Annotated in this window: 55 protein-coding genes; 31 read left to right on the plus strand and 24 right to left on the minus strand. The window is 66.3% G+C overall.

Annotation, left to right across the window (positions count from 1 at the left end; all coding sequences use genetic code 11):
• The 4 genes from IE187_RS16930 to IE187_RS16945 form a co-directional block, all read left to right on the plus strand.
• Positions 1-476 (plus strand): MBL fold metallo-hydrolase (locus tag IE187_RS16930; RefSeq protein ID WP_229839467.1); only part of this gene is annotated, 476 nt, incomplete at its 5' end.
• A gap of 263 nt (positions 477-739) precedes the next feature.
• A complete protein-coding gene (locus tag IE187_RS21410; RefSeq protein ID WP_229839468.1) occupies positions 740-913 on the plus strand; it encodes a hypothetical protein in 174 nt (57 codons plus the stop codon).
• 333 nt (positions 914-1,246) lie between these two features.
• Positions 1,247-4,543 (plus strand): S8 family serine peptidase, encoded by a 3,297-nt coding sequence (locus IE187_RS16940; protein WP_189677210.1) that lies wholly within the window; start codon positions 1,247-1,249, stop codon positions 4,541-4,543.
• 222 nt (positions 4,544-4,765) lie between these two features.
• Positions 4,766-5,206, plus strand: a complete 441-nt coding sequence (locus IE187_RS16945; RefSeq protein ID WP_189677211.1) for a hypothetical protein — start codon at positions 4,766-4,768, stop codon at positions 5,204-5,206.
• A 495-nt stretch (positions 5,207-5,701) separates the two neighbouring features.
• Here IE187_RS16945 and IE187_RS16950 read toward each other — a convergent pair whose 3' ends face one another.
• The 6 genes from IE187_RS16950 to IE187_RS16975 all read right to left on the minus strand — a co-directional run bounded on the left by IE187_RS16950 (position 5,702) and on the right by IE187_RS16975 (position 14,598).
• Positions 5,702-6,232, minus strand: a complete 531-nt coding sequence (locus tag IE187_RS16950) for a hypothetical protein (protein ID WP_189677212.1) — start codon at positions 6,230-6,232, stop codon at positions 5,702-5,704.
• On the minus strand, positions 6,229-11,211 hold the full coding sequence (locus tag IE187_RS16955) for a DUF11 domain-containing protein (RefSeq protein ID WP_189677213.1): 4,983 nt from the start codon (positions 11,209-11,211) through the stop codon (positions 6,229-6,231). Before IE187_RS16955 ends, IE187_RS16950 begins: the two co-directional genes overlap by 4 nt.
• Before the next feature lie 79 nt (positions 11,212-11,290).
• A complete protein-coding gene (locus IE187_RS16960; protein WP_229839469.1) occupies positions 11,291-12,379 on the minus strand; it encodes a hypothetical protein in 1,089 nt (362 codons plus the stop codon).
• Positions 12,380-12,421: 42 nt separating this feature from the next.
• Complete coding sequence (locus IE187_RS16965; RefSeq protein ID WP_189677215.1) at positions 12,422-12,895, minus strand: DUF11 domain-containing protein; 474 nt, start codon at positions 12,893-12,895, stop codon at positions 12,422-12,424.
• A gap of 11 nt (positions 12,896-12,906) precedes the next feature.
• Positions 12,907-13,809 carry a hypothetical protein gene (locus tag IE187_RS16970; protein WP_189677216.1) on the minus strand — a complete coding sequence of 301 codons (903 nt, stop codon included), beginning with the start codon at positions 13,807-13,809 and terminating at the stop codon, positions 12,907-12,909.
• A gap of 216 nt (positions 13,810-14,025) precedes the next feature.
• Complete coding sequence (locus IE187_RS16975) at positions 14,026-14,598, minus strand: hypothetical protein (RefSeq protein ID WP_189677217.1); 573 nt, start codon at positions 14,596-14,598, stop codon at positions 14,026-14,028.
• A 196-nt stretch (positions 14,599-14,794) separates the two neighbouring features.
• On the opposite strand from IE187_RS16975, the gene IE187_RS16980 reads away from it, so the two are divergent.
• The 4 genes from IE187_RS16980 to IE187_RS16995 are packed head-to-tail and all read left to right on the plus strand — an operon-like array spanning position 14,795 to position 18,823.
• The gene (locus tag IE187_RS16980) at positions 14,795-15,439 is read left to right on the plus strand and encodes a response regulator transcription factor (protein WP_189677218.1); all 645 of its coding nucleotides are present in this window, start codon (positions 14,795-14,797) and stop codon (positions 15,437-15,439) included.
• On the plus strand, positions 15,436-17,922 hold the full coding sequence (locus IE187_RS16985) for an ATP-binding protein (protein ID WP_189677219.1): 2,487 nt from the start codon (positions 15,436-15,438) through the stop codon (positions 17,920-17,922). Before IE187_RS16980 ends, IE187_RS16985 begins: the two co-directional genes overlap by 4 nt.
• On the plus strand, positions 17,919-18,323 hold the full coding sequence (locus IE187_RS16990; protein ID WP_189677220.1) for a response regulator: 405 nt from the start codon (positions 17,919-17,921) through the stop codon (positions 18,321-18,323). The genes IE187_RS16985 and IE187_RS16990 overlap by 4 nt, the downstream gene beginning before the upstream one ends.
• Before the next feature lie 29 nt (positions 18,324-18,352).
• Positions 18,353-18,823, plus strand: a complete 471-nt coding sequence (locus IE187_RS16995; protein WP_189677221.1) for a hemerythrin domain-containing protein — start codon at positions 18,353-18,355, stop codon at positions 18,821-18,823.
• A gap of 191 nt (positions 18,824-19,014) precedes the next feature.
• On the opposite strand, the gene IE187_RS17000 is transcribed toward IE187_RS16995, so the two are convergent.
• From IE187_RS17000 to IE187_RS17025, 6 genes are all read right to left on the minus strand, one after another.
• Positions 19,015-20,205: a helix-turn-helix domain-containing protein gene (locus IE187_RS17000; protein ID WP_229839470.1), complete on the minus strand. Its 1,191-nt coding sequence runs from the start codon at positions 20,203-20,205 to the stop codon at positions 19,015-19,017.
• A gap of 144 nt (positions 20,206-20,349) precedes the next feature.
• Positions 20,350-21,444 (minus strand): sigma factor-like helix-turn-helix DNA-binding protein, encoded by a 1,095-nt coding sequence (locus IE187_RS17005; protein WP_189677222.1) that lies wholly within the window; start codon positions 21,442-21,444, stop codon positions 20,350-20,352.
• 109 nt (positions 21,445-21,553) lie between these two features.
• On the minus strand, positions 21,554-22,576 hold the full coding sequence (locus tag IE187_RS17010) for a peptidoglycan-binding protein (RefSeq protein WP_189677223.1): 1,023 nt from the start codon (positions 22,574-22,576) through the stop codon (positions 21,554-21,556).
• A complete protein-coding gene (locus IE187_RS17015) occupies positions 22,573-23,019 on the minus strand; it encodes a hypothetical protein (protein ID WP_189677224.1) in 447 nt (148 codons plus the stop codon). Before IE187_RS17015 ends, IE187_RS17010 begins: the two co-directional genes overlap by 4 nt.
• On the minus strand, positions 23,016-24,341 hold the full coding sequence (fliI, locus tag IE187_RS17020; protein WP_189677225.1) for a flagellar protein export ATPase FliI: 1,326 nt from the start codon (positions 24,339-24,341) through the stop codon (positions 23,016-23,018). Before fliI ends, IE187_RS17015 begins: the two co-directional genes overlap by 4 nt.
• A 9-nt stretch (positions 24,342-24,350) precedes the next feature.
• Positions 24,351-24,755 carry a flagellar biosynthesis repressor FlbT gene (locus tag IE187_RS17025; protein WP_189677226.1) on the minus strand — a complete coding sequence of 135 codons (405 nt, stop codon included), beginning with the start codon at positions 24,753-24,755 and terminating at the stop codon, positions 24,351-24,353.
• Positions 24,756-24,967: 212 nt separating this feature from the next.
• On the opposite strand from IE187_RS17025, the gene IE187_RS17030 reads away from it, so the two are divergent.
• From IE187_RS17030 to IE187_RS17040, 3 genes are all read left to right on the plus strand, one after another.
• The gene (locus IE187_RS17030; protein ID WP_229839497.1) at positions 24,968-26,209 is read left to right on the plus strand and encodes a flagellar hook protein FlgE; all 1,242 of its coding nucleotides are present in this window, start codon (positions 24,968-24,970) and stop codon (positions 26,207-26,209) included.
• A gap of 67 nt (positions 26,210-26,276) precedes the next feature.
• Positions 26,277-28,376, plus strand: a complete 2,100-nt coding sequence (gene flgK, locus IE187_RS17035) for a flagellar hook-associated protein FlgK (RefSeq protein ID WP_189677228.1) — start codon at positions 26,277-26,279, stop codon at positions 28,374-28,376.
• A gap of 9 nt (positions 28,377-28,385) precedes the next feature.
• Positions 28,386-29,294 carry a flagellin family protein gene (locus IE187_RS17040; protein WP_189677229.1) on the plus strand — a complete coding sequence of 303 codons (909 nt, stop codon included), beginning with the start codon at positions 28,386-28,388 and terminating at the stop codon, positions 29,292-29,294.
• A 61-nt stretch (positions 29,295-29,355) separates the two neighbouring features.
• On the opposite strand, the gene IE187_RS17045 is transcribed toward IE187_RS17040, so the two are convergent.
• A complete protein-coding gene (locus IE187_RS17045) occupies positions 29,356-31,191 on the minus strand; it encodes a hypothetical protein (protein ID WP_189677230.1) in 1,836 nt (611 codons plus the stop codon).
• A 14-nt stretch (positions 31,192-31,205) separates the two neighbouring features.
• Positions 31,206-31,424, minus strand: coding sequence for a hypothetical protein (locus IE187_RS17050; RefSeq protein WP_189677231.1), 219 nt, complete (start codon positions 31,422-31,424; stop codon positions 31,206-31,208).
• Between the two features lie 200 nt (positions 31,425-31,624).
• Between IE187_RS17050 and IE187_RS17055 the strand changes: the two genes are divergently transcribed.
• Positions 31,625-31,915 (plus strand): hypothetical protein, encoded by a 291-nt coding sequence (locus IE187_RS17055; protein ID WP_189677232.1) that lies wholly within the window; start codon positions 31,625-31,627, stop codon positions 31,913-31,915.
• Here the strand turns inward: IE187_RS17055 and IE187_RS17060 are convergent.
• From IE187_RS17060 to IE187_RS17075, 4 genes are read right to left on the minus strand one after another with little or no spacing between them, the layout of a single operon-like run.
• Positions 31,912-32,475, minus strand: coding sequence for a MotE family protein (locus IE187_RS17060; protein ID WP_189677233.1), 564 nt, complete (start codon positions 32,473-32,475; stop codon positions 31,912-31,914). The genes IE187_RS17055 and IE187_RS17060 overlap by 4 nt on opposite strands.
• Positions 32,472-32,903, minus strand: a complete 432-nt coding sequence (locus IE187_RS17065) for a DUF6468 domain-containing protein (protein ID WP_189677234.1) — start codon at positions 32,901-32,903, stop codon at positions 32,472-32,474. Before IE187_RS17065 ends, IE187_RS17060 begins: the two co-directional genes overlap by 4 nt.
• Positions 32,900-33,916, minus strand: a complete 1,017-nt coding sequence (fliM, locus tag IE187_RS17070; protein WP_189677235.1) for a flagellar motor switch protein FliM — start codon at positions 33,914-33,916, stop codon at positions 32,900-32,902. Before fliM ends, IE187_RS17065 begins: the two co-directional genes overlap by 4 nt.
• Positions 33,913-34,431: a flagellar basal body-associated FliL family protein gene (locus IE187_RS17075; RefSeq protein ID WP_189677236.1), complete on the minus strand. Its 519-nt coding sequence runs from the start codon at positions 34,429-34,431 to the stop codon at positions 33,913-33,915. The genes fliM and IE187_RS17075 overlap by 4 nt, the downstream gene beginning before the upstream one ends.
• Before the next feature lie 144 nt (positions 34,432-34,575).
• Here IE187_RS17075 and IE187_RS17080 point away from each other — a divergent pair, with 144 nt between their 5' ends.
• From IE187_RS17080 to IE187_RS17115, 8 genes are all read left to right on the plus strand, one after another.
• Entirely contained in the window at positions 34,576-35,319 is a 744-nt protein-coding gene (locus IE187_RS17080) for a flagellar hook-basal body complex protein (protein ID WP_189677237.1), read from the plus strand.
• Between the two features lie 37 nt (positions 35,320-35,356).
• Entirely contained in the window at positions 35,357-36,139 is a 783-nt protein-coding gene (gene flgG / locus IE187_RS17085) for a flagellar basal-body rod protein FlgG (RefSeq protein WP_189677238.1), read from the plus strand.
• 1 nt (position 36,140) lies between these two features.
• On the plus strand, positions 36,141-36,608 hold the full coding sequence (gene flgA, locus IE187_RS17090; protein ID WP_189677239.1) for a flagellar basal body P-ring formation chaperone FlgA: 468 nt from the start codon (positions 36,141-36,143) through the stop codon (positions 36,606-36,608).
• A 23-nt stretch (positions 36,609-36,631) separates the two neighbouring features.
• Entirely contained in the window at positions 36,632-37,402 is a 771-nt protein-coding gene (gene flgH, locus IE187_RS17095; RefSeq protein WP_189677240.1) for a flagellar basal body L-ring protein FlgH, read from the plus strand.
• 182 nt (positions 37,403-37,584) lie between these two features.
• A complete protein-coding gene (locus tag IE187_RS17100) occupies positions 37,585-38,466 on the plus strand; it encodes a flagellin (protein ID WP_189677241.1) in 882 nt (293 codons plus the stop codon).
• A gap of 117 nt (positions 38,467-38,583) precedes the next feature.
• Entirely contained in the window at positions 38,584-38,988 is a 405-nt protein-coding gene (locus tag IE187_RS17105) for a hypothetical protein (protein ID WP_189677242.1), read from the plus strand.
• Positions 38,989-39,112: 124 nt separating this feature from the next.
• On the plus strand, positions 39,113-39,520 hold the full coding sequence (locus IE187_RS17110) for a hypothetical protein (protein ID WP_229839471.1): 408 nt from the start codon (positions 39,113-39,115) through the stop codon (positions 39,518-39,520).
• Positions 39,514-41,190, plus strand: a complete 1,677-nt coding sequence (locus IE187_RS17115; RefSeq protein WP_189677243.1) for a TonB-dependent receptor — start codon at positions 39,514-39,516, stop codon at positions 41,188-41,190. The genes IE187_RS17110 and IE187_RS17115 overlap by 7 nt, the downstream gene beginning before the upstream one ends.
• 221 nt (positions 41,191-41,411) lie before the next feature.
• On the opposite strand, the gene IE187_RS17120 is transcribed toward IE187_RS17115, so the two are convergent.
• Positions 41,412-41,996 (minus strand): cysteine hydrolase family protein, encoded by a 585-nt coding sequence (locus tag IE187_RS17120; RefSeq protein WP_189677244.1) that lies wholly within the window; start codon positions 41,994-41,996, stop codon positions 41,412-41,414.
• Positions 41,997-42,144: 148 nt separating this feature from the next.
• Here IE187_RS17120 and IE187_RS17125 point away from each other — a divergent pair, with 148 nt between their 5' ends.
• The 5 genes from IE187_RS17125 (at position 42,145) to IE187_RS17145 (ending at position 47,176) form a co-directional block, all read left to right on the plus strand.
• Positions 42,145-42,813 (plus strand): NUDIX hydrolase, encoded by a 669-nt coding sequence (locus tag IE187_RS17125; protein WP_229839472.1) that lies wholly within the window; start codon positions 42,145-42,147, stop codon positions 42,811-42,813.
• Complete coding sequence (pncB, locus tag IE187_RS17130) at positions 42,810-44,114, plus strand: nicotinate phosphoribosyltransferase (RefSeq protein ID WP_189677246.1); 1,305 nt, start codon at positions 42,810-42,812, stop codon at positions 44,112-44,114. The genes IE187_RS17125 and pncB overlap by 4 nt, the downstream gene beginning before the upstream one ends.
• 299 nt (positions 44,115-44,413) lie before the next feature.
• Positions 44,414-45,907 (plus strand): L,D-transpeptidase family protein, encoded by a 1,494-nt coding sequence (locus IE187_RS17135; RefSeq protein ID WP_189677247.1) that lies wholly within the window; start codon positions 44,414-44,416, stop codon positions 45,905-45,907.
• Between the two features lie 13 nt (positions 45,908-45,920).
• Positions 45,921-46,271, plus strand: coding sequence for a hypothetical protein (locus IE187_RS17140; protein WP_189677248.1), 351 nt, complete (start codon positions 45,921-45,923; stop codon positions 46,269-46,271).
• A 152-nt stretch (positions 46,272-46,423) separates the two neighbouring features.
• Complete coding sequence (locus IE187_RS17145) at positions 46,424-47,176, plus strand: 3'-5' exonuclease (protein WP_189677249.1); 753 nt, start codon at positions 46,424-46,426, stop codon at positions 47,174-47,176.
• Between the two features lie 85 nt (positions 47,177-47,261).
• On the opposite strand, the gene IE187_RS17150 is transcribed toward IE187_RS17145, so the two are convergent.
• The 3 genes from IE187_RS17150 to IE187_RS17160 all read right to left on the minus strand — a co-directional run bounded on the left by IE187_RS17150 (position 47,262) and on the right by IE187_RS17160 (position 48,936).
• Complete coding sequence (locus IE187_RS17150) at positions 47,262-48,119, minus strand: serine hydrolase (RefSeq protein ID WP_189677250.1); 858 nt, start codon at positions 48,117-48,119, stop codon at positions 47,262-47,264.
• Between the two features lie 148 nt (positions 48,120-48,267).
• Positions 48,268-48,483, minus strand: a complete 216-nt coding sequence (locus IE187_RS17155) for a hypothetical protein (RefSeq protein ID WP_189677251.1) — start codon at positions 48,481-48,483, stop codon at positions 48,268-48,270.
• Positions 48,484-48,528: 45 nt separating this feature from the next.
• Positions 48,529-48,936 (minus strand): nuclear transport factor 2 family protein, encoded by a 408-nt coding sequence (locus tag IE187_RS17160; protein ID WP_189677252.1) that lies wholly within the window; start codon positions 48,934-48,936, stop codon positions 48,529-48,531.
• 113 nt (positions 48,937-49,049) lie between these two features.
• Here IE187_RS17160 and IE187_RS17165 point away from each other — a divergent pair, with 113 nt between their 5' ends.
• Both IE187_RS17165 and IE187_RS17170 read left to right on the plus strand, forming a co-directional pair.
• A complete protein-coding gene (locus IE187_RS17165; RefSeq protein ID WP_189677253.1) occupies positions 49,050-50,177 on the plus strand; it encodes a cobalamin-independent methionine synthase II family protein in 1,128 nt (375 codons plus the stop codon).
• Between the two features lie 36 nt (positions 50,178-50,213).
• Entirely contained in the window at positions 50,214-50,957 is a 744-nt protein-coding gene (locus IE187_RS17170) for an IclR family transcriptional regulator (protein WP_133187980.1), read from the plus strand.
• Positions 50,958-51,005: 48 nt separating this feature from the next.
• On the opposite strand, the gene desA is transcribed toward IE187_RS17170, so the two are convergent.
• Both desA and IE187_RS17180 read right to left on the minus strand, forming a co-directional pair.
• On the minus strand, positions 51,006-52,403 hold the full coding sequence (gene desA, locus IE187_RS17175) for a syringate O-demethylase (protein ID WP_189677254.1): 1,398 nt from the start codon (positions 52,401-52,403) through the stop codon (positions 51,006-51,008).
• 36 nt (positions 52,404-52,439) lie between these two features.
• Complete coding sequence (locus IE187_RS17180) at positions 52,440-53,171, minus strand: alpha/beta fold hydrolase (RefSeq protein ID WP_189677255.1); 732 nt, start codon at positions 53,169-53,171, stop codon at positions 52,440-52,442.
• Between the two features lie 88 nt (positions 53,172-53,259).
• Between IE187_RS17180 and IE187_RS17185 the strand changes: the two genes are divergently transcribed.
• From IE187_RS17185 to IE187_RS17200, 4 genes are read left to right on the plus strand one after another with little or no spacing between them, the layout of a single operon-like run.
• Positions 53,260-54,138, plus strand: a complete 879-nt coding sequence (locus tag IE187_RS17185; protein WP_189677256.1) for a methylenetetrahydrofolate reductase — start codon at positions 53,260-53,262, stop codon at positions 54,136-54,138.
• Complete coding sequence (gene purU, locus IE187_RS17190) at positions 54,131-54,979, plus strand: formyltetrahydrofolate deformylase (RefSeq protein ID WP_189677257.1); 849 nt, start codon at positions 54,131-54,133, stop codon at positions 54,977-54,979. Before IE187_RS17185 ends, purU begins: the two co-directional genes overlap by 8 nt.
• Before the next feature lie 27 nt (positions 54,980-55,006).
• Positions 55,007-55,459, plus strand: coding sequence for a protocatechuate 4,5-dioxygenase subunit alpha (gene ligA / locus IE187_RS17195; protein WP_189677258.1), 453 nt, complete (start codon positions 55,007-55,009; stop codon positions 55,457-55,459).
• A gap of 1 nt (position 55,460) precedes the next feature.
• A complete protein-coding gene (locus tag IE187_RS17200; protein WP_189677259.1) occupies positions 55,461-56,357 on the plus strand; it encodes a class III extradiol dioxygenase subunit beta in 897 nt (298 codons plus the stop codon).
• Positions 56,358-56,539: the final 182 nt, after the last annotated feature.

Below are 56,539 nucleotides of genomic sequence, written 5' to 3' on the forward strand. Positions count from 1 at the left end.
TGACCATCTGGCTCGGCACCCGAAAAATCCTGATCCAGCCAGTGCTCGGCCACACCGGGGGCGACCTGATCGTCACTGTACCTGATGCAACGGCCGTGTTCTGCGGTGATATCCTCTGGCGCCATGTATCGCCCAATATCATCGACGGCGACGTTGCGAGGTGGATCAGCACCGTGGCCGGGATGCAGCACGCCAAAAACGCCAGCACCACCACCTTCGTCCCCGGGCATGGCGGAGTGGCAACGCTCAGCGACGTCGCCGACTTCCAGCTCTATCTCGCCGACTTGCGAAGCCTTGTAAGCCGTGCCCGCGATCGCGGACTCTCAGGCAAGGTCTTGGTCGACGTCACGTTGCCCGAGTTCGCACAGCAGCATGGCGACTGGGCGGCATTCGTCCATTTCGCGCCGCTCGAACTCGGTTACATGGACGACGAATTGGCGGGTCAGAAGCGTCGACCGCAACCGGAGGGTCAATAGCGTCGTGACCCAATACCGGTGATTCGCGCGTTGGCTTGCGCTTCTCAACATCCGTTCCTCAAACGCTGAATTGGCGGTTACACTCTGCTGATTACGCGTTCCAACGGCATCCCTTCGACCCCGCGCAGAAGTCCATGCGGGTTCTCGAAGGACTTGCAAGTCTCCGCGTCGGATTCCCTGCCGCGGCAACGCCGCAGGACAAGACCAAGCGTCTGTTAGGCGAACTGGCCGACGCACCCGGCTCCTAGGGACACGAGGAAGCGGTGCGCCGCGTAATGCGCCGCGAGTTCATGCCACTGGCCGACCAGAGTACCCATGACGGCGTAGGTTCGGTCATCGCGCAGCACGGGACGAGCGGCCCGACGGTGATGCTCGATGCGCACATGGACGAGTTCGGCGGTATGGTCCGCCGGGTCACGCCTGCGGACGCAGAGTGATATCGAGTTCGCCGCCATCGCAACCGCGCGCGCCTTCTGGCTCCGATAGCGCTGTCGTAAAGAGCGCTGTGACAACAGAGCCACTATGACGATAAAATTTTTTATCGTGCGAAGACAGCCCATTGCCAGCTCGAGCAAAATGACAAAAGTGTCATGACTGAGAATAGGGCGCCAGAGCGCCAGCTGGGGGAGTTTTTTTACGTGGGCATGGAATCGTATCGTACGTCGTTCCGTCTGGTCTTGTCCGCCGCATTTCTGGGCACGGCGCTAACCGGGCTTCCGGCCACCGCGCAGACCCGTAGCCCGCCGCCCCCACCCGCTGGCGGTTATTACATGGCGAATGGTACACGCGCGACCGACTATAACGCCGCGCTCGCGTCCTGGCGCAACGACCCGCAGTTCAAGGTCGATTATTCCAAGGCCTTCCTGGGCATCGAATATGCCTATGTCCTGGGCCTGACCGGCGCGGGGCAGACGATCGGCGTCAACGATGGCGGCGTGCTGTTCAGCCATCCGTCGTTCTCCGGAAGCGGCAAGATCTCCGGCCTCCGCACCGCCGCGCCCGCAGGCTATGGCAACGATGGCCTGATCAACCCGCGCACCCCGTGGGATTATCACGGCACGCACGTCGCCGGAACCGTCGCGGGCAACCGTACCGCCAACGGCGTGATGTTCGGCAACGCCTATGGAGCCAACATCCTGGCGGCCACGATCAATTTCTCAGCGGGCGACTTCCTATGGGCTCGGGACGTCGGGATCGACGGCCTGACGACGGTCTCGGACCCGCGCCAGAATATCGTTGACCTCGCCAACACCGGCAAGGTTCGCGTTATCAACAACAGCTGGGGCGTTAGCACGTCTGCGCCCTACACCCTGTCGCTGACGCAGGCGAAATCGACCTTCGCGCAAACGCTCAACGGGTTCTATGACCCCGTGCTCAAGAACGATGTGCTGGTCGTCTTCTCGGCCGGCAACGACGCGGGCGCACATGCCAGCCTCGATGCGGTGACGCCGCTCAACGACCTGCGCCTGCGCTCGAACTGGCTTTCGGTCGTCAATTACCAGGCAAACGGGATCGCCGATCCCAGCTCCAGTCTGTGCGGCCAGACAGCAACGTGGTGTGTCGCCGCACCGGGTAGTCAGATCGTCTCAACCTTCAACGTCACGACGCTCGACCGTGCCGGGGTCCAAGCCAAATACACGCGCGCTATGTATCCGGCGATCTACAGCGCGACGACGGTCGTCGGCCTGCAGAACGCTGCGGTCAACGCCTGGATCAACGTCCTCAACGGTTTCCTCGACCGACAATTCGCCGCGCAACAGGCTGGCAAGACGTTCGACCTGAATGCGGAAAGCACCGCCCTCGCGCAGCAGGCGGTCGGCATCTCCTTGGCCTATGGCGCGCGCTTCACCAGTGCCGATCCCGACGGCTACACCAGCCGCCTCGCCGGGATCGTCTCGGCCAACACCGACATCCTCGGCGTCGATTTTTCGAAGATGGTGCTGACCAAGGCCAATGCGCAGCTGCAGGCCGATATGAAACAGTTCCTCACCATCACCGGCCCGGGCTATGGCGTGCTGACCGGCACGTCGATGGCAGCGCCCAACGTATCGGGCTTCGCGGGCGTGCTCATGAGCTGGTTCCCCAACTATAACACCGGCCTTATCTCCGACATCCTCGTGTCGAGCTCGAAGGACCTCGATACGCCGGGTGTCGACCTGAAATCGGGCTGGGGCGCGCCGCAGATGGACGTGGCCCTCCTCGGCCCCACCGCGCTGCGCCAAACGCGCGAGGTCAATGTGCTGACGGGCGGCGTCGACGTCTGGAGCAACAACATCCAGGACGCCCGCGATCGCTATTCGGCCGAGGTGCTGGCGAGTTTCCCCGGCGACATCGGCGGCCTCACCAAGCGTGGCCGAGGCGAACTGATCCTGTCGGGCACCAACAGTTACAGCGGCTTGACCCGCATCGAACAGGGAACGCTGACCGTCAACGGCGCCCTGACCCGCTCTGCGCTGACCGCCATCGGGGGCGGCACCGTCGGCGGCACCGGCACGATCGCCTCGCTCACTGCGGCAAGCGGCGGCATCGTCGCGCCGGGTAGCGTCGCCGCCATCGGCACGCTCAACGTCTCCGGCACCTCGACCTTTGCAGCCGGCAGCCAGTATCTGGTAGACGTCGGCATCAGCGGTACGTCGGACCTGATCGCCACCAACCGCGCAGTTCTCAGCGGCGGCACCGTGACATTGCGTCCTACTGCCCGCGATCCGCGCTTCGGCGACAGTTATACGATCCTGACCGCCACGAACGGCATCACCGGAACGTTCGGCGACACCACGTCGCTCAGCGCAATCCTGTATCCGCTGCTGAGCTACGGCCCCACGGCGGTCACCGCCAGCGTCGCGGCACGCCCCTATGCCAGCGTCGTCGCCAACACGCCGGTGCAGACCGCCTATGCCCGCCTGCTCGACGGCAATCGCGCCACGGCCTACAACGCGCTGCTCGGCATCTATGGCGGCCTCGACCTCCAGTCGGCCTCCACGATCCAGGCGACGCTGGAAGGCCTTGCCCCGCGTGCCGAAACCACGAAGCGCGCGATTGGCACCGTCGCGACCGACAATATGGCGCGCTTCTATCGCGAGCGCATCTCGGCGATGGCCCCCGCGACGTTCGAGGGAGGATCGGTAGCGACGATCGGCAAGCCGATGGAATTCGCCGCCAACGCGATCGCAATGCCCGGGCAGGCGGCGATGGTCAGCGACACACCGGCGACGACACTGCAGGAAAATGTCCTGCCAGAAAACGCCGCAATCTACCTGGCGGGTGGCTATCTCGACGGGTCGAGCGCATCGATGCCCTTCACCGTGCCGCAGACCGGACGTGATCGGTTCGATGGTTTCTACATCGCGACTGGTATTGAGACGCGGGTGAGCGATACCAGCATGCTCGGCTTCGGCTTTTCCTACACCAAGATCGACGGCAAGCCGAACGCGGGTCAGACCGCGCGGGGCGAGTTGATCCAAGGTACGCTGTACGGTCGCATCGGCGGCACGCTCGGCCCTTCGTTCGACGTACAAGCCAGCGCAGGAGTGTATAAGGCGCGCACTCGCCGCACCGGCACTTTCCTGGGCACCGTGCTCGACCTGCGCACCCGCGACAATGCGCTCGCACTGTCGAGCGAGATCGGGGCGAGCTACAACGCTGGCAGCGAGGCGCTGCGCTTTGGCCCGCGCGTCGCGGTCCGCGTCAACAGCATCGACTTCACGCCGACCGTCGAAACCGGTACTGGCCCGGCGCTCGCCTTGGCGAAGGACAACTACCGCAGCATCCAGGCCCGCGCTGGCCTGCAACTCGACGGCGGCGCACAGAGCCTGCGTCCATTCGCCTCGGCCTATTATGTCCACGATTTCCAGGATCGGTCGAATGTGTTCCTGGCAGGCTTTGCAGGTGGCACACCGCTCCGCACGCCCTTCGCGGTTGCCAACCAGGACCGCGATTGGGGCGAGCTGTCGGCGGGCCTGTCGTACCGCACCGGCAATGCGACGTTCTCGTTGTCGACCGACACGACGATCGGGCGCAGCGACGTGCGCAACCAGGCCTATCGCGGTGGTCTGAAACTATCGCTTTGATCCGACGGTTTGATTCATAAAGGGACGGTAGGCCGATCACTCCGCCGTCCCTTTGTGAATGCTGGCCATTTAAAGACAAATCCCGGTCGGGTAGACCCGAGACAGCCTTTGCGGTCCTGTTCTTTCCCCCCTCCCACTGTATCACCATGGAGAAAGTCCGGGGTGACGGCTAAAGCGGGACCGGGTTGGCGGCTCGAAAGTCACAGCCGAAAGGAACCGCCGATGCCAGTGACCGTGCTGAGCGCCCTTGCGCTGACCCAGGCGTTTTCCCTGCCGACGACAGTCCCTGCGCGCTTCTACAACCGTCCCGGCGCAAGCAGCGCGGCGCGTGACGCTGACCTTGCTCGTTGCCGCGCGATCTCCGTTGGACCAATGGGCGACGATACTCGCCCCGCCGTCGTTCAGGACCGCCGGCTCACCCCGCCGATCGGCACGGCCTCGGAGCAACCCAGACCGATTGCGCAGCCGGTCGACGCCATCGCCGATTGCATGAGCGACCACGGGTGGCGCCTCTACGCGCTCTCTGCCCGCGATCAGCGCACGTGGTTGCGCCTTGCCCCCACGGCCCGCGCCCGCCTTGCTGACACGCTCGTTGGCGCAAGCGTTCCTCGCTGGGGACAGCTGATCCGGCCGGCGGTGAGCCTACGTCTGACGCGGCGTTAGCGGTTTTTACCCGTCACTTGAGGTGCTCAGTTGCTAATAATCATAGGAAACGAATGCAGCTGAGTAGTTGATATGGATAATAGAATGTCGCACTCTTAATCAGCGCGTGCTCAGTTCGAGCCCAAATGCTTCCACCATTCCTCGCAATAGCGTAGCGTCGATCTGGAGCGACAACGGCCCCCCGTTGCGGCAACCCCCTGCCACCTTTCTGCGCCGAGTTGACGGGGCTGCCGCGTCTCTTCAAATCGTGCCAAGACGTCGGCTTTCGGGGTTCGAGCGCGCTGGCGGCGTTCGAACCAGCCCTCTGCCGCGTCCGCGAATTCGGAAACCATTGGCGCGACAGCTCGTGGATGGCAGGAACGCAGGGAGCGGATGATCCTGGGTCGGCAAAGCATCCGACGTCCGCACTTACCGCTAAGGAATATGGAACATCACCCCCTGGTCGGAGAATTGCGGCTGGCAACTTGGCGTGACGCAGCAGCCGTGGCGCCCATATCAGCGAATCATCACGCGGTACCGGATCTGGAAACTCCCGAGCACCTTGAAATTCGAGCGGGGTTTGATCCGGATCGCGCGGACCCGCGCATCATAGCCGTTGGCGTCGGGCACCGGCGCGTAGCTCCAGCTCGTACCGTCGTAAAAGTCGAAGCAATCACTCGTGCTGGCGAGCGACGCGTACGCGCAAGTCAGCCCGCTCCCGAGCAAGCCGATCAGCCCGCCATCGGCAAATTCGATCGGCCCGACCCCGCTGGTGAGATCGGCCACCCGCAGGATCACGCTTGTCGGCAGGACATCGTCGATCTGCAGCGCGTTGACGGTATTGATCGTATTGCCGACCGGGTTGGTGAACACGACCTTATATTCGACGATCGCGCCGGGCAGCGACTTCGGCGCTGCGTTGCCGAGCGGATCGGACAGCACGGTCGCGGTCTTGGTGGCTGTCAGGTCCGCACCCAATGCGCGGCTTGGAACCAGCAGCGCACAGGCCGCGATCAGGCCGCGCCAAGCGAAGGAGGCGCGCATCACCGCCCGACCCCGAAGAGCGCCCGCCCGGCGCGGCCGAGCGAGCCCTGGTCGAACTTGAGCCGCGCGGTCACATAGCCCCCGGCGCGCGAATAGCGGTCATCCTCGAAATCGCGGTCGCGATAGCCCGCGACGTTGTAGCCCGCGGTGATCCACATGTTCCTGGCCGGGGAAACGCCGATCGTCGGACCATAACTGTACGACACCACCCCCCGCGCCCAGGCGTGCTGCGCCGACGCCTGCACCCCGATATCGAAGCGACGCCCGACATCCTTGCGCACATCCACGCCGATCGCATCGACATAACCAGTATAATTGTCGCTGCCGAAACTGCCGCGGACCCATTTCGACCCGTAATAGACCGTCGCTTCGAGCCCATGCCCCCGCCCCTCATTGCCCGTGCGATAATTGAGCGCGAGGTTGTTGATGACGCGCAGCGTCGCCTCAAAGCCGCCGCCATACGACGAGACGGCGAGCACATTGCTGCTGTCGATCCCGGCATCGGCATGTTCCTGACGGAGCTGCAGCCGTTCGAGCACCGACCAGCGACTGTCCTGCGGCCGCAGCGCCAGCGCCAGATCGGCGTTGAACGACGCCGCCGAGGCGCCGAAGCGATCGGTGAGCGCGGCATAGCGGACCCCCGCCGCGAGCGTCCGCCCCTGGCCGAGCGTGCGCAGGAAATCGCCGGTGATCGTCCAGCGCACGTCGCGGTCCGAACGGCGATGCTCGAGCCGGCCGTGGAGCGACCAGAGTTCGGCACGATACCCGGCGCCGACCGTCGCCGCGACATAGTCGCCGTCGTTCTGATACGTCCCCGCGGTCGCGCCGTTGGCGGTGCTGGCAAAGGCGTCGATGAACGCGCCGGTCGGCACCTTGCCACGCACCGTGGTGCTCGCATCGAGCGTGACGTCGATCGTCCAGCGCTTGCCGATCGGCAGCGACTGGGCGAGGCCGTATTGCGCGTAGGTGCGCCGGCCATTCTCGCCGATCGCCTGCTGGTTGAGCGTCGACATCAGTTTCGCCCCCGTCCACGGCGCGACATCGAACCCGACGCGCGCGGTGCCCACGGTGAAATCCTTGCCCTGCGCATATTCATAGCCGCCGAGCAGGCGGATGCCGTCGCGCACGCGCCACGCCGCGGTCAGCTGCTGGCGCAACGGGAAGTCGACGCTCGCGCGCTCGCCGCCGGGTGCGATTTGCGCCTGTGCGCCGAGCTCGAGCTTGCCGCCGAACAGCGCCTGCGTGCCCCCCAGCGTCAGCAGCCGTGAATGACGCGCCTGCCCGTCGATGCCGGTATCGTCGGCAAAGGTGCCACCGACGAACAGCGTGCCCGTCGCGCGCCGATATTCGAGCCGCGCCTCGGCAGCATTGCGAGCGCCCGGGCCATCGAGCTGGACCGCGTTCCACGCGGTCAGCGTCATCGAAAGCTTGCTGCCGAGTGCGACGCGGCCATCGATCCCGAACTTGCGCGTTCCCGCCTCGACGACGTTCTGCTGCCCGAGCCCGAATGTCTGGTCCTGGCTGCGGCCATAGACCAGCACGTCGAGCCCGCCGCGGTGCAATTCGGCCTCGCCCAGCCAGGCGCGCCCCGCGCCGATCCCGCTCTCCCCGCCCGCCGCATATTCGGCGCGGATTTCGCTGTCGACGGTGGGCTTGGCCTTGAGATCGATCCCGACGACGGTGCCGTTGCCGACCGTCGCGTCGCGCAGCACGCTCGCGCCGAGCTGGACCCTGCCCCCCGCCAGCCGCGTCGTCGCGCGGCCGCCCGCGGCGAGCTTGCGCAGCGTGCTTTCGGTTTCGTAATCGACGACGATGAAGACCGGGTTGAGCGCCGCATCGCGCCCGAGGATCGGCTCGCGAAAGCGGATCGTTCCGGCGGCGGGATCGATGTCGTAATCGATGTGCCGCGTCATCTGCGTACTGTTGAGGATGCGGTCGGGGCGGATCCGGTCGCGCACTTCGAGCCGCAGCTGATCGCTATTGGGCACGATGTTGCGGCCCGACAGGCGATACGGCCCCGACAGCCCGTTGCCCTGGATCTCGTCGCGGCCATGGAGCTGATCGGTATTGGCGGCAAAGGCGCTGAACATCAGCCGGTTGCCTTGATATTCGGCCTTCACGCCGTTGAGCGTGCGGCTGTAGCGCGTCAGCTGCGTCTCGGTCAGCCCGGTCTCGAAATCGCCGAGCAGCGCGTAGAGGTTGCGCCGCTCGAGCCGCAGATAGAGCTTGCGCTGCGTCGCCGCGTCATAGCCCTGCGCGCTGCCGTCGCCGTAGACGGTGTAGTAGCGATCGGGGTCGATCTGGCCGAGTAGCCCGCGCGTACGGTCGATCTTGCGGTCGCTGTCATAGGCGAGCGTCATCAACCACGAGCCCTTGATCCGCCCCTTGGCGTAAAAAGCGAGCTGCCCGTCCCTGACCACGCCGCCGCGCATCCGCGGCGGCAGCGATCGGGTCCGCGTCGACAGCGTGTCATAGCCGATCGTCCCCGCTCCGAAGCCGACCACCACCCAGTCGCGCGTCGAGGCGGCGAGCCAGGCGCGCACGTCGCTCGTCCGCACCGTCTTTTCCTGCGTCAGGCTGATCACGGCATGCACCGCGCCGGCCTGCGTCGTCGGCTGGAGCGCGATGAAGGCAAGTCCGTCGTCGCCGATAACGCGCGCAGTGTTCTGCGCGCGGCCCTTGCCGGCGAGCTGCCGCGCTTGGTCGAGTTCGACTTCGATCGCGGCGGTATAGGGCTGATCGACCTTGAACGGGACGAGCGTGCCGTCGCGCACCGGATGCCCGTTCCGGTCGGTCACGCGCACTGCGATCAACGGGCGCGTCATGCCATCGGCGACGAGCCGGCTGGCGCCGGGAACGAGCACCACGCGGTCAGCGATGCTCGCCGAGCGCACGGTGCGCGCCAGCGTCGCGACGACGCTGCCATCCGCCGCGAGGACGCGCACCGCGATCCTATTATCGCCGTCTTTCAGCGCGATACCCGACCAGCGTGCCAGCGCGATCGTCTTGTCGGGATTGACCTCGGTGGTGTCGAACAGCAGCGGATCGACCGGCTCGCCGTTGACGACGAGCGCGACGCGCTGCCCCGGCAGATGCTTGACGACGACGCGCGTGACCGGCGCACGGGGATTGTAGTCGGGCGTCGGAAACAGCAAGGCGACGCCCGGTTGCTGGCCCGCAAGCCAATCGCGGTCGCCCGCCGCGTAGGCGCTGCTTGCGACGCTGATGGGCAAGGGCTCGGCCGCCGCGGCCTTCACGCCGGTCGGCCGCAGCTGGAAATCGACCCGCTTGAGCAAGCCGCCCTCGGCCTCGACGAAGCGCGAGATGGCACTGCCCGCGGTGCGCGTATCGCTGTCGCACGCGACCGGTTGATAAGACGCAGGGATGCTGTTCGTGTCGATCTGGACGACGTGGCGGCCCGGGCGGATGCCCTCGACGTGATAATAGCCGTCGCGGTCGGTCGCGACATAGGTCCCGTCCTCGAGCAGCAAGCGGATCCCGGGGATACCCTTGCGCCCGCGATCGGGATCGCCGCAGCCGCCCTCGGTGACGCGGCCGATCAAGGTGAACCCATCGGTGAACAGCAGCGGCGTGATCCGCACTGCGGCGGCGGCCGCGTTGCTCGTCGTGCCGGCATTGCCCGAGGCGAGCACGCGGTTGACGGCCTCACCCGCCGGCGCACCGGGCGCGACGGTCACGACATAGCGCATATCGAGCGTCGCCCCGCCCGCAACCGCGGGAACGGTGAAGTCGAGCCTTCGCCCATCGCGCGACACGGCGGGTTCGTCGGCTCCACGCGTCGAGCCGCGTTCGTAGCGCAGCCCGGGCGGCAGGATGTCGGTCAGATGCACCCGCAAGGCGGCATCGCGTCCACGATTGGCCAGCGTGATCCGATATTGCACGAAATCTCCAGGCGACGCCTCGCGCACCGAGGCGACCTTGGTCAGCACCAGGCTGGTGTCGCCGGCACGGTCGAGCGGTATGTCGACCGAAAAGGGATCGGGCGTCGTCAGCGTGAAAGCACGGCCGAACGACCCGTCATTGATCAGGAAACTCGCGCCCTGCGGGTCCTTCACCGCCGCAAGCTCGGCCGGCGTCTTGCTCGAGGGCGCGACATAGGGCGTCGGCGGCGCGATCTTGAGGTGATATGTGCCGAGCGCGACATAGGGGAAGCGGTAGTTGCCTTGGGCAAAGGTGTAGCTCCGCCCGCTCGCATCGGTCGCCGTGCCGCCGCTGACGACGCTCGACGGGTAGCGGCTGATCCCGTCGTCGCCGAAGACGATGGCAGGCTGGTCGTTCGCATCGAGCAGAGTGATGCGAGCGCCGTTGATGAGCGCCCCGCTCGCCGAATCAAAGACATAGCCCGCTGGATCGACCAGCACCGAATTGGTCGAGCCATAGCTGTACTCGTCTTCGGCGAAGCTCAGCGTCAGCCGCTCCCCGCGCACCCGCGTCGGGTCGCAGGCGGCGGTCGCGGGATCGCTCCCCGCCTCGGGCAAACCGCCGGCGAAGACGCCGGTATCAGGGCCGGTCTCGAGCAGCATGACTCGGCCCGCATAGGTTTCGGTCGAGACGGTGATGCTCGCGATTTCGCGCTTAAGCGGATCGCGATTGCCGCCGGGATTGTCGAGCACCAGGATCACCGGGATGTCGATGTCGAGCGCCTTGAGCGGCGGTGCCGCCGCGAGGGTCGCGGCATCGATCGGCGCGGGGGTGAATTGGAGCGTCGGTGTCGTCTGGCACGACAGGCCGGTGAGCTGATAGCCGACCGGAAGCAGGCGGAAACTGAGCGACGTGGGACGCTTCGTGCGATCGACATCGACGGCGACGGGGTTCGACGCCACGCTCTGTCGGCCGTTCGGCGCATCGAAGCCGAGCGTCGCGATATTCGCGATGCGCGCGACCTCCTGCGCCGTCGCCGGGGCGACGGACGCCAACCCCAGCAGGGCGGCGAAGACAGAAAGGACGCGCAGATCAGGCATAGGCGGGGAGTCTCCGGCGCGCAGGAATCCTTGCGCGCCGAAGCACGATCTCCTTGGTCGTGGTGCTGCGAAGCCGGGGCTAGTTGATCGTCACCCGGAAGGAGACCGCGACGGTGCCGCCGCCGATCACCGTGCCGATATTGGCGATGATCGCATTGCTCGGCGTGTCATAGCTGCCGGAGAAAGGCGCGGTGATCGTCGGCAGCAAGGTGCAGGTCCCGCCCGGCAGGCCGATCGCGAGCGAACCCGGCACATAGGTGGTGTTGACCGGGATCGGATCGGTGATGGTGACACCGTTCGCAGACGCGGTGAGCGTCGCATTGTTGGCGAGCATGCAATATTGCACCACCGCCCCGGGAAGCGCCTTGGGGTTGGCGGCGTTGACGCCGTCGGACAGGATCAGCGCGGTCTTGTTGACCGTCAATGCGACGTTGCGTGTGCCGATCGCATAGGACGCATAAGCCCAGCCCTGACCGTTGCGGACGATATCGACGCCGAGCCCGTCACTGTCGCCATCGGCGAACACCACATCGACGCTATTGTCGGCATTGCCGAGGTTGAGGTCGGTCGGAACCAAAGCGGTCCCCTGCGTCCCCGTGGCACCGCCCCCGGCGGCGATGACCTGGAGGGCGACGTCGGCCTGGTTGATCGTCGCCGTCGCGGGAATATCGCCGACAATGAACACTTCGATCGAGCCATCGGGGGCGAGCTCGTCGATGAACGTCGCCGTGTCGACGCCGGGGTCGTAGGTGCCGTTCCTGTTCGAATCGACATAGATCTTGAGGTTGGTCAGATCGAAATCGTCGGTCCCGGTGAGCAGACCGCCGATGATCCCCGTCTGATAGGCGTTGAGCAGGAAATCCTGCGTGCCATTGGTCGTGTTGGTGACCTTGAAGCTGGTATAGGCGCCGGTCTGGCTGAGATTGACTTGCGTCGCCCCGGTCTGGTCGCGGATCACGGTGAAATTGACCTTGCGATCGACGACGAAGCTCGCCGTGGTCGAGTTGGTCGTCTGCGTCGTGCCGTTCACGCTGTAGGTGACCGACGCGGTATTGCTGACCGTCGTTCCCGCCGTCGTGTTTTGCGCCGCGGTCTGGGCATGCGCTGCGCCCGAGGCGAACACCGTCGCGGTGCCGGCCAGGAGGAATCCGTAGGTGGTACGCTTCACAATCTTCACTCCCTGTCAGATCTACGCTTCAGAAAAAAAGGGTTATTTGAGAACGGCCTGGAAGGAGAGCTGCCCCTGTGCTCCAGCCGGCACGGTATTGGCGAGGCGCCAGCGCACGCTGGTGACATCGTCGGGCGCGGCGGCGCGTGTGGCGCCGTCGGCGAGGCGGACGCGCAGCGTCGCGAGCGGGCCATAGGTCTTGCCGTCGACCGACACGTCGGGCGCGGCCGAGCTCTGCGACGGACCGCGATAGGCGATCGCCGCGGGCACTGGATTGTCGAGCACGATGTTGCCGATCGGCTGGCTGCCGGTGTTGCGATAGCCGAGCACGAAGACCACGCGGTCCCCCGGCACGACCCTCCGCGCGGGCACGAGCGCGACACGCACGCTGCCATCGGCGGCGCGGGTCTTCTGCTCGGTCAACACCTTGGCAGTGACCTGCAGCGGCCCCGCCGCGCCGGCGGGGGCCGCAAGCAGGCCGGTCATCACCCAGAAAGCTGTCGAACGCAGGTACATGGCATGTCTCCTCACAAGATTCTCACGCTGAACTGGACGATATGGCTGCCCGCTGTGGCGAGATCGCCGAGCCGGACGTGGATCGCGGCCGCATCGGCGGTGCCCGGGTCGGCATCGGCGCGATCGCTCAGCGCGACCGCGTCGAGCGCGAGGCTGTCGGCGAGATAGGCGGTACCGGCGGGGATCGGATCGTCGATCGTCACCCCGCGCGTCGGACCAGGCAAGTCGGCGACGAGCGTGTAGGTGATGATCGCACCGCGGATCGCCCAGCTGCTCCCATCGGGCGCCTTGACCGTCTGCGATTTGGCCAGCGTGGGTTGGGCGACCGCCAGCGACAGCGTGCTGACCGCACTCGCCCGGGCACCCGTCGCCCCGACGACCGCATCGCTCCCGTTCGCGCCGGCGCCGGCGAAGACGGTGCCCGCCGCGCCGCTCCCGGCATGCGCGGTGACGGTCGCGGTGATCGTCGCCGCCGCGGCAACTTGCGCGCCGTCGATCAGAACGAAGATCCGCGCCTGTTCGCCCGCGGCGAGCTGCAGCGTCAACGGCGCCAGGGTCGGATCGCCAGCGGCGTCGAACGTCGCATCGCGATTACGATCGAGCGCGACGCGATCGACGGCGATCGCCTGCTGGCTGCTTGCGATCGTGAGCGCGAAGGTCTGCGGGCCGTTGCCGCTATTGGTGACGAGAAACGGCACAGCGAGCTGCGTCGCCGATTGGACGGCAACGCTCGGCCGCTCGGCCTGGATCGTGACGTCGAGCAATTCGGCCGCCAGCAGCGTGACGGTATTGGACGCGACGCGTTGGGTGCTGCCATTGGCCTCGAAGGTGAGCGCGGCGGTGTTGACGATCGGGGTCCCGGCTGGGACCGCGGCGCTTGCGGGCATCGCCGTGACGAGGGCGAGCAAGAGCATCAACCAAAGGCTGGGCAGCCTCGGCTTGCGTTGCGCGGCGACGACGGACTTGGGGCGATGCGGCACTTCTCACCTGCACAATTGAACGTGCAGACGTTGCGCGGCATTTCAGGTTAAGCAGGTCCTACCGAAGCCGCCTGGTTCTCCCGGCTTCGACCAATGTCTAAGTCCCTGGCAACAAAAGGCTGCAGCGCGCGCCCGGAATGGCACGGGCTATCACGTCGCTGCGAAGCGAGGATCGCGCTCGATTTGAGCGAGTGCGCGACGCGCGTCGCGCCAGGCTATGGGGAGGATTGCGGCATCACCCTGCGCCAAGCGCTGCCAACTCGCGTTGACCCGGCCAAAGCCGAGCGTCCCCGCGATGCCGGCGAGACGGTGCAGCTCGTCCGCCGACGGCGTGGTGCCAAGCGCGACCAAGGCATCGGCCAGCTGCCCGCCAAACCGTGCGACCATCGGGGCGATCGAAGCCTCGCCAAATGTGTCGATCAAGCGCTGCGCACCCGCCAGCTCGCCCGCGGGCCGCCACGGCTCGACAGCGGCGATCAGCGCGGCGGCAGTGGTGGGTATGGCGATGTGTCCATCAAGTCCAAGCGACGCGAGCGCGTCGATGGCTAGCGCATCCCGCGTGAACGCCAAGATCGCCGTGCTGCGCACGGGTCTGCCGGCGGCGCGCAATGCCAGTACCGCGCTGTCAGCGCCGCCGCTCAACTGTTGGTCGAGCAAGATCAGATCGGGCCTGTACTGCTGCGCCAGAGTCAGCACAGATGTGCCGTCGTCCGCCTCGATCACGTGCCAATCCGCATCGGACAGGACATTTCGAAGACAGCGACGGTCACCATCAGCAGCGCCTCCTACAAGGACTGTCGAGAGATCCACTTAATCTCCATCACTGCCTGGTAGTAATATACCTAGACAAATTTCTTATTTTTGGCGAGGTTAATTGCGGCGCCGGAGGGAGAACCGGAGGCCGTTTAGGAGAGCCGTCTTGCAACTTGGTGGCCATGCACTGGTCGCTGACGACCATCCCCTGACGCGGGAGGGGTTGGCGCTCGCGATCCGCGCTGCAGCACCCGGTATCGCGCTCGACAATGCGGGATCCGTCGCAGAAGCCGAGCGCGCGGTGGCGACGCGCAGGAGCGGTTACCGGCTGGTGCTCCTCGATTTGATCCTGCCCGATGCGCGCGGCTTTTCGGGCTTCCTCAAACTGCAGCATCTGCTCGCCGCGACCCCGATCGTCGTCGTGTCGGCGCGCGAAGACCCGGTCATCGTCGAAGCCGCGCGGGCGCTCGGCGCCGCCGCCTTCGTGTCGAAATCCACCCCGCTCGATGCGCTCGCCGCCGCGCTTCGGCGGGTCCTCGCTGGAGAGGCAGTCTTTCCGCCGCAAAGCCTCGCCAGCCCCGCCGCGCTCTCGCTGCGCGATCGCATCTCGACGCTTTCGGGCGCGCAGTTGCGCGTGCTGCTCGCGCTCGCCGACGGACGGCTCAACAAGCAGATCGCCGACAGCCTCGATATCACCGAGGCAACGGTGAAGGCGCATCTGACGGTCATCTTCCGCAAGCTGGCGGTCGACAATCGCGCCCAGGCGTTGCTCGCGGTGCAGCCGCTGCTGGCAGCCACGGGGACGCCATGACCTTTGCGACCGAGGAGGAGATCGTTCGGCCAAGCCCACCGAACGCCGCACAGTTCCTGCTCATGGCCTTGCTCGCACCGATGTTGCTCGCCGGCATTTCGATCTGGCTCGAAGCCGAATATGTCGGTGCCGACCAGCTTCGGCAGCAAGCGCATGACGGATTTGCCAATAGCGCACGCGTCGCCACGCTGATCGAGCGGCTGACCGCGGCCGAATCGGCGCAGCGCGGGTTCGTCATCACCGGCGAACCGAGCTTTCTCGACGCCTATGCACGCGCGCGAAGCGCCATGGCAGCGACGATCGTCGGCCTGGAGCCGGAACTGCGCGAGCAGCCGGCGGAACGGCAGCATCTTGCCGCGCTCGGGCGGCTCGCACGGCTTAAATTCGACGAGATGGACACCGTCATCGCCGAACGCACCCGCGGTGGTCTCGCTGCGGCGGCGCGCAAGGTAAGCTCCACCGCCGGACAGCGGTTGATGGAACAGACCCGCGCCGAATCGAACGCCATGGTCGATGTTGCGGCGGCCACTCGCGATCTCAAGGTCGCGGCCTACAGGGCGCGTGTCGATGCCGACTGGAACGCGATCCGGATCGGCATCGCGCTCATCGGCCTCGCGACGTTCGCCGTAACCTGGCTGATCTGGCGCCAAGGCATGGCGAAGTATCGCTCCCGGCTGCAGACCTATGCCGTCGCCGAACGCAACCGCGCGATCCTGCAGAGCACGGTCGATGCGATCGTCATCTTCGATCCGAACGGCAAGATCGAAACCGTCAACGCCGCGGCCTCCGCGATGGTCGGCTATCGCGCCGCGGATCTGATCCGCCAGGACGCTTCGCTGCTGATCAAGCTGCGCGAAGCGCCGATGAGCTTCCACGAGCGGATCGGGCTGATCGACGGGCAGTTGATCCAACCCCAGCGGCCCGACCGCAAGATGATCCACCGCGACGGGCATGAAATTCCGGTCGATGTCGCGCTCGGGATCATGCGCCTGCCAGAGGGCGATTATATTGTCGCTTCGGCGCGCAACATTGCCGAGCGCAAGCGCGTCGAGCAAATGAAGGACGATCTCATTTCGACCGTGAGCCACGAATTGCGCACGCCGCTGACTTCGGTGGTCGGCGCGCTGGGCCTGTTGCGGTCGGGTGCGGCGGGGACGATCGCCGAGGCGCCAGCTCGGCTGGTCGAGATTGCCGAAAACAATTCGCGGCGGCTGATCCGCCTGATCAACGACATGCTCGATATCGACCGGATCCAGTCCGGGCGGCTCACGATCCAGCGCGAAGACATCGACGTGCGCGAGATTGCGGCGCAAGCGTGCGAAGGCAGTGAAGGCGCTGCCGCTGCGGCCGGCGCGCATATCGCGTGCGCGCTCCCCGATGATCCGGTCCTGATTTCGGGCGATGCCGAGCGGTTGCTGCAGGTGATCTCCAATCTGGTATCGAACGCGTTGCGTGTGACCGCGAAAGGCGGCGTGGTCACGATCCGGGTTACGCAAAGCGACGACGGCAAGGCGCTGGTCGCGGTCGATGATGACGGCCCCGGTATACCGCCCGTCTTTCGCGACCGCATCTTCGGCCGGTTCGAACGCGCGACGCACGAGCGTGGCGTCGGAACCGGGCTAGGCCTTGCCATTTCGCGCGAGATTATTCTTCGCCACGACGGGCGAATCTGGTTCGAGGATCGCCCGGGCGGCGGCACGCGCTTCGCCTTTGCCATCGATGCCCTGCGCGCGGAGCAACGCGATGCGGTGGCGGAGGCGTTGCCGAAGGTCTTGCTCTGCACCTCGGATGCCGATCTCGTGGCGTTGGTCCAGTCCGTGCGCGTCGATACGCCGTTTCGGACCGTCCTGGTCGACAGCGTCATGGCGGCGACTGCGGCGCTTGCCGGCGCGGGCCATGCCGCGTTCCTGCTCAAGCCGACGATCGCCGAGGGCGACGATGCCGATGTCGTCGAGGCGCTTCGGGCAAGCCTCGCGTCGCTGACGCCGCCGATCGTGCTTGCCACCGCCGAGCACCGCACGCGGCTCGCGGCGCTCGCGCCGCTCGATGGCGTGGCGTGGATCGACGCGCCGACGGATCCGGCGCAACTCGGCGCGACGCTCGCGCGCGCCATAACGCCGCGGCCGACGATTCTCCTGCTCGACGACGATCTGGACGTGCTGCTCGTCACCGAGGCGGCGCTGCAGTCCGAGGCGCGCGTGCTCACAGCGACCGATCTCGCCACGGCGCGCGCGATGATCGAATCGCATACGATCGATATTGCGATTCTCGACTACGATCTCGGCGGCGCATCGGGGCTCGATCTGCTGCCGGCACTGGCGCGTGCGCGGCGCGCGATACCCGCGATCCTCTTCACGGCGCGCGACGTCGACGCCGGGGTGGCCGATCGAGTCGATGCGGTACTCATCAAGTCGCGCAGTTCGATCGGCGATCTCAAGGCGGCGATCGGGCGCATTCTCCCAGCAGCGGATATGACGGCATGACCTCGCGCCTCAGCTTGCTCTACGTCGATGACGATCCCGACATCCGAACGATCGTCGAACTGGCGCTCGGGCTCGATCCGACCATCACCGCCCGGACTGCCGCCTCGGGCAGCGCCGCGATCGCGTCGCTCGTCGTCGCGGAGTGGACACCCGACGCGATCGTCCTCGACGTGATGATGCCCGACATGACCGGCCCGGAAACGCTCGCCGCCCTGCGCCGCAACCCGCGCCTCGCCGAGACTCCCGTGCTGTTCATGACCGCGCGCGGGCGCGATACCGACATCGAAGGCTATTTGGCGCTGGGTGCGGCCGGGGTGATCCTCAAGCCGTTCGACCCGTTGCGCCTCGCCGCGCAGCTTCGCGACTGTCTCGAAGGCGGGCAATCGCTGCTCGACCGTTAGACTTTGGTCGGACGCGACCGCGTCCGACCGTGCCCGGCAACATCCTGTTAAGCGCAGGACTCGACCACAGGCAGCGAAAGGGCTGTCCGATGATCGATCAGTTGCGGCAGGACCATGAGCGACTCCGCGCGATCGCGGCGCAGCTCCGGGCCTTGCTCAAGGACGACGGCGCGCGCATCGGCCTGTGCTTCGCTGCCGCACGATGGAGTTTCACGCGCGAATTGCTGCGCCACATGGCACTTGAGAAGCAGTTCCTGCGCGACCAGCATCCCGCGTGCGCCGAGGTATCGGCGCGATTGCCGCACAATTCGGCCAATCTCGAGCGGCGCTTTCGCGATCATCTCGCCCGATGGACGACGCTGGACATCGACGAGAATTGGAAGGACTATTGCCGGGATCTGCGAGAAATCCTCAATATTCTTGAGAACCGGATGCTCTTCCAGGAACGCGCGGTCTTTCCACGCCTTGGCCACCCGGCTCAGCGGCCAAAGAGTCGCTGACAAGGTAGGTCACCGCCACGCCGCCGCCTTTGCCGCGCGAGGTGATCACCGCACCGGCCTTGCGCACCACCCGGCCGCCCGGGCTCGCCCTGGAAATCCCGATCGCGAAGCCCTGGTCGCCGCGGTCGGGTAGACTTGATCTTTTACACGACCCCGCGCCGCCTTTCAGGCCGTGACGGGCGCGCGATCGTTCAAGGGAAAACGGCCGCGATAATGGCGATGACGTCAGAGGGATCGAGCGCGTCGAGATCAAGCTCGAGGTCCGGAGCGACGCTGTATCCCTTGGTCGCGCCGGTGCGATCGAAGGTCACCGAGACGATCCGATACCCCTCTGCGCTACGCACTGCGGCGAGCGCTCCCGCAGTGACGCGGTGATCGGGATCGGCGATGACGATCGCGCTGGCGGGAAGACCGGCTCCGAGCGTGGCGCGGCACACGCGCAAAGCGAACGCGCGAGCACCGGCGCGATGCGGCGCATCGACCACGTCTGCAGTGGGCGTGAAGGCGATTACGCCATCGGCACGGGGCGTTCCGAAAACGGCAAGCGCGCGTGTCGCAGAGGGGCTTGGCGGGGTTCCAAGCGAAGGCGCGGCCAGTTCCGACGCAACCGGTTCGGGCTGAGCCTTACGCTTGGTCGCAGCGGAACTGCCACTTCCGCGTCGCGCAGGCGGTGCGGACCGGGCCAGCTCCGCCGACAATGCGGCGATCCGTTCCTGCGACCGCAGAGCACGGGCGGCCGGATCGGCAACGAGGCCAGCGACCGCGTCGAGCTCGCCGCTCAGATAGCGATCCATCACGATCTCGCGCAACGCGCTTTTGTCGGCAACGCCGAACAGTCGGCATACGGCGTTCACAGTCGCCTCGTTCCACCGGTCGAACGTCTTGTGGGCATTCTCCAGGCGCGACAAGATTACCGGTGGCAAAGCATACACTTTGTCGAGCGCGGCGATCGTCAGCGCGGCATCATTGGCGCGCAGTACCCGCAAAGCGGCCGCGAGCAAGATAGCGAAACGCTCCTCCTCCTCGTCGGACACTGGGCGCCCGTCCCGAAAAGGTTTTGCCCAGCGGCCTATGTCGAAATCGGCGTCCGTGACGTCAATCAGCAAATCGGCTGGCGCGAGGTCGAGCGCGCGCGCGATCCGTTGGACTTCGTCCGCCCGCGCGAAGACTTCGCCGCGTTCGATCTTGGACAAGCGAATATAGGGAATGTCGGGCAGTCGCTCGCTCAGGGCCATCAGCTTTTGCATGCCGCGAAGCCGGCGCTGCTCGCGAATGCGGTTGGGAAACACGAAAGCCCGATAGGGATCCGGAATGACCTCCGGTCGAGTCGGTACGCCCACTACGAGCCCGGGCGCATTGGTAAACGATCGCATGCGCTTCATGGGTCTTTCGTCATCCTGGGGCGTCGCCGATCACGCCACACCGAGGCATATAGGATGGACTAGGATACCACAATAATTCTTTCATGAAACTTTCGTCTGCACCCAGGCAGGCAGGCATTGCCTGTCTGCTCGGGTGCGTCGCGATCAGTGGCGCGTCGAGCCGACGGGTGCATCGGCTCGCGCACCGCCGGCGTCTGCCAGCATTGCATCGGTGACACCGTCCAACGCCACCGCGTCCTGATCGCCAGCGATCGGCGACATACGGGCATCCGGGAGGATCGCGACGACCCGCGACAGCGTGTTGTGCGCCTGGCCCAGCGCCGGCAAGATCGAGACCGGCGCGACCGCGACTGCGCGCCGGACGCGGGCGGCGGGCGCCTTGGGCTTGCGATACTCCGCCATCATGGCAAAGCGCGGATGCGCGCCCGCCAGTTCGGCGATCCCGCGCGACGCACGCTTGGTGATCTGCCGGACGCGCTCCTTGGTTACCCCAGTCTCGGTGCCGAGTTCGTTGAGCGTGGTGACGTCGAACACGCGGCGCTCGACGATCTCTTTGTCACGCGCAAGTTTGTGCTCGAGCTTGTCGAGCTCGAGCGGGCACAGACCGCGTGTCCGCGGCTGGCGCAGCATGGCTTCGGCATGATCGACCGGCTCGGCACGCGGTGCGCGCTTGGGACGCGGACGCTTACGCAACTGCTCGATCCCGGCGGCACGCTGCTGGTCGACATAGACTTCGATCAGCGACGCGGTCGCGGCCAGCGCAAGATAATCGGACGCGCCCGCCTCGGTCCGCGCCAATGCACCGTCATCCTCAAGGGCCGATTCCAGCGTCGCCTCATCGCCATCGCTGTTCGAAACAACAGCGTGCAGCGACACCGTGACTGCATCGACCTTCTTGGCCGATGGACGCTGGTCGGTCATGAGGCGGAAGCGCAGGCTTTGGAGCTCGCCGCGGATCTGCCAGTTGATAAAGGTGGTGAATTGCGCTTTGGTCGGGTCATAATCCATGATCGCACGGTGGACCGCGATCGCGCAGCATTGCTCGGCATCCTCCCAGTGCGAGACCAGCCCGTACTGGCGGATGAAATGGCGAATGCGGGGGGCAATCAACTTGAGGATGGCGCCGAAGGCCACGTCTACATTGTGGCGGTTGCGCGCGCTGGAAACGGTGCCTGCGCGCGGCATTTGCGCGATAACGGCGGCTACGGCGGCCTCCAGTGCGATCGTGGTCTTCGACATGTTCTTTTCCCCTGATTATCGCTGGCGGCCCCCACCAGCTGTTCCTCGCCGCGCCTTTCTGGGCTTTTATTCCATAAAAATCTATCAACATTCCTATATGTAGGAACACCTATCGCTTGTCTTTCGGGTTGGGTTCGACCGCAAAAGGGCTGGCCGCCACCGCGTCGCTGAAGCGGGCTGGCATGACGTGCCGGCTGACGAAATCCAGCAACCACGAGCGGTGCGCGCTCGCGGCATCGCTCGCCTGTGCGATCCGGTGATTGGCCGCCGCGCTGCCGACCTGCGCGTCGAGCAAGCGCCGCGCGCGACCGCTGTCGAGGCCGCCGGTAAGGAAGCGCACAGCATCGGCCGTGCCGAGATGGTGGCCGAGATAGGCCGCGCGCGCGATCGTCGTCAGGTCCGCGCCGACCGCGACCCCGGCCCGTCTCAATTGCACGACGCTGCGGCTCGCATAATCGGCGGTCGCGTTGATCGCGGCGGTTCCATCATAGCGCAACGCGAGCAAGGCCGAGCGCGCGGCGGGAAGCACGCGGCCGTCACCGCCGAGCCAGCCATTGCTCACCGCTGTCGCATGCAGCCATGTGCCCGCGCGTTCGGCCTCCCCCTGCCACGTGCCGCCGAGAAACTGGCCGAGCCCGGCAGCGCTCGAACGCGGGTTACGCGAGGTCGTTTTCCAGCCGCCGTCGCTTGTCTTTCCGGCTTCGGCGTCGACGATCGCGGCGAGCGCCGCCGCCGGCATCCCGGTCCGCGCGGCCGCGGCAACGAACGCCTGGCCGAACCGCGCGTTCGCGCCGAGCCCGGTAACGAGGCTCGTCACCGAAGCCCCGACGTCGGTCAGTACCGGAAACACCGGCAACGCAGCAGCCAGCCGTCCGGCGGCTGGAAGCATCGCGAGCGGCGTCGTTGCCACAGCGGTCGCTGTGCTTTTCGGGCTGATCAACGCGAGCAGCGAATCGAGATTGAAGTCGGGGTTGTCGGCGCCTTGCGCCGCCCCACGTCGTTCTTCGGTGGAGTCGCCATTGCCCAACGCTGCGCGCCACAGACGCGTCGAGACGTCGCCGTGCGCTTGCGCATAGATCAACGCGGCTTTCTCGCTCGGCGCGAGCCGACTGAAGTCGGTCGAGACGATCACATGCGGGGGGCTTCGCGCAACCGCCGTGCGGCGGTGAACGCACGCGTGAAGCGGGTCGCGGAAAAGTCGTCGATCTGGCCCTGTTCGACGATCGCCGCCATGCGCAGCGTCTCGGCGCGATGCCGGTCGGCCGCCGCGCCGATCGCGCTGAGCGAGCCATAGGCCTCGACCGCTTGCGCGCGCAGCGCCGTCAGCCGCGCGTCGCTTGCAGCGCGCTGGTGTCCGAGTTCGGCGCGTGCGACGTGCATTCGCGCCACGAAGGCGTGCGCCGAAAAGACATGTTGGCTGCCGGCGAGCTCGACTTCCGCCCGCACCGAAGTGTCGATCGCGGCGCGTTGCCCGTCGAGCAGCGTCATCTGGTTGACCTCGATCGTGATCAACACGCGCACGTCGTCGATCTCGCGCTGCCGCAGCCGCAACGCCGCGTCATAGGGCGTGGTCATGCCGCATCCTCCAGGATCGCACCGAGCGCCGCGAAGCTGTCGGCCAGGCCGCCGCGGTCCTGCTTGGTCTGCTTGAGCAGCGCCTCGATCTGCGGTGCGAGCCGGATCGCGCGGTCGACCTCGGGGTTGGAGCCGGCCTTGTAGGCGCCGAGGCGGACGATCTCCTCCATGTCGCCATAGGTCGACAGCACCGACCGCGCCGCGAGCCGCAGCGCGTTCTGGTCGTCGTCGAGCGCGCCCGGCAGCGTCCGCGAGACCGATTTGAGGATGTCGATCGCGGGATAGCGGCCGCGCTCGGCGATCCGACGGGTGATGACGACATGGCCGTCGAGAATACCGCGCACCGCGTCGGCGACCGGCTCGTTATGGTCGTCTCCATCGACCAATACGGTGAACAGGCCGGTGATCGACCCCTGCCCCGGCCGCCCCGGGCCGGCGCGTTCGAGCAGCCGCGGAAGCTCGGCGAACACCGTCGGCGTATACCCCTTGGTCGCCGCAGGCTCTCCGCTGGCGAGGCCGATCTCGCGCTGCGCCATGGCGAAGCGCGTGACCGAATCCATCAAACACAAGACGTTCAATCCCTGGTCGCGGAAATGCTCGGCGATGGCGAGTGTCGTCCACGCCGCCTGGCGCCGCATCAAAGCGGGTTCGTCCGACGTCGCGACGACCACAACGCTGCGCGCGAGACCGTCGGGGCCAAGATCGTCTTCGACAAATTCCTGCACTTCGCGCCCGCGCTCGCCGATCAGGCCGATCACCGCGACGTCGCATGCGGTCCAGCGCGCGAGCATCGACAACAGCACCGATTTGCCGACGCCCGAGCCGGCGAACAGGCCGAGCCGCTGACCAGTGCACAGCGGTGCGAAAATATCGAGCGCGCGCACCCCGGTGCCGATCCGCGCGCCGACACGGGTCCGTTCCGCCGCGGGCGGGGGAGACGCCTTGATCGGGCGCGGCGCGATGCCGAGCGGCAGCGGTCCCTTGGCGTCGATCGCCACGCCGAGGCCATTGACCATCCGGCCGAGCCACGCGTCGCATGGGCGGACGACGAAGCGCCCGGCGACGATCGTCGCGCGCGCGCCCGAGGCGATGCCTTGTGGGTCGCTGAACGGCAGGCAGTGCGCGACACTGCGGTCGAGACCGGTCACTTCGGCGGCGACTTCGCCATCCGCTGCGGTGACGGTGATGTGCGAGCCGATGCGCGCCGCTCCATCGAGCCCTTCGACCTCGATCAGCGTGCCGCGCACACCGATCACACGGCCATACCGCTGGTCAGGCGACAGCTCGCGGAGCGCGCGTGCGGCGGCGGCGAGCGTCTTCACGCGCCGCGCTCAGGCGGCATCGCACTCGGCGCGCGCGAACGCCACCGTCTCATAGGTAATCAAGGTGCGGCAATCGGCCAGTGCCCGGTAGAAGTCACCGATGGCGACCTTTTGCGCAAAGGCGGCACAGGCAGCCTTCGCCTCGTGCGATTCCAGCGCGCCGATCAATCCTTCGAGATAGCCGATGATCTCGTCATGGTGCGCAGCGGCGCCAGCGGGATCGATATAGGCGAGCATGCAGGCATGATAGAGCCGCCGCGCCGGCGTCGTGGCGTCTTCGGGGGCCATCACTTCGCGCCCGCGCAGCACCGTTACAGTGTTCTCGATGTACAGTTCGGTGCGGCCGACCGCGCGCAGAAGCGCGCCGTTGACGATCATCTGTTCGCCATTGCGGAGGGAAATTCGAAGCGTCATCGTCTGGACCCTTGGTCGTTTCCATTCTTATAGGAATAAATTGCCTAGTGCGGGCGGTGACGACAAAATTCGCGCCATTTCACTCGCAGCGGCATTGTCATCCTACAATCAAAGAAGCGCCGCGCCATCGGTGCGTTTTTTGGAGATTTTCCTTGAGCCTGTACTCAGCCCTGTATGCCGGCGTCTCCGGCTTGAGCGCGCAAGCCAGCGCCATGGCCAGCGTCGCCGACAACATCACCAACATCAACACGGTCGGCTACAAGACCGCCGACACGCAATTCCGCACCCTGGTGTCGGACGGGCGCGGCGGCTCGTCTTATTCGGCCGGCGGCGTCGCGGCCGTGACGCGCTCGCTGGTGACCAAGCAGGGCGCGCCGCTGCCATCGGCCAGCCCGACCGACATCTCGGTCGCCGGCGCGGGGTTCTTTGTGACGCGCGACGGCGTCGGCGCCGGCGCCAACGTCGCATATACCCGGGCGGGCTCGTTCGCCCCGGACAAAGCCGGCTATCTGGCGAATTCGGGCGGCTATTACCTCCAGGGCTGGCCGCTGAACGCGCAGGGCGGTTATACCAACAACGGCAATCTCGGCGCGCTGACGCCGGTCCGCGTGACGGAGCTGACCGGTACCGCGGCGCCAACGAGCAAGCTGAACATGCGCGTCAACCTGGATTCCACCGCGACGCCCTTCACCGGCACCTACGCTGCTGGCGACATGGCGAAGAGCACGACGCCGGCGCAATTCTCCCGCTCGGTCGATCTGACCGATGCGCAGGGCGGCAGCCACGCGGTGACGCTCGCGTTTCTGAAGACAGGCGCGAACAGCTGGGTCGGCGAAATCTATGCCCAGCCGGCGAGCGACGTCACCGCGACGAACGGCCTGCTCGCCAGCGGCAAGATCGCGTTCAACCCGGATGGCAGCCTCGATCGCGCGGGTTCCGATCCGGGCATGTTCGCCACGCTTACGCCCGCATGGACCAACGGCGCCGGCACCGCACCGGTAACCCTCGGGCTCGGCACCGACGGCGGGCTCGATGGCCTGTCGCAGTTCGGCGGCACCTCATCGGTAATATCCTACACCGTCGATGGCGGACGGTCCGGCAGTGTCGCCTCGACGAGGATTTCCGATGCCGGCGTCGTAAGCGCGGTGTTCGATGACGGCACGTCGCGCGCGGTCTATCAATTGCCGATCGCCAATTTCCAGAACCCCAACGGCCTGACGCGCTTGCCCGGCAATGCCTACAGCATCTCGGATGAATCGGGCGGCGTCGCGATCAACGCACCGGGTTCGCTTGGCGCGGGCAAGATCGCGGCGAGCTCGCTCGAGGCCTCGACGGTCGATCTCGCGCAGGAGTTCACCAACATGATCCGCTTCCAGCGCGCCTATAGCGCGTCGTCGAAGATCATCACGACGGTCGACGAGATGCTGCAGGAAGTCAGCAACCTCAAGCGATAACGCCTTGACCTGAGCCGGCGCGGGACACGGTTCCCGCACCGGCTTGCCCGAAGTGAGGATTGCCGGCGTGTCGCTCAACGAAATCATGTCCTCGGCGATGTCCGGCCTGGCGGCGTCGCAAGCTGGCCTGCGTTCGGTGTCGAACAACATCGCCAATGTCGGCACGCCCGGCTACGCCCGCGAGGCGGTTGGGCAGACCACCGCCGTCACGGCGGGGGTGGTCAACGGCGTCAGCGTCGGGGAGCCAGCGCGGATCGCGGATCGCTTCCTCGAAGCGACGGTCTATCGCCGCGCCGGCGACATGGGCTCGGCCGACGTGACCGCTTCCTATCTCGGGCGACTGCAATCCTTGCTGGGCGCGCCTGGCGCGGAATATGGCTTGCCCTCACGGCTCGACGCGATCGATTCCTCGGCGGTGGCGATGACCGGCACGCAAGCCTCCCCCCAGTCGGTTGCGAGTTTCACCGCCAATGTGCAGGACGCGATTTCCTCGATCAACCAGCTCGGCGGCGACGTCGCGTCGCTGAAATCGGACGTCCAGTCCGAGGTCGGCGAAAGCGTCGACCGGGTCAACACGCTGTTGGTGCGGATCAACGATCTCAACGGCACCGTCTCGCGGCTCGACGGCAATGGCAAGAGCTCGGCCGGCGTCGCCGACCAACGCATGTCGGCGATCGAGGAGCTGAGCGGGTTGATGAAGGTCACCGTGCGCGAACAGCCCGATGGCCGCGTGTCGATCGACACCGCCTCGGGGATCCCGCTCCTCGACAACCGCCTGCGCCAGCTGTCGCTGCCCGCATCCGGTGGCGGCCCGGCGCAAACCAGTTATCCCGTCATCACCATGCGCTTCGCCGACGCGAACGGTGCGACCGGCACGGCGACCGGCGACAAGCTCGATTCGGCATCGGTCGGCGGCAAGCTCGGCGGGTTGATCGACCTGCGCGATCGCGCGCTGCCGGCGTTTACCGAGAAACTCGGCGTGCTGTTCACCGGCCTGTCGCAGACGCTCAACGCGGTGTCGAATGCCGGCACGACCGTCCCCGCGCCAAATCAGCTGCTCGGCCGGCCTGGTGCGCTGACCGCGAGCGATCGCGCCGGCTTCACCGGCTCGGCGACCTTCGCCGTCACCAAATCGAGCGGCGAGCTGGTCGCCTCGACCAAGATCGATTTCTCGGCGCTTGGGGCAAGCGCCACGGTCGCCGACACCGTCGCGGCGATCAATGCCGGGCTCGGCGGCAGCGCGATCGCGTCCTTCACCGGCGGCGTGCTCTCGATCAAAGCGGGCGGCACGGGGAACGGCGTGGTCATCGCGCAGGATGCGACCAATCCGAGCGACCGCGGCGGGGTCGGCTTCTCGCAATATTTCGGCATGAACGACATCGTTCGCAGCGCGAGCAGCCCGCTGGTGCCCTCGGGCTTCGTTCCGTCGGACCCGCACGGCTTTGCCGCCGGGCAGACGACCGACATCGTGCTGCGCGACACATCGGGTCGGGCGCTGACCAGCTACACCATGAGCAGCTCGGTCGGCCCGACCTTCGGCGACCTGGTCACCGCGCTCAATGCCAGCCCGATCGGGAAGTTCGGCAGTTTCGCGATGGACACCAAGGGACGGATCCAGTTCGCTGCCAACGCCAATCTCCCCGGCGCGACAGTGTCGATCCCGGGGGATTCGACCGATCGACTGGGGACGGGCCAATCCTTTTCGAGTATCGTCCAGCTGACGGGCGCGACAAGTGGTGTCGCCTCCGCAGGCGTCCGCCCCGACATCCTCGCCAGCCCCGGCAAGCTAGGCCTCGCGCGGCTGCAAACTGGCGTCGCGGTCGGGGCAAAGGCGCTGGGCGTCGGCGACAATCGCGGCGCGACCGCCTTTGTCGATCAGCTCGCCGCCACGGTCGATCTCGGCAAGGATGGCATCACGACCACCGCCGCGCGCACCGCCGCCTTGCTCGGCAATGCCGGCACCGCCGCGTCGCAAGCCGCCTCGACGCTCGCCGACGCCACCGCGCGGCGCGACGACGCGGTCAACCGCCGCGACAGTTTCTCAGGCGTCAATATCGACGAGGAACTGTCGAACATGGTCGTGCTGCAAAACATCTATTCCGCCTCGGCGCGCGTCATTACCACAGCCAGCCAGATGTATGACACCTTGCTGGCGATGATCCACTAAGGAACCCCCATGTCCCGCGTCGCCACGATCCCGCTCCAGCGCACAATGTCCGCTGCGATCCAGCACTCGCAGCAATTGCTCGCGGCGACGCAGCAGCAGCTCGCCACCGGAAAGAAGGCCAACGACTATGCCTCGCTCGGCACCGAGGCGGTGCGCAACCTGTCGACGCATTCGCTACGGGCGCGACAGGACGCCTATGCCGGCGTCTCCTCACGGATCGGCACCACGCTGACGCTCAACGATGCCAATATCGGCGCGATCGACACCAGCGCGATGTCGCTGAAGCAGGACCTGTTGACCGCCATCGGCACCGGCACGGGCGACGGCGTCAACGCGTCGATCACCGCAGCGTTCAACCAGTTCCGCGCCGCGCTCAACGCCTCGAGCGGCGACGGATCGCTGTTCGGCGGATCGCGCACCGACGGACCGCCCTTCGTCCCGGCGACGCTCGCCGCGACGATCGGTGTTCCCGCGTCAGCTGCTTTTGCCAATGACGCGGTGAAAGCTTCGGCGCGGCTGTCGGACAATGTCGACGTCGAATATGGCGTGACCGCGAGCGACATCGGATCGAGCCTTTACACCGCCTTCCAGACGCTTGCCGGGGCCGGGACGATCGGCAACCCGCCCAGCCCGGCGCAGTTCAACATCCTGTCGCAGGCCGCAGCGCAGATCGACACCGGCCTGACTGACTTGCGCGGCGTCAACGCCGAAAACGGTCGCAAGCAAGCCCAGGTCGAAACACTCGGGACGCGCGCGACCGATCACGCGATCCTGCTGCAGGGGATCATCGCGGGCAATGAGGATGCCGATCTCGGCCAAGTCGCGATCGATCTCGCTCAGCAGAAGACGATGCTGCAGGCGAGCTATTCGGTGTTTTCGCAGCTCTCCGGGCTGAGCCTCGCCAGCTATCTGCGCTAGCGCCGCAGGCCGGGCGTTGATCGCCCGGCCTGCGTCTGCGGTGCCACCGGTCTTCGCATCCTCAGGAAGCGCTTGGGGTCTCCGCGACCTGTGGCGCCGCATCGATCAGGTCGGCGATGCCGCCGGCCGGGCTGGATGACGGAATTGCCGCCATCGCCGCGCTGACGGTGGCCGGGTCGACCGCGCCCACCGCAGCCGTCAGCGCGGCAAAAGCCGGCGCGGTTGGTAGCGTGGCGAAGGCCGCGCCATATTGCGCACGCAGCCGCGCCAGCTCGCCCTCACGCCCAAGCATCGCGAGAGCGACGGCGAGCCGCAGAATCCGCGCCTGGGCGACATCGGTGAGCGCGTCGCCCGGCGCGGGCGGCGTGGCGGCGGCGAGCGCCTTCCAGTCGTGCCGCCGCCAGTTGAGCTCGCCGCGGATCGCCTCGCCGTCGGGCACATCTTGCAGCACGGCGAGCGCCTCGTTGGTGCGCCCCAATTGGTCGAGCGCAACCGCCTCGACGCGGTGGCGGGCCCACAGCATGTCGTTGGGATAGACGTTCCCCTCAGTATCGCGGATCGCCGCCAGCGCGCGCGCCGGCGCGCCCGCCAGGATGAACAGCGACGCGACCCGCGCCGACAACGGTCCCTGCGCGACATCGCGCGTGCGGACGCGCAGCTGGTGATCGAGCAATTCGGCGCCGCGTTCGTACAGGCCGGCGGACTGCAACCGGTCGGCGAGCTGGACCACGAGCAAGTCGCCCGCCGCGCCGGCCGGCGACAGGTCGCGATATTCCCAATACAGGCCGGCGACGCGGTCGAGCGGCATGGCATGGTCGGGCGCGAGCGCGGCGGTCAGCGTTTGTTGCAGCGCCGCGGTCAGCGCCGCGCGATCGGCCCCGCCGTTGAAATAGCGGAAGATCGTCGCGCCCGCTTCGAGGGTCGCGCGCACATCATGCGTTCGCAGCGCGACCGCATAGCTCAGCTGCAGTGCGCGCATCTCGATTTCGTCGCCGCGCCAGACGAAGCGGATCTGCCGCAAGCGCGCGATATCGGTGGGCGGCAGCGTGCCGTGGTGCGCGCGATCCTCGATCAAGGCGAGCTCGGCGTCGAGGCGTTGCGCACGATCACCGATCTGGCGCGCCTGCGCCAGCAGCAACTGCCCTTGCGACCGCTGGCCCAGCGCAAGCGTGGCGCGACCGCGCAGCACGGTGGCGGCGGGGTCGGCCGCGGGCATCGCGCCGAGGACCTGCGCGACCAGCCCCGGTTGCCCGACGGCGATCGCGCTGCGGGCGGCGGCGAGCAGGAACGGCGTGCGATCCTTGACCGAGCGCGCGTTGAGCGCCGGGAGCGCACAGCGCAACTCGGCGAGCGCCGGGCCACCAAGCCCGGCTTGCCCGAGCGCCCGCATCCGCCACGCGCAGGCCTCCGGGTCGGACTGCAAGCGCTCGCCCGCCAGCGCTGCCATCGCCGCCGCCGGCCGGTCGAGCAATGTCAGCGTGGCACCGAGCGCAAGCTGATAGGAGGGCACGAGCGCAAGATCCGGATCGTCCTGCCGCATCACCTCGAGCGCACCGACCGCCTCCGCCCCGCGGCCAAGCGAAACCTGCCGCGTCGCATATGCCCAGCGCGCCGCCTGCCGCATGGCTGGCCGGGCCGCAATCAGCCCCGCCCAGCCTTCGACCTGACCGGCAACGCGCCATCCATTGGGGCCGAAAATGGTCGGGGAATTGGCGAGCTGCGGGGCAAAGCGCGGCAAGCCCGTCTTTGCCCGAACCGGCACGGGCGCGACATCGGTTGCGGCAGCATCGGCGTCAGCCGTCGCATCGCCGGCATCGTCGGCGCCGACCGGTTCGGCGACCGTCGGCGCGACGCTGGGGGCCGACGCGGTGGCAAGCAGTGCGACCGCCGCGAGCATGAAGCGCGCGTGTGTCAAAACATGTGGCCGATCGGCACCAGCGCGATGACGAACGCCCCCGCGACGCACGCCAGCAGGAACACGATCGAGAAGAGCAACACGTGCTGCTTGGGTTCAACCTCCGGCACCGGCGTGCCGACCGCCTCGCCCCCGGCGACCCCGACGCTTGCCTCCGGCAAATCCGGCGCGGAATCGACCATCACGGACCGGCGCGGTTTTTGGTCTCTGCTCATCCATAGTTCCTGACGTATCGGGGCTTACCCTCTATTATAGGATAAGCGCCGCATACCCGGCAGGCGCGCATGCACGGAGTTTCGTCATCGCGCAGATCCCGATCAAGCGCCTCGCGCTGCTGCCGCTCGCGGCCACGGCGTGGACCGCAAGCGCGGCCAACGGCGCCCTCCCGCCCGAAGCGACGCCGCAGCTCGTGGTGATGGCGCCGATCGTCGTGCCGATCGTTGGGTCGGATCGGCTCGACGGCGCGCTCCATCTCAAGCTCGTGCTTGCCGCCGCCGATCCCGCCGCATTGGCTCGGCTGACGCAGCGCATGCCGGCGTTGCGTGCGGCCTCGGTCGCCGGTGCGATCGAATTCTCGCGGCTCTACGCCTCGACGCGCACGCCGGTCGATGCCGCGCGCTTGCGCGCAATCCTGACCGCCGCGTTGCGTGCCGAGGATGCCGATGTTGCCGACGTGCTCATCGTCGAGGTGTCCGCCGCCGATTAAGGCGTGGCGCGCGCCGTGCTCTTGGACGTCGTAACCCGTAGCGGTGGCATGACGTCCTTTTTCTTCGGTGCCTTGCGCGCCAGCGACATGCTGAGATCGGCCGCGCCGCTTGGCGACATCGCGGCAAGGATCAACGCGGTCGATCGCTCGCGCATGCGCTGCGCGACCTTCATCTGCACGTCCATGTCGAGCTGTTCGAGCACGACCGCCGCCTTGGCTGGCTTCATCGCCTGGTAGATCCGCGCGAGATTGTCATATTGCGCGCCTTCCGCGGTATGGCCGGGCGTTCCCGCCGCGGTGGTCGCGACATCGGCCTGTTCCTGGCGTGCGCGCAGATCGGCCTTTATCCGCTCCTCGGTCGCCTTGGCGACCTGTTCGCGCAGGACCAGCGCGCGGTTGCGGCGTGTGGCGGATTGGTCGCGCGTCGCCATGTCCTGCTGGATCGCGGTACCGAGCCGGGTCTGCGGCGCGTCGGGCGAGGCCGCGGTCACCGCATGCGCGACCGTGGAGAGCATCGCCGCGATCGCGGTCAGCGCGAGTAGCGAGGGCTTGCCGCTCATGCCGCCGCTCCCGGCGCGTTCGCACGCGGTGCGCGGGCGCGCTTCGCAGACGGCGGGGTCGGCTGCTTGATGGCGGGCGCGGCCACGGGCGCACCCGCGCGGCTGGATTTCGCATTGCTCTTGCCGACCGCTTCGACGATCCGCTCGGCGACCGCGTCGGCGATCCCGGCCATCACGGTCAGTTCCTCGCGCATCGCTTCGCCGCTGGCGATGACGCGGGCATTGGCGGCGCAATCGATCTGCAACGTCTCGCGCAGATCCGCCAGCACGCGCTTGGCTTGAATGGTCGCGGTATCGAGTGCCGCGACCATTTCGGCAAAGCCCGCCCCTTTCACCGCGCGCAGGCAGCGGATCAGGCGGACGCTCTGGACCAGCACGGCGCTGCAGAACAGCATGGTGACGATGTCGGTAAAGGTTGAAACGGTCATTGCGGTAAGTCCTTGAACATGTCGGCCAGCAAGCGGACCGCGACATTGTTGCGACGTTGCCCGATCTGGCCGCGTCCCATCTGAACGCCGCCAGACTGGATTTCGAGCGCATCGTCGGGCGCGGTGTTGAGCGCGATGGTCTGTCCGACGGCAAAGCTGCGCACGTCCTCGAGCCGCATCACCTTCTCGCCGAGCACGACATCGACCGAAACCTCGGTCTTGAGCAATTCGGTCGCCATATGCTCTTCCCAGATGTTTCCGCGCCCGACCTTCTGGCCCATGAAGCGCTGCAGCAGTTTTTCGCGTACCGGCTCGATCGTCGCATAGGGAAGCAGGATGCTGAACTTGCCGCCCCTGCCCTCCATGTCGACGCGAAACGTAGCGACCGCGGCAATGTTGGTCGGCCCGGCGATCGCGGCGAAGCGCGGATTGGTCTCGACGCGTTCGAGCGCGATGGCGATCTGGTCGATCGGCTCGAACGCGGCGGCGAAGTCGGTCAGCGCCAGTTCGAGCATCTTCGACACCAAGGTCGTCTCGATCGTCGTGAAGGCGCGTCCCTCGATCCGCGTTGGCCCGCCGCCCCGCCGCCCGCCGAGCAACGCATCGACCACTGCATAGATCAGGCTCGATTCAACGGTGATGACGCCGTAATTGTCCCACTCGACGACGTTGAACACGCCGATCATCGCGGGCAATGCGAGCCGGCCCATGAATTCGCCGAAGCGGATCGAGGTGATTTCGTCGAGGCTGACGTCGATCGCGTCCGAGGTGAGGTTGCGCATACTGGTGGCGAAGCTGCGCACCATATGTTCGCACACCACTTCGAGCATCGGCAGCCGCTCATGGCTGATGACGCGCGATTCGATCACCGCCTTCAGCCCGCTCTTCTTGGCGACCGGCGCGTTGCCGCCGAACATCGCATCGATGCTGGCTTGATCGAACTCGTCGCCATCGCCGAGCGTGATGCTCGGCGCGGCGACGTCGAAATCCATGAAATCGTCGTCGGCGCTCATTGCTGGATCAGATCCTGGATGAGGATGTCCTTGACCACGTCCGGCCCCATCGCCGCGGTCGCGCGCACCAGCATTTCCTCCTTGATGCGGAACACCGCGGCCGAACCTGCCAAATCCTCGGGGCGCAACTCGCGCAGGAAGGGCTGGAACGCATCGACGATCAGCGGCAGCTTGCCCTTGATCAGCGCACCCTTGGCGGCCGAGACCGGTACGAAGGTGAAGCGTACCTTGAGGAAGCGCGCTGTGCCGTCGGCGCCGCGCAAATTGACGACCATCGCCGGCGCCTCGACATAGGTCGCGCCATCCTCGTCATGGCTCTCGGTCTTGGCCTCTGCGCCCCGCTTGGCCGCGCCGCCGGCCGGGCGCAGCAGGAAGAACGCGACCCCCGCCACGATCAGCAGCACCACAATCACGCCGCCGACGATCATCAGCAGCCGCTTGCTGAAGCGGGATTTCTTGACCGTCAGCGGGGTGTCGCCTTCGACGATCTCGCTGGCAGGCTCGGGCTCGGACACTGGCTTCCCTTTCGCTCGGCTACGCTGCGGCAAATTGCGCGCTGCGGACGCTATCGACGCGTTTCCCCTCTAATATAGGACAAGCAGGCGGCAACTTCTGCCTAGTGCGCAAGATGCGATGATTAATTTGGGAAGCGAACACGGATGGATATCTCCTCCTATGTCCTGTTGAGCCATGAGCAAGCGCTGCAGCGCCGGCTCGACGTCACCGCCAACAATATGGCCAATACCAGCACGGTCGGTTTCAAGCGCGAACAGCCGGTCGTCCACGAATATGTCGAGCAGAGCGGCGACACGGCGGTGCCCTCGGCCAGCGCGACGTCGTACGTGCTCGATTACGGCGCGATCCACGACACCGGGATGGGCGCCTTCCAGGCGACCGGCAATCCACTCGACGTGATGATCAACGGCCCGGGCTATCTCGCGGTCGAGGCGCCGGGTGGGGGCACCGCCTATACCCGCGCCGGGTTCGTCAAGGTCCTGCCCTCGGGCGACCTCGCCACCACAGGCGGGCAGCGCTTGCTCGATGCCACCGGCAAGCCGATCAACGTGCCGCCCGACCAACTGTCCAATCTCAACATCGCCAGCGACGGCTCGATTTCGGGGCCGCAAGGCGTGCTCGGCCGACTCGCGATCACCGTTTTCCCCGACGAAGCCGGCGTCACCCCACGCGGCGACGGCCTGATGGCGGCGAGCGGCGGCACCATCCTCGCGGCGGCCGACACCAAGCTGACCTCGGGCGGGGTCGAGGGATCAAACGTCCAGCCGATCGTCGAAACGACGGCGATGGTCGAGATCCTGCGCTCCTACCAATCGAGCCAGCGCCTGTCGCAGGCGATGGACGATCTGCGCAAGAACGCGATCGACCGGCTTGGCCGCTTCACCTGACCGCTGATCTTCCCGTCATTTCCTCGAAAGGTATTCCATGCGTTCTCTCTCGATCGCCTCGACCGGCATGCTGGCCCAGCAGACCAATGTCGACGTCATCTCGAACAACATCGCCAATATGAGCACGACTGCGTTCAAGCGGCAGCGCGCCGAGTTCCAAGACCTGCTCTACCAGTCGGTGTCGCGCGCCGGGGCCGCGTCGGGCAGCGATTCCAAGCTGCCGACCGGCATCCAGATCGGCGCGGGCGTCAAGACCGGCGGGGTCTATCGCATCGCCGAGCAAGGCGCCCTTTCGCAGACCGACAATCCCTATGACATGGCGATCCAGGGCAAGGGCTTCTTCCAGATCACCATGCCCGGCGGCGGGACGGGGTACACCCGCGATGGCTCCTTCCAGCTGTCCGACCAAGGCGAGTTGGTCACTGCCGATGGCTATCCGGTCCAGCCCGGCATCACCGTGCCGCAAGGCGCGGTCGCGGTGACGGTGTCGAAGACCGGCGAAGTCCAGGTCACCCTGTCGGGCACCCCGGCGCCGCAGACGATCGGCCAGTTGCAGCTCGCCACTTTCGTCAACGAAGCCGGGCTCGAGGCGCTCGGCGGCAACAATTTCCTGGAGACCGCCGCCTCGGGCCAGGCGACGATCGCGTCCCCCGGAGCGCCCGGCTTCGGAACGCTGACGCAGGGCTTCATCGAATCGTCGAACGTCAATCCGGTCAGCGAAATCACCGCGCTGATCACCGCACAACGGGCGTATGAAATGAACAGCCGCGTCGTGAAGACCGCCGACGAGATGCTCGCCACCACCAGCCAGTTGCGCTGACATGCGGCCGCTGATCGCGCATCTGCTCCTCGCCATGACCTTCGTTCCGACGCCTGCCGGAGCTCAAGCGACCGCTCCCGTGACGCCGACGCTCGCGGTGCCGGTGCTCGATCATGCCGTCGCCAAGGGCGACCTGCTCGCGGCCGGCGACTTCGTTGCGCAGGAGCTTCCGCTCGTTCAGGCGCGCGCCGCGCCGCGCCTCAAGGAGATGGTCGGCATGGAGGCAGCGCGGGCGCTTTCCGCCGGCACGTTGGTGCGCAGTTCGGACTTGATCCGCCCGCAGCTCGTCCGCCGCGGCGAGCCCGTCACGATCGCGCTGCGCGACGGCGGGCTTGCCATCACCACTGCCGGCCGCGCGCTCGGCAGCGGCGCGGCGGGCGACTTCGTTCGCATCGTCAGCCTGTCGACCAACCGTACATTGGACGGCGTGGTCGAAAGCACCGGCACCGTCCGCGTCGCGCCGCACTGAGCGCCAATCGCAAGGAAATCCCGATGAAGATCATTGGTCCGCTCGCGCTCGTCGCGGCGACGCTGTCCGGCTGCGGTGCGGTCGGCCATTTGAAGGCGGTCGGCAAGGCGCCGAAATTGTCGCCGGCCGACGAGATCGCGGCACCCGCGATCGAATCCTCGCTGGGCTTCCAAGGCGCCGCCTATCGCGCTGGATCCGCCGCCGCCGGGATGGCCGCCCCACCCCCGCCACCGCCCAGCCCCTCGCTCTTCCGCACTGGCAGCGGCGCCTTCTTCCGCGATCAGCGCGCCGGGCGCGTGGGGGATATCCTGACGGTGAAGATCAACATCGCCGACAAGGCGGCGGTCGACAACACCACCACGCGCAGCCGAACCGGCACCGAAAAGTCGGGCGTCTCGGCGCTGCTCGGGCTTCAGGCGCCGCTCGCCAAGCTGCTGCCCGGCGCGGTCGATCCGTCGAAGCTGGTCGACACCAATTCGACCTCGGCATCGAACGGCGCGGGCAACACCAGCCGCAGCGAGACGATCAACATGACGATCGCGGCGACGGTGGTCGGCGTCATGCCCAACGGCAATCTGCTGATCCGCGGCAAGCAGGAAGTGCGCGTCAATTTCGAGCTGCGCGAACTGGTCGTGTCGGGAATGGTGCGCCCCGAGGACATCGCGCGCGACAACAGCATCCGGCACAGCCAGATCGCCGAGGCGCGGATCAGCTATGGCGGGCGCGGGCAACTGACCGATGCGCAGCAAGCGCGCTGGGGCCAGCAGATCTACGATGCGCTCTTCCCGTTTTGAGGCGAAACGCGCTTGTCCATAGTGAACGCGCGTGCACCATCAATAAAATGCTCTGATCGCTTTGTTACTCCAATATTTCTTTCCACAATGAAGTGTGGGCCGGGACGTATTCCGGGACACCGCGGGCCAGCGCTTCTGGCCCAGATCGCAGAAGCGGTCTTACATTCAAGAAGGAAAAAATCATGAGCCTTTCGGTAAACACCAACAATGGCGCAATGGCTGCACTCCAGAGCCTGACCGCAACGCAGAAGGCACTCAGCACGACTTCAAGCCGGATTACGACCGGTTTGAACGTGGCATCGACCAAGGACGATTCGGCGAAGTACACGACGGCTCAAAAGCTGCGTGGCGATCTGGGCGGCCTGTCAGCGGTTACGTCGTCGCTGAGCCGTGCGAAGAGCACGGTGGACGTCGCCATTACCGGTGCGGAGCAGGTTTCCGACCTCGTCAACCAGATGAAGGCGAAGGCCACCGAAGCATCGGATAAGGGTATCGACGTCAAGAGTTGGACGGCAATCGGCGCCGATCTGGTCGCGTTGAAGAAGCAGGTTACGTCGATCATCAGCTCGTCGGAGTTCAACGGCACCAACCTGCTCAAGACCGACGCTGCCTCGACCGGTAAGGTCTCGGCGCTTCTGTCGACCGACACGACAAAGACCCTCGATGTTGGCAACATCGATTTGCAGAGTGGCGCTGAAACTGCGTTCGGTACGTCCACCGGCGTCCCTGCCACGGACGACACTCTGCTCGACCTGTCCGACACGACCCCCGGCGCGGGTGCAACTACGGCGGCGACGCTTAAAGGTGCCCTCGATACCTACTCCAACTCGATCGCGACCAAGCTGAGCACGTTGGGCTCGGCATCACGTCAGATCGAGGGTCAGACCTCGTTCGTCAGCAAGCTGTCGGACGCGATCGATTCGGGGATCGGCAATCTTGTCGATGCCGATCTGGCCAAGGAATCGGCGAAGCTTCAGGCTCTCCAGGTCAAGCAGCAGCTTGGCGTGCAGGCTCTGTCGATCGCCAACCAGGCGCCGCAGACGATCACGTCGCTGTTCCGTTAAGGACTGGCGACAGCCCCAGCGTATCGGGGCGGTCGATGGGAAGGCCGGGATGGGTTCATCCCGGCCTTTTCCGACTCACGACCGGAGCGCAGCTAGATTTCGCCCGAGGAGTGCGCGGTGTTTCCCAGAATTCGCGAGATTATCGACGCCGGCGGGAGCAGACTGCGGGTCAGCGTCGAACCCCATCCGTCGGGTGCGCTGGTGCTCTTCGAGCGCCCCGACCGCGCGCACTATCCGCAAGCAATGCTCGACGGCTACGGCGTGGAAGTGCTGTGCGGCTATATCATGGCGGCTCGCCTGGCCTTGCCCAACCCGCTTCCCGACGAGATCGTCGATGGTGCCTTCGCCTCGCGCTTCAGCCTGACTCACCGCGACACGGTATCGCTCGTCCTAACGCAAGCCAGCGTGCGCGCGAGCTTCGAGATTCCCCCGCAATTCTGGGATCGGCTCTATGCCGAACTGTCCGTCGTGATCGCGCACTCGCGTGAATTGGGGCGTCGCTCGGTCCATCGCCTGCAATAATCGCGACACCGTCAAATACCCGTTTGAATACGGGGTATTCCTCAATGGCTTGCCGCACCCGCAGGGGTGCAGTGCGCTTTTACCAGCAGCCGGCCTGCCGGCGCTGTAAATCAGGAAGAGTGGCATGGACTTCGAACATGACGACGGATGTGACGCGAACCCCGCCTTCGCTCTGCCGGAGCAGCCGCAACCGGAATATCGCGTCAACCTGACGATCGCGGTCGTCGACCCGCAGGGGCTTTGGACTGCCGCGGCGGCCAAGCTGCTCGAAGCTCCCGGCATGACGCTCGCCGATGCGCTCGACGTGATAGGACCGCGCGAAGACCCGTCGATCGCGGACTGCATCGGAGCATTGACCGCCCCGACCGCGCTCGCCGGCTGCATCATGGACGATTTCTGGATCGACAGCCTGCGCACACTTGGCGCGCCGGTGTCAGCGGGTTCTACAGCGACTATAAAGGCAATATCTCGGACAAGACCCTCGGCGGAAAGATCAATGGCTACGCCCATTATGGCGCGCGCGCTATGGTGATCGGCGATGTCACGGAGAAGCTGCACGTCAAGCTGATCGCCGACTATCGCCGGGCCGACGACGATTGCTGCGGGTTCGTCATCGGCGCGCTCAACCCCACCCCATCGGACTCCCAGGCGGCGCTGCAAAGCATTCTAGCCCCTGCACTCGGCGGCGCTACCCGGCAAAGCGTTCAGATGACGCCCAACCGGACCATGGAGGTGACCTATGGCGCCTCTCTGCAGGCCGATCTGACCGTTGGCGCGGATACCCTGACGTCGATCACGTCGGCGCGCCAGTGGAACAACACGGAAGTCCGCAACGGCGATTGGGTCGACCAGCTTTACCTCAACGTGCCGCTGATCCGCGACCTGGGGCCGCAACGCTCGAAGACGTTCACGCAGGAACTGCGCCTGACCTCGCCCACCGGTGGCTTCGTCGATTACGTGGTCGGCGCATTCTATTATCAGGCGTTGGCAGACCGCACCTACACGCGCTCCAACACGTATTGCACCGCTACGACGGCCCTCAAGCAGGTGAACGGCCTCACCCCGTGTCCGACCGATCAGTCGACGATCCTCAACCCTGTCGGGGTCGCTGCATTCGGCTCCAAGTTCTACAACGCAGCCGCATACGGGCAGGCGAACTGGCATTTCACCCCGCGGTTTCACGCGGTCACGGGCCTGCGCTACACGTACGACAAGGTGGAAGCCTATCATACGCGTACCAACAACTATAGCGGCAATACATTTCCTGGTGTCGGCGTCCCGGCCGGGATCGGCAGCAATTTCGATGCCAATGTCGCCACCGGCGGGCTGTTCAACGGCACGCCGTGGACTGGCAAGACCAGTGCCAAGAATCTTTCGGGCAAGGCGGCGCTGCAATATTACGTGACGCCTGGCAATATGCTCTACGGAAGTTTCGGTCTTGGCTACAAGGGCCCCGCGTTCAACACCTTTTTCAACATGAGCGCCGGCAATACCGCGCCGATCGCGCCAGAAACCTCAAAGGCGTACGAGCTGGGACTAAAGAGCAACTTCAATAACGGGCGGCTCATCTTTTATGTCGATGGATTTTACACCAAGGTCAAAAACTACCAGGCAAATTACCCGACCCTATTCAATGGTGCCGTTATCTCCACGATCATCAATGCCGGCGACGTCTCGACGCGCGGAGCAGAGGTCGGTCTGCTCTACCGGCCAAATCGCCAACTGACCATCAGCGGCGGGTACAGCTATACCGACGCCAAGGTGGACCAGTTTCTCGTGCCGCCGGCAGCGCAGGCAGCCAACACCATCACCTCCGGTACGCCACTGGCCTTTGCCCCGAAGAACAAGGGGAATTTCGGGGCGACCTATACCGCGCTGCCCAGGAATCTGCCGTTCGCGCTGGAATTCAGCGGGCTGGTGTCTTACACCGACAGCCAGGTTTCGAGCTTGTCGCCGAGAAATACCCCTGCCCAGATGGTGGCATTCGAGAACCTCACGCTCAGGGCCCACACCCAAGTCGATATCACCTTGGCGGCGGTTGATCTGGCCAAGCGCTATCGCCTCGGGCTCGTCGTCACCAACTTGCTCAACGCCCACTATGCCTCGACCATCACTGCCGGCGGGCCGGGCGGTTCGTACCTGTATCAGATCGCGCGCGATTCCGATCGATACTTGGGAGTTATTCTGCGCCGCAATTTCTGATCGAGCGCGTGGCTTGGCCCCCGTACATTCTGGGAACACAGAGTGCTGCACGCTATCGTAGACCGGTTGCGCGCGGGTTTCCCGCGCGCGATCCGGGGGGCAAATGCACGCGATATCTGACCGACGTGCGCAATCTCGGCCTTGCCTTTGGCGATCGATGCTGACGACGCCAGCGGCCTGCCGGATCGCTCGCCTCAGTTCAAGCGCCCTGAGCGCAAATCCTAACGAACTTGCGGTCGCCGAACGGTATTGGCAAAATCTTCCGCGATAACGGCCTCGATCTGACGGTCTATCCCACGGGTCAGGTCGGCTGGCACGGTGCACGCGAAACCGCGGTCGACCAAGCCGTTCAGCGCCCAACGCACGCAATAATCGGCAGCCACGCCGATCACAGTAACGCGCGTGGTGCCGGCTGCTTTCAGAGCCGCGAAGAAGCGATCGCGTGGGATGGCCGCCCCATCGTTCGGCACGATCATCAGGCCATCCTCTGCCCACATGTCGAACACGCCCTTCTCCAGCCGATACTGCGCGATCGCGGGGTCGATCAGGCTCGCATCGATCATGTTGGCCCAGCCCGGCGTGTCGCGGACGCAGTGGATCGGGAACAGTGCCGCTTCGGCTGTCGCGGCATAGGTATCGGCATAGTGCGTATCGAAGGTGAACAGCACCCCGGCGGTCTCGGCAGGATCGAGCGTGGCAAGCCACGCGCGCATCGGGGCGACGAGCGCCTCGGCACCGGCCACGGGCAGCGCGCCATCCGCGCGCATGAAATCGACCTGTGTATCGACGACGATCACGAATTGCATATCGGGCTCCCAATACTGCACTTTACATATATTCTCGTCGCATATAAGTAAAGCGCGATCAGCATATAAGGCCGCCATGACCAGCTCCGATCCCTCCCCCGATTACGATCCGACGCAATATGATCGGCCATCGGTGACCGTGGATCTGGTGCTGATCGGGCTCGCCGGCGGCGAACTCTCGGTACTGCTGAAACGCCGCACGGCCGCGCCGCAAGAAGGGCGCTGGGCGTTGCCCGGTGGCTTCGTGCGGATCGACGAAACGCTCGAGGAAGCGGCGAACCGCGTCTTGCGCGAAAAGATCGGGCTTACCGGCGTGTCGCTGGAGCAGCTGTACACGTTCGGCGCGATCGACCGTGATCCGCGCATGCGGATCATCAGCGTCGCGTATATGGCGCTGTTCGATGCAGCGAGCTTCGCTCGGGGGATGGCGTCGGGCAAGAACCTCGGCACGGCGAGTTTCGCCGCGGACGGCCGAGTGCGCGATGCTGCCGGCACTCCCCTGCCCCTCGCCTTCGACCACGCGACGATTCTGGGCGTCGCGCGCGAGCGGCTGCGCGGGAAGATCGACTATTCAGATATCGGCTTCGGCTTGTTGCCCGAGCGGTTCACGCTGCGGCACTTACAGGATGTCCACGAGGCGATCCTGTCGGTCCGGCTCAACAAGCCGGCGTTTCGCCGGCGCATGCTCGACCGCGGCTGGCTGGTGCCGACCGGCGAGCGCGAGCCCGACGCCTCGCATCGGCCCGCCGAGCTCTTTCGTTACCGCGGCGCGCCGCCGACACCGACGGCGCCCGCAAGTGCTGGGAGGCATGCATGACCTTCACCGACATCGCGACGCGCACCTATGACCATAGCTGGCGGCTCGATCCGATCGTGCGCAGCCTGCTCGACACCGATTTCTACAAGCTGCTGATGGTGCAGATGATCCGCCGCCGACACCCCGATGTCGACGTGACCTTCGCGCTGATCAACCGCAGCCGCGTCGTTCGCTTGGCCGATGCGATCGACGCGCACGAACTGCGCGCCCAGCTCGATCACGCGCGCACGCTGCGCTTCTCGAAGAAGGAACTGATCTGGCTGGCGGGCAACAGCTTCTACGGCGAAGCGCGGATCTTCGCGCCCGACTTCATCGCCTGGCTCGGCGATTTCCGGCTGCCGGAATATGAATTGCGCACGGTCGACGGGCAGTTCGAGCTGCATTTCTCCGGGCCGTGGACGCACGCGACGATGTGGGAGATTCCGGCGCTCGCAATCATCAACGAACTGCGCTCGCGCGCTGCGATGCGCGACAAGGGCCGCTTCGCGCTCGACGTGCTCTACGCGCGTGCCAAGGCACGGCTGTGGAACAAGGTCGAGCGGCTGCAGCAGCTCCCCGATCTCGTGCTTTCCGATTTCGGCACACGGCGGCGGCACGGCTTTCTGTGGCAACGCTGGTGCGTCGACGCGCTCAAGGAAGGGTTGGGCAGCCGCTTTGTCGGCACCTCGAACGTACTGCTGGCGATGGATGCCGATCTCGAGGCGATCGGCACCAACGCGCACGAGCTGCCGATGGTCGCCGCGGCGCTCGCGAGCGACGATGTGGAACTCGCCCGTGCGCCCTATCGCGTGCTGGAGGAATGGCAGGCAAGCTATGGCGGCAACCTGCTGATCGCGCTGCCCGACGCGTTCGGTACCAGTGCCTTCCTCGCCAATGCGCCCGACTGGGTCGCCGACTGGACCGGTTTCCGCCCGGACAGCGCGCCGCCGATCGAGGGCGGCGAGCAGATCATCGCCTGGTGGCAGCAGCACGGCCGCGATCCGCGCGAGAAACTGCTGATCTTTTCGGACGGCATGGACATCGACACGATCGAAGCGACCTATCGCCATTTCCACGGCCGCGTCCGCACCAGCTTCGGCTGGGGCACCAACCTGACCAACGATTTTCGCGGCTGCGATCCGGACGGTGACGCGGCGCTCGCGCCGATCTCGCTGGTCTGCAAGGTGGTCAGCGCGAACGGCCGGCCAGCGGTCAAGCTCTCCGACAATCCGGCCAAGGCGACCGGCGATCCGGCGGAGATCGCGCGCTATCTGCGCGTGTTCGGCGCCGCCGGCCGGACCGAAACCGCGGTGCACGTCTGACCCTTCCCCATGTGCCAGGGCAGGACGATCCGATGCCCACCCAGACCCAGGCCGCGATCGACGGGAAGGTCTGGCCGCATTTCACAGCGTGCGTCGCACAAAGGGCGGCGTGTTCGCGCAGACCAAAAACACGACGCTGACCGAACGTCATCCCACCGCTATACGGGCGTAGCGAATGCGCCCCGTGGGGGATCCGACGCATCAGACCGTTGCATTGCAAGCGACGTATCGGGCCTCGAGAACGCGAAGATGCCAGATAACCGATGCAGTCGCCGACAACGCCGTGTAGGACAGCGCGCATGACACAGACGCATCGCCAAACCCGTACTCTGAACCGCCGTAAGTCGAGCGCGACGCGCTACCTCGCTCTGTCGGCGTTGCTCGTTGCAACGCCCGCCACAGCACAGGATGCGCGCCCGAGCACCGATCTGCCGATGCCGTTGCCGGTCGTGCAGCCAGCGCCATCCACGCCGCTGCCACAACTCAGTCCGGCTCAAGCGGCCGCGCTTGCGGCTTTGCTTCAGAAAGACATCGTCGCGCAGGGTCTCGCCGATTCACAATCGATCGACCCGGTCGACAACGACCGTCTTGTCCGCGCCGCGCTGGATCATGCCCATGCCGTTCATGCCGGCCGCCTTGCGGAAGCCGATTTCGATCAGAATTGGGCGATGCGGCCTGCCGTCTATGACCCGCTACCGGCCTTCAAGAATGCGGTCGAGCACGATCGTCTGGCCGCATGGATCGCTTCGCTGCCGCCGCCCTATGCAGGCTACGATGCACTGGTCGCTGCGCTTGCGCGGTACCGGACGATCGCGGCGGCGGGTGGCTGGGAGCCGCTGAGCGCAGGCGCCGATCTGACGCTCGGCAACTCCGGCCCGCGCGTCGCTGCGCTACGTAAGCGGTTGGCGCTCGAAGATCCGCAAGTGACGTCGTCGGAGGACCGCTTCGACGCCGCGCTGCTCGACGCGGTCCGTCGCGCGCAACGGCGCTACGGGCTCAATCCGACGGGTATCGTCGCCGCACAAACGCTCGCCGCGCTCAACGTGCCCGTCGATGCGCGGCTTCGCCAGATCAAGGCGAACATGGAGCGCTGGCGCTGGTTGCCAGCAGAACTCGCCAAGAACCGCGTCCAGGTGAATATCGCCGCAGCCGTGCTGACGCTGTTCGACGGCGACGCCCCGGTCATGTCGATGAAGGCAGTGACGGGGCGCCCCGGGGCCGAGACGCCGATGCTCACCTCGCAGATCCACAGCATCGTGCTCAACCCGCCGTGGAACGTGCCGTCGACGATCGCGGGGCGCGAACTGTGGCCCAAGGAGAAGGCCCACCCCGGCTATCTGGCGCAGCACGGCTTCCGAGTGATCGACACCGGCGATGGCGGCAAGCGGCTCCAGCAATCCTCGGACCATAGCGCGCTGGGGAAGTACAAGTTCGATTTTGCCAACCCGTTTGCCGTCTACCTGCACGACACGCCCGCCCAGGCGGGGTTCGCGCGTTTCGACCGCTTGGCCAGCCATGGGTGCGTCCGTCTCGAAAAGCCCGGCGACCTTGCGAAGCGGCTGCTCGAGGGCACGCCCGAATGGCCGGCGGACACGATCGATGCGACGGTCACTGCGGGCAAGACGGTGCGCGCAAAACTGGCGGCACCCGTTGCGGTGTATCTGCTGTACTGGACGGCGTTTGCGAACGCGGACGGGCAGGTCGGTTTCCGAAACGACCCCTATGGCTGGGACGGAACGCTGGCGACCAAGATTGCGGAACGGTCCGCGCGCCAGGCGATTGCGGCGCGCTGAGGAGATGACACCAATGACCCACAAATTCCCCCGCGCCTTCGCGGCAATCCTGTTGATCGCCGGTCTCGGCGCGTGTTCGCAATCGACCGAGGCGCCAACGCGCGACGAACAGTCCACCGAGACGCCCGCAGAACCGGCGGACGAAGCGACACCGACGGCACCCGAGACGCGCGCGCCCGAGCCCGAACCTACCCCGACCGCCGCCACCAACCTGACGGCCGCGCTGCCGGAAAAGGCACCCGCAGCGGCGGCGCCGGACGAACAGCTGATGGACGATGCCTCGGCCACGGGTATGACGGCACGCACGACGCGCAGCGATCAGACGAACCAGGCTGCTCCGGCTGAGCAGACCCCGAACGACTAGAGCAGAGGGCTATGTAGCGGCGAGCCGGTTGCGGACAGTTTCTGGCTTTAGCATGGCGAGCCGCGCATCAGATCATCGGCCAACTTAGCGCGATCCTCAGACGTGGATGCCACGGCGATTGGATGATGCGGTGATGCCCCTATATTCCAATCATGTCTCTTCGCGTGCGCGTCATCGATCTGGAAACCACTGGCTCGCGTCCCCCGGCGCACGGCGTGTGCGAAATCGGCTGGCAAGACGTCGCGCTTGGCGCTGACGGGCAATGGTCCGTGACAGACGAACGCGGCGCCACCTTCGTCAATCCCGGGCGGCCGATCCCTCCGGTGACGATGGCGGTGCACCACATCGTCGACGCGGATGTCGCCGCCGCTGGGTATTGGCAGGACGTCGCGCCCGCCATTCTGAAGCCCGAAGGCGGCGTCGTCGCGCTGGCCGCGCATCGTGCGAGCTTCGAACAGCGATTTTGCACCCCGCACTTGTCGGGCGGCGCGCGGTGGATCTGCACCTGGAAGTGTGCGCTGCGGCTATGGCCGGGATCGCCGAGCTTCTCCAATCAAGTCCTGCGATACTGGCGGATGCCGCACGGGCTGGTCCGCGAGATTGGCTTGCCGGTCCACCGCGCGTTGCCCGATGCCTATGTGAGCGCGCATCACCTTCGCGACATGCTGAATGCGGCCTCGATCGAACAGTTGCTTGCCTGGAGCGCCGAGCCCGGGCTTCTGCCGCGGGTCGTCGCCGGGCCCGAGCGTGGGCGTGCCTGGAGCGACCTCTCGGCCGATGCGCTCGAACAGTTCGCACGCGATCGAGACGAAGACGTCCGGTTCACCGCGCAGACCGAAGTGCGTCGCCGGGGAGGATACAGCCAGCCCGAGCCCGACCGCCCTGTGCAAGGCCAGCTATTCTGACGCTGCTACGCGTTGAAGGTTCAATGCTCCCAGCACTGATAGGCTGGGCGGCGGGGGGAAGAAGAGCCGAATCGAGGGGCGCGGTTCACCGCATCCGCAGGAAGTACGACAGCGCGGTGCGTGCGCTATCCGCGAAGCGATCATAGATGACGCGGGCGACAGCAGCGATGACAGGCTGGCGATCGCGTCCCCCGCGAGCGAACACGGCGACGGCCACGCGGTGGCCATCGGGCATGGTAATGAATCCCACGTCATTCGTGACGCCGTCGAGCGTACCCGTCTTGTCCTCGACCGGAGTACCAGCGGGCAGCATCGCGCGGATGCGGCGCGTGCCCGTCTCGCAGCGTCGCATCAACTCGAACAGGAACGCGCGGCTTTGCGCCGTCAACACCGCGCCACTGTCGAGCTTATGCAACAGCGCGACCATGGCAACCGGCGTGGCGACATCCTTGATGTCGGCCAGGTGACCGCGCTCTCGAAGCAGCTGGTCGATCGTCCGGTCGACCCGGATCCCGATGATGTTCTGCGACGAGAGCCACTGCTGGACGGCAGCCGGACCACCGACCGCGGCCAGCAGCTGGTCGGCCGCTTGATTGTTACTGCGCACGATCATCAGTTCCAGGACTTTCGCGGCGGGCCGGCCGACGACCATGTCGCTGAGGCTGCGTCGGCCCTGATCGATCTCGGCGAGATAGGTGGCTGCGATGGCGAGCTTGACCGTGCTCGCCATCGGAAACGGCGTGTCACCGTTGATGGCAACGATCGAGCCATCGCGAAGGTCGAGTGCCGCAATGCCATATTCCCCCGGCTTTGCCGCGACCAGCATGCTCAACTGGCGCTCGAGCCCGATAAGCTCAGGCGAGCTGGCGGCTGCAGGGGCCGGAACGAGAAGGCTTGCGGCGAGCCCGGAACACAGCAGGTGGGAAAGCGGAAATACGCGCATCGATCGTCCTTGAACCTTGGCCTTGAAAGGCGGGCTCATGCTGAACTGGGAAAACTCTATCCCATCCTATTGCATGTCGGCGACGAGCGGCCAACCACTGCGTGCACGTTACGCGGCGTGAGGCTTGGCGTCACCGACGCCGCGATGCTCAGCGCGCTGTGGAACGAAAGAGCGACAGCGTGGTCCCGCTCGACGTCACGCGCCCGCCCGTCATGCGTGGCGAGCTTCCTGTGCCACTCGCACTGGGCGTGCGCGAGTTCGAGAGGCGGCGCACGGTGACCGATCGTGCCGGTATAATGATCGTGTCGCGCGATGCGTCCGAGGCGGTGATCGCGATCAGCAGCGGCCAGTACCGCTTCTCCACCGACTGGGGGGCGCCTCCAGATCGGCCCAGCGCCCGGACATCGCTTCAGGCGAAGGTCAGCGATCCGCGCCGTTCGGCGAAACGCCACCCCTCGCCCGCCACCCGGACGAAACGATCGGTGAAACCGCCGACCAGCGGCGGCGCATCGGGCGCGGTAAACAGAAGCATCGCGCTCGTCGCGGTGGCGGTGTCGCGATCGATCACCGCGACCACGATCGTCCCCGTCAGATGTCGCGTGACGCGCGCCGGACGCGCCTCGAACGCGGCAAGGATCGCGGCACGCCCGATGACCGGCGCATCGGGCGCGGTCGGGCGAGTCATGCTGCCATCCTCGGCGTAGAGAGCGGCGACGTCGGCCCATCGTGCTGCATCGTTGAGCGCCGCGTACAGGTTGATCAATCGCGCGCAATCCGCCTCGATCTCACGGCGCTCGGTTGCCGAAACCATGGTCATGACAGCATCTCTCCAATCCCGGCATCCGCGCCCATTTCGTAAGTTCGCATATACGATCTGTACATCAATGCGAAACGCAATCATGGTCGGTCGAACGCATGAGAGGACACTTTATGGCGATCGCCACCACCCATGTCGGCAGCTTGCCGCGTGGCCCCGAACTCACCCCCCTCCTCCTCGCCCGCGATCATGGCGAGCCGTATGACGCCGCCGCGTTCGATCACGTCGTGCAGACCGCGGTCGATGCGGCGGTCGCCGCACAAGTCGCGGCGGGGGTGACGATCGTCAGCGACGGCGAGCTCGGCAAGGTCGGCTATTCGACCTATATGATCGAGCGGCTGTCGGGTTTCGGCGGGCATAGCGAACGCATGTCGGCGCTCGACCTCGCGCCGCTGCCCGAGTTGCGCACCAAGCTCGCCCACATCATGGGCTCGCAGGACTTCACGCGCGCATCGTGCATCGGCGAGGTCAAATTGGTGAACCTGCAGCCGGTCAAGGACGACATCCGCCGCTTCCGCACCGCGCTCGATCGCCACGGCGAGGGCACGCGCGCCTTCATGAATGCGGCATCGCCCGGACTGATCACCGCGTTCCAGAAGAACGCCTTTTATCCGAGCCACGAGGCCTATCTCGCCGATCTGGTGACCGCGATGCAGCCCGAATATGCAGCGATCGTCGATGCCGGGTTCGAGCTCCAGCTCGATTGCCCCGATCTCGCAATGTCGCGCCACACCGGCTATCAGGAAATGGACGAAGCGCAGTTCCTCGCGACGATCGAGGCCAATGTCGAGGCGCTCAACGCCGCGACCGCCGATATCGCGCCCGAGAAGATGCGGATGCACGTCTGCTGGGGCAATTACGAAGGCCCGCACGATCACGACATCCCGCTCGAGCGGATCATCGATATCGTGCTCAAGGCGCGCCCGGCGACGATCCTGTTCGAGGCGGCCAATCCGCGCCACGAGCATGAGTGGATCGTCTGGCGCGATGCCGCGCTGCCCGATCACAAGATCCTGGCACCCGGGTTGATCGACACTTGCTCGAACTATCTCGAGACCCCCGAGCTGATCGCACAGCGGATCGAGCGCTTCGCGGCGATCGTCGGCGCGGACCGCGTCGTTGCGAGCACCGATTGCGGGTTCGGGACGTTTGCCGGGTACGGGAAGATCGATCCTGCCGTCACGTGGGCAAAGCTGCGCAACTTGCGCGCGGGCGCGGATCTGGCGGCTGCGCGGTTGTGAGGTGGCAGGCCGCGGCGGACGGGCTATAGCGCGGCGATGGTAGAGATCGCGACCCCCGTCAAATCGGCGCTCCGCACGCTCGACATCATCGAATATGTCGTCGCGCGCGATCGCCCGGTGGTCGCGCAGGAAATCGCCGCGGCGCTGGTGATCCCCGTTAGCAGCCTGTCCTATCTGCTCACCACGCTGGCGGATCGCGGGTACCTCGCGCGCGAGGGCCGGCGCTATACGCCGGGCCCCGGTCTGGCGCGGTTGCAGACCCGCGCGAACGGCTTCGCGCTCGCCGACCGCGTCGCCCCGCTGGTGCGCGCGCTGCGCGTCCAGCTCAACGAGACGGTTTCGTTCTTCGTGCGCAAGGGCTGGGAGGTCGAGGCGCTGGCGACCGAGACCAGCGACCATGCGCTGCGCTACGCGGTGGCGACCGGCGCGCGCACCCCGTTGCACAGCTTTGCGGCGGGCAAGGCGATCCTCGCCGCGCTGCCGGAGGACGAGTTCGAGGTCTATCTCGGCGAGGTCGACCGCGCCGCCTTCACGCCTGCGACGATCACCGCGCCCGATCGCCTGCGCGCCGAGATCGCCGAAATCCGCCGCACGGGCAACGCGCGGACGCGCGAGGAGCATACGCCGGGGATCCAGGGGCTTGGACGCGCACTGATCGTCGGGGACGATCTGCTCGGCGCGTTCAGCGTCGCCATCCCCAACGTGCGCTTCGACGCGGTGGTTGAGGCGCGGGTTGCGGACTTGCTCAAGCGGACCGTCGCGTTGCTCGAAGCCGCCTGACGACACGGTCCTTTGGGAAGGGCCGGACCCCGGCCCTCCCCGCAAGGCTCAGGCCGGCTGGCGGTTGCGCCAGCTCTCGGCATAGCTGTCGCGCGCGACTTCCGAATACGGCGCCGGGCTGACGATCGCCTTGATCTCGGTCTGCACATGGCGCTCGACCGTCGGCTTGCGCGTGCCGCCATCGGGCTCGCCCCATAGCAGCGTCACTTCGGTGCCGGGCTCGGCCATGTCGGCATCGACCATCGCGAGCGTCAGCATGCGCCCTTCATTCGCGCTGTAGCCGATCCAGGTCGACAGCCCGACGAGCTTGCCGTCCTTGAGCACCTGATCGTACGGATGCATCGCATAGACCGCCGACGGGAAGTCGATGTACTTGGCGCGATTGTCCTTGGCGAATTGCGAGCTGATCACGCGCATCACGTCTTCGGTGTCGAGCGCGAGCGTCACCTTCTTGCGATGCGGCCGCCCGGCCATCGCCTCGAGCGCCTCGCGTCCGATGAAGTCATGGTCGAACTTGACGAACGGGCCGTAGCCAAGATCCCACGGCGTCAGATAATAGCCCTCGACGCTGTCGGGGACATAACTGCCACCGATAGACGCCTTCGCCTCGTAGGAGTTGGTCTTGAGCCATTCGCGGAACGCCTGCGTGCCGGCGCCCGAATAGGTCGCGGGCAGCGGCGACGGGATCCAGCCGGATTCGATCGTGTTCGACGCGTAGGTCCGGCCACCGACGAGCGCGAGCCCGAACTCCTTGCCCGCTTCGATCAGCGCGTTGCGCACTGTGTCGTAATCGGCCCACGGACCGAACAGTTCGTAGCCCGGTTGCCCGGCCATGCCGTGGCGCAGCGCGCGGACTTCGGCGCCCGCGATCGTGAGCCGCGCCATGTGGAAGAATTTGAGCTCGGGCGGGGTCTGGCCCATTGCCTTTTCGAGCGTCTGCATCGCATTCGGGCCCTGGAGCTGGAAGCGATAGCTCCGGCGCGTTTCGGGGTCGGGCCGCGCCGCGGTACGCTCGTCGCGCGAGACGGTGACGTCCCAGTCGCCCGTCGCGGCATGGAATTCGACCCATTCGATCACCGGCGCGCGGCCGACCAGATTGAACGCATTCTCATCGAGATAGAACAGGATCACGTCGCCGATGACATAGCCCTCGGGCGTGACGGGAACAAACTGCTTGGCGCGATCGGGGACGAAGCCCTTGAAGCTGTTGACGCCGAGATGGTTGAGCATCGCCAACGCGTCGGGGCCCTCGACCGAGAGATCGACCATGTGGAACGACTGGTTGAACAGGACGCAGGTCTTCGACCAGGCCTGCTGCTCGGCGCGCCAGTTGGAATATTCGGCGGGGACGCCGGGATAGGCATTGGGTCCGGTCTGCTGGTTGCGCAGCAGCGTGACGATATCGCCACTCGTATCGAGCATCTGTTGCAGGGTCGTTTCAGTCATCGGGCTCTCCTTGTGCTGTAGCGGTTTCGACGGGCGTCAGAGCGGGTTAGGCGTCGCGCTGAGCCAGTCGGCGATTGCGGAATTGAGCGCGTCGGGCGCTTCGGCCGGCAGCATGTGTCCGGCGCCATCGACCACGACGACGCGGGCGTGCGGGATCACCGCCGCCATCGCCGCGTGCTGCGCGGGCGGGCTCCAGCGGTCTTCGCTGCCGCACGCGACGAGGACCGGGCAGGCGAGCTGCGGCAGCAGCGTCTCGACCTCGGGCCGTGCGAGCAAAGCCGCGATCTGCGCTTCGAACTGCGCCAGGCCGGCCTCGATGCACATCGTGCGGAGCGGCTGCAGCAGAGCGGTATCGGCACTGCGCGCAGGCGCGACCATCGGGGGCAGCCAGGTATCGACCAATGCGGCCATGCCGTGCAGGCGCCCGACATCGCGCAGCGCGTGGCGTTTTTCGGGTTCGCTCGGCAGCGGCAAGTGGACGCCGGTGCTGACCAGCGCGAGGCGTGTCACGCGACCTGGCGCACGCCGCACCACTTCGAGCGCGATCCGCGCGCCCATCGAATGGCCGAGCACCGCAAAGCGCGCGGGCGCCGCGGTGAGCACCCGCTCCGCCATCGCGCCGAGCGTCGCGAGATCGCCATAGTCCGGCGCTGCCACGGCGTCCGCGAAGGCTGCGCGCTGCGCCGCAAACACGCGCGCATCGCACATCAGACCCGGCAGGAGCAGCAACGGCTCGCTGGGCAACGGTAAGGATGAGTTCGCGTTCATGAAGATTTCATCTATCCGAACCTACGCCGTTCGGCTAGGCCAATTTGCCACAGTGCGAGGCACAATCGCGCCCGACCGGAGAGGACGAATGACGACCATTCCCGCCATCCATCCCGCCTGGACGCGGGCGCCGACCGGAATGACCGACGGCTATTCGCTCGAGATGACTGCCAAGGATCGCCCCGCGCTGCGCGAGGCGGCGGACCGCATCGCGCTCGATACGCCCGTCGCAATCACCTTCCTCCCCGGCGAGACGATCGACGCGCGGATCGCGGCTGCCGTCGAAGTGCGCACGCTCGGATTCGAACCGATGCCGCATCTGTCGGCGCGTCGCATCGCGTCGCTCGATGAACTCTCCGCGACCGTCGAACGGACCGTCGCCGAAGCGGGCGTCCGCCGCATGTTCCTCGTCGCCGGGGATCCGCCAACCCCGGTCGGCCCGTTCGCCGATACGATGGCGCTGCTCCAGACCGGGTTGTTCGAACGCAACGGCATCACCGCGATCGGCATTGCCGGGCATCCCGAAGGGCATCCGGCGATGGATTCGGCGACGTGCCTTGCGGTGCTCAAGGCCAAGCGCGACGAGATCGCTGCGCGCGGCATGGCGACGCTGATCGTCACGCAATTCGGGTTCGATCCCGACCCGTTCATCACTTGGCTCGAAGACCTGCGCGCGAACGGGATCGATTCGCCGGTGCGGATCGGCGTGCCGGGCCCGGCCGGGATCAAGACGCTGCTGCGCTTTGCCGCGCATTGCGGCGTCGGCGCCTCGGTTTCGGCGCTTGGCAAATACGGGATCTCGCTGACCAAATTGCTCGGCTCGACCGGCCCCGACGCGCTGGTCGATCGGCTCGCGGAACGGCTGACACCGGAGCACGGCCCGGTGCGGCTGCATTTCTATCCGTTCGGCGGGCTCGTCCGCGCGGTCGATTGGATCAAGGCTTATGAAGGGCGGGCCCATGATTGAGACGCTGACGCTTCGCCTCTTCTGCCCCGACCGGCCCGGTCTGGTCGCGCAGGTCGCCGGGTTTCTTGCCAGTGCAGGCGGCAACATCACCGACGCACAGCAATTCGACGACCGGCTCACCGGCCGATTCTTCATGCGCGTCGTTTTCGAGATCGAGCGCGATGTGGAAACGCTGCGCCGCGCGTTCGCGCCGCTCGCCGCAGCGATCGACGCCGAATGGACGCTGCGCAGCACACAGGAGCGCCAACGCGTGCTGCTGCTGGTGTCGAAGTTCGACCATTGCCTCGGCGATCTGCTCTATCGCTACCGCATCGGCGAGCTGGCGATGGACGTGGTCGGGATCGTCTCGAACCATCCGCAGCGCGCACTGCATGTCAGCATGATCGGCGACATCCCGTTCCACCATCTGCCCGTCACGCAGCAGACCAAGGCGGCGCAGGAAGCGCAGATCAAGCAGATCGTCACCGACACCGGCGCCGACCTGATCGTGCTGGCGCGCTACATGCAGATCCTGTCGGACGATCTGGCGGGCTTCCTGTCGGGGCGCTGCATCAATATCCACCACAGCTTCCTGCCCGGCTTCAAGGGCGCCAAACCGTATCACCAGGCGCATGAGCGCGGCGTCAAGATGATCGGCGCGACCGCGCATTACGTCACCGCCGATCTCGACGAGGGCCCGATCATCGCGCAGGATGCCGAGTTCATCACGCACGCCGATCTGCCCGACGATCTCGTCCGCAAGGGACGCGATATCGAACGCCGCGTGCTCGCGCAGGCGGTGGGCTATCATCTGCAGGACCGCGTGCTGCTCAACGGCGCGCGCACCGTCGTCTTTCGGTGACCGCATGACATTCAAGGAGCGTTGACGATGACCGCACCCGTGCCGCCCAGCGGCGACATTCACGCCTATCTCGCCGAGTTCGAGGATATTCCGGGCACGCGCGTCTTCACCGCACGCCGCGCGCGTCAGGGCTATAACCTCAACCAGTGCGCGATGAGCCTGATGAAGGACGAGAACCGCGCACGCTTCCGCGCCGACGAGAGCGCCTATCTCGACGCGTGGAACATCACGCCCGAGCAGAAGGACGCGCTGCTCAAGCGCGACTACAACCGGCTGCTCGATCTTGGCGGCAACGTCTATTTCCTCGCCAAGGTGTTCGCGACCGACGGCATCGGCTTCGCCCAGGCGGTGTCGTCGATGACCGACCTCAATTTCGAGGACTATACCAAGATGATGCTCGCGGGCGGGCGCTCGCCGGTCGGCAATCGCAGCATCAAGGCAAATTCGGGCGACCAGACCGCCCCGACGGAGACGAACTGACATGGCGCGCATCACCGCAGGCATTGCCACCAGCCACGTGCCGCTGCTCGGCGTCGCATCCGACCAAGGCAAGGATCGCGACGCCTATTTCGGCCCGATCTTCGCTGGCTATGATTGGACGCGCGCGTGGCAGCAGGCCGAGAAGCCCGACGTCGTGATCCTGATCTATAATGACCACGCCTCGGCGTTCGACATGAAGATTATCCCGACCTTCGCGATCGGCTGCGGCGAGCGTTATGCCTCGGCCGACGAAGGCTGGGGCGCGCGCCCGGTGCCCGATGTCGAGGGGCATCCCGATCTCGCCTGGCACATCGCGCAAAGTCTGGTGCTCGACGAGTTCGACATGACGATCATCAACGAGATGGATGTCGACCACGGCCTCACCGTCCCGCTGACGATGATGTACGGCAAGCCCGCGGCATGGCCGACCAAGGTCATCCCGCTCGCGGTAAACGTCGTCACCTACCCGCCCCCCTCGGGCAACCGCTGCTGGGCACTGGGCGAGGCGATCCGCCGGGCGGTCGAAAGTTATGGCGAGGATCTCAACGTCCAGATCTGGGGCACCGGCGGGATGAGCCACCAGCTGCAGGGCCCGCGCGCCGGCCTGATCAACCGCGAATGGGACAATCGCTTCCTCGACGGGCTGACCGGCGAAGGCGACGATCTGCGGCGGATCCCGCACCTCGAATATCTGCGCGAGACGGGGTCCGAGGGAATCGAGATGGTGATGTGGCTGGTGATGCGCGGTGCGCTCGGCAAGCGCACGCGCGCGTTGCACCGCCACTATCATGTGCCGTGCAGCAATACCGCGATCGGCCACCTCGTTCTGCGCCCCGACAATGGCGAAGGGCTCGACATGACGGACGACGGAGCGGACCTGGCGACCGCAGCCGCCTAACGGGAGTATTGGTCAGACGGCGCGTTCGCTGCTGGAAACGCCTGCCGCGACCACGTCTGCGTGACACGCAAAGCGCGATAGGCTGCGCCGCCCGCGTCGCGCCGCGCGTTTTCGATAAGGGCCCGCGAATACACAGGATTTGTACGTGCGGCAGCCTCCGATAATTACCAGGGCTGATCGAT

The sequence above is a fragment of the Sphingomonas glacialis genome (assembly GCF_014653575.1).
In the GTDB taxonomy this organism is placed as follows: domain Bacteria; phylum Pseudomonadota; class Alphaproteobacteria; order Sphingomonadales; family Sphingomonadaceae; genus Sphingomonas; species Sphingomonas glacialis.

Bases quoted from the DNA above. Each gene is read 5' to 3' on its own strand.
- IE187_RS16940 (WP_189677210.1), top strand. From the start codon at position 1,247: ATGGCGAATGGTACACGCGCGACCGACTATAACGCCGCGCTCGCGTCC.
- IE187_RS16945 (WP_189677211.1), top strand. From the start codon at position 4,766: ATGCCAGTGACCGTGCTGAGCGCCCTTGCGCTGACCCAGGCGTTTTCC.
- IE187_RS16955 (WP_189677213.1), bottom strand. From the start codon at position 11,211: ATGCCTGATCTGCGCGTCCTTTCTGTCTTCGCCGCCCTGCTGGGGTTG.
- IE187_RS16965 (WP_189677215.1), bottom strand. From the start codon at position 12,895: ATGTACCTGCGTTCGACAGCTTTCTGGGTGATGACCGGCCTGCTTGCG.
- IE187_RS16970 (WP_189677216.1), bottom strand. From the start codon at position 13,809: ATGCTCTTGCTCGCCCTCGTCACGGCGATGCCCGCAAGCGCCGCGGTC.
- IE187_RS16985 (WP_189677219.1), top strand. From the start codon at position 15,436: ATGACCTTTGCGACCGAGGAGGAGATCGTTCGGCCAAGCCCACCGAAC.
- IE187_RS16990 (WP_189677220.1), top strand. From the start codon at position 17,919: ATGACCTCGCGCCTCAGCTTGCTCTACGTCGATGACGATCCCGACATC.
- IE187_RS17000 (WP_229839470.1), bottom strand. From the start codon at position 20,205: ATGAAGCGCATGCGATCGTTTACCAATGCGCCCGGGCTCGTAGTGGGC.
- IE187_RS17005 (WP_189677222.1), bottom strand. From the start codon at position 21,444: ATGTCGAAGACCACGATCGCACTGGAGGCCGCCGTAGCCGCCGTTATC.
- IE187_RS17015 (WP_189677224.1), bottom strand. From the start codon at position 23,019: ATGACCACGCCCTATGACGCGGCGTTGCGGCTGCGGCAGCGCGAGATC.
- IE187_RS17025 (WP_189677226.1), bottom strand. From the start codon at position 24,755: ATGACGCTTCGAATTTCCCTCCGCAATGGCGAACAGATGATCGTCAAC.
- IE187_RS17030 (WP_229839497.1), top strand. From the start codon at position 24,968: ATGGCCAGCGTCGCCGACAACATCACCAACATCAACACGGTCGGCTAC.
- IE187_RS17040 (WP_189677229.1), top strand. From the start codon at position 28,386: ATGTCCCGCGTCGCCACGATCCCGCTCCAGCGCACAATGTCCGCTGCG.
- IE187_RS17045 (WP_189677230.1), bottom strand. From the start codon at position 31,191: ATGCTCGCGGCGGTCGCACTGCTTGCCACCGCGTCGGCCCCCAGCGTC.
- IE187_RS17050 (WP_189677231.1), bottom strand. From the start codon at position 31,424: ATGAGCAGAGACCAAAAACCGCGCCGGTCCGTGATGGTCGATTCCGCG.
- IE187_RS17055 (WP_189677232.1), top strand. From the start codon at position 31,625: ATGGCGCCGATCGTCGTGCCGATCGTTGGGTCGGATCGGCTCGACGGC.
- IE187_RS17060 (WP_189677233.1), bottom strand. From the start codon at position 32,475: ATGAGCGGCAAGCCCTCGCTACTCGCGCTGACCGCGATCGCGGCGATG.
- IE187_RS17065 (WP_189677234.1), bottom strand. From the start codon at position 32,903: ATGACCGTTTCAACCTTTACCGACATCGTCACCATGCTGTTCTGCAGC.
- fliM (WP_189677235.1), bottom strand. From the start codon at position 33,916: ATGAGCGCCGACGACGATTTCATGGATTTCGACGTCGCCGCGCCGAGC.
- IE187_RS17080 (WP_189677237.1), top strand. From the start codon at position 34,576: ATGGATATCTCCTCCTATGTCCTGTTGAGCCATGAGCAAGCGCTGCAG.
- flgG (WP_189677238.1), top strand. From the start codon at position 35,357: ATGCGTTCTCTCTCGATCGCCTCGACCGGCATGCTGGCCCAGCAGACC.
- flgA (WP_189677239.1), top strand. From the start codon at position 36,141: ATGCGGCCGCTGATCGCGCATCTGCTCCTCGCCATGACCTTCGTTCCG.
- flgH (WP_189677240.1), top strand. From the start codon at position 36,632: ATGAAGATCATTGGTCCGCTCGCGCTCGTCGCGGCGACGCTGTCCGGC.
- IE187_RS17100 (WP_189677241.1), top strand. From the start codon at position 37,585: ATGAGCCTTTCGGTAAACACCAACAATGGCGCAATGGCTGCACTCCAG.
- IE187_RS17110 (WP_229839471.1), top strand. From the start codon at position 39,113: ATGGACTTCGAACATGACGACGGATGTGACGCGAACCCCGCCTTCGCT.
- IE187_RS17115 (WP_189677243.1), top strand. From the start codon at position 39,514: ATGGTGATCGGCGATGTCACGGAGAAGCTGCACGTCAAGCTGATCGCC.
- IE187_RS17120 (WP_189677244.1), bottom strand. From the start codon at position 41,996: ATGCAATTCGTGATCGTCGTCGATACACAGGTCGATTTCATGCGCGCG.
- pncB (WP_189677246.1), top strand. From the start codon at position 42,810: ATGACCTTCACCGACATCGCGACGCGCACCTATGACCATAGCTGGCGG.
- IE187_RS17135 (WP_189677247.1), top strand. From the start codon at position 44,414: ATGACACAGACGCATCGCCAAACCCGTACTCTGAACCGCCGTAAGTCG.
- IE187_RS17140 (WP_189677248.1), top strand. From the start codon at position 45,921: ATGACCCACAAATTCCCCCGCGCCTTCGCGGCAATCCTGTTGATCGCC.
- IE187_RS17145 (WP_189677249.1), top strand. From the start codon at position 46,424: ATGTCTCTTCGCGTGCGCGTCATCGATCTGGAAACCACTGGCTCGCGT.
- IE187_RS17150 (WP_189677250.1), bottom strand. From the start codon at position 48,119: ATGCGCGTATTTCCGCTTTCCCACCTGCTGTGTTCCGGGCTCGCCGCA.
- IE187_RS17160 (WP_189677252.1), bottom strand. From the start codon at position 48,936: ATGACCATGGTTTCGGCAACCGAGCGCCGTGAGATCGAGGCGGATTGC.
- IE187_RS17165 (WP_189677253.1), top strand. From the start codon at position 49,050: ATGGCGATCGCCACCACCCATGTCGGCAGCTTGCCGCGTGGCCCCGAA.
- IE187_RS17170 (WP_133187980.1), top strand. From the start codon at position 50,214: ATGGTAGAGATCGCGACCCCCGTCAAATCGGCGCTCCGCACGCTCGAC.
- desA (WP_189677254.1), bottom strand. From the start codon at position 52,403: ATGACTGAAACGACCCTGCAACAGATGCTCGATACGAGTGGCGATATC.
- IE187_RS17180 (WP_189677255.1), bottom strand. From the start codon at position 53,171: ATGAACGCGAACTCATCCTTACCGTTGCCCAGCGAGCCGTTGCTGCTC.
- IE187_RS17185 (WP_189677256.1), top strand. From the start codon at position 53,260: ATGACGACCATTCCCGCCATCCATCCCGCCTGGACGCGGGCGCCGACC.
- purU (WP_189677257.1), top strand. From the start codon at position 54,131: ATGATTGAGACGCTGACGCTTCGCCTCTTCTGCCCCGACCGGCCCGGT.
- ligA (WP_189677258.1), top strand. From the start codon at position 55,007: ATGACCGCACCCGTGCCGCCCAGCGGCGACATTCACGCCTATCTCGCC.
- IE187_RS17200 (WP_189677259.1), top strand. From the start codon at position 55,461: ATGGCGCGCATCACCGCAGGCATTGCCACCAGCCACGTGCCGCTGCTC.